The sequence below is a fragment of the Arthrobacter sp. G.S.26 genome (genome assembly GCF_050847375.1).
GTDB lineage: Bacteria > Actinomycetota > Actinomycetes > Actinomycetales > Micrococcaceae > Arthrobacter.
In genome coordinates this window covers 1,987,883-2,045,553 of sequence record NZ_CP193752.1, presented here as the reverse complement: position 1 = coordinate 2,045,553, position 57,671 = coordinate 1,987,883, and the positions used below count along the sequence as shown (strand labels likewise).

The 57,671-nt window shown below is 66.5% G+C and carries 49 protein-coding genes (2 of these 49 running past the window's edge); 13 read left to right on the top strand and 36 right to left on the bottom strand.

The window, feature by feature from the left end:
* The 6 genes in view from tkt to pgl are tightly spaced (at most 23 nt apart) and all read left to right on the top strand, a layout consistent with a single transcriptional unit that may run on beyond the window.
* Window positions 1-2,088 carry the 3' portion of a transketolase gene (tkt, locus tag ACRB8A_RS09225; protein WP_056600412.1) on the top strand. 30 nt of this gene lie to the left of the window's left edge, so only the last 2,088 of its 2,118 coding nucleotides appear in the window; its start codon lies beyond the left edge, outside the window; the stop codon is at window positions 2,086-2,088.
* A 23-nt stretch (window positions 2,089-2,111) separates the two neighbouring features.
* On the top strand, window positions 2,112-3,227 hold the full coding sequence (tal, locus tag ACRB8A_RS09220) for a transaldolase (RefSeq protein WP_050684817.1): 1,116 nt from the start codon (window positions 2,112-2,114) through the stop codon (window positions 3,225-3,227).
* 6 nt (window positions 3,228-3,233) lie between these two features.
* A complete protein-coding gene (locus tag ACRB8A_RS09215; protein ID WP_056600414.1) occupies window positions 3,234-4,865 on the top strand; it encodes a glucose-6-phosphate isomerase in 1,632 nt (543 codons plus the stop codon).
* A gap of 15 nt (window positions 4,866-4,880) precedes the next feature.
* Window positions 4,881-6,440 carry a glucose-6-phosphate dehydrogenase gene (gene zwf, locus ACRB8A_RS09210; RefSeq protein WP_056600416.1) on the top strand — a complete coding sequence of 520 codons (1,560 nt, stop codon included), beginning with the start codon at window positions 4,881-4,883 and terminating at the stop codon, window positions 6,438-6,440.
* Window positions 6,437-7,378: a glucose-6-phosphate dehydrogenase assembly protein OpcA gene (locus ACRB8A_RS09205; protein ID WP_050684814.1), complete on the top strand. Its 942-nt coding sequence runs from the start codon at window positions 6,437-6,439 to the stop codon at window positions 7,376-7,378. The genes zwf and ACRB8A_RS09205 overlap by 4 nt, the downstream gene beginning before the upstream one ends.
* Window positions 7,368-8,186, top strand: coding sequence for a 6-phosphogluconolactonase (gene pgl, locus ACRB8A_RS09200; protein ID WP_050684813.1), 819 nt, complete (start codon window positions 7,368-7,370; stop codon window positions 8,184-8,186). Before ACRB8A_RS09205 ends, pgl begins: the two co-directional genes overlap by 11 nt.
* Here the strand turns inward: pgl and ACRB8A_RS09195 are convergent.
* The 17 genes from ACRB8A_RS09195 to ACRB8A_RS09115 all read right to left on the bottom strand — a co-directional run bounded on the left by ACRB8A_RS09195 (window position 8,139) and on the right by ACRB8A_RS09115 (window position 27,632).
* Window positions 8,139-8,534, bottom strand: a complete 396-nt coding sequence (locus ACRB8A_RS09195; RefSeq protein ID WP_050684812.1) for an RNA polymerase-binding protein RbpA — start codon at window positions 8,532-8,534, stop codon at window positions 8,139-8,141. The two genes, pgl and ACRB8A_RS09195, sit on opposite strands and share 48 nt — an antisense overlap.
* Before the next feature lie 148 nt (window positions 8,535-8,682).
* Window positions 8,683-8,940: a preprotein translocase subunit SecG gene (secG, locus tag ACRB8A_RS09190; RefSeq protein ID WP_050684811.1), complete on the bottom strand. Its 258-nt coding sequence runs from the start codon at window positions 8,938-8,940 to the stop codon at window positions 8,683-8,685.
* Window positions 8,941-8,988: 48 nt separating this feature from the next.
* Window positions 8,989-9,804, bottom strand: a complete 816-nt coding sequence (gene tpiA / locus ACRB8A_RS09185) for a triose-phosphate isomerase (RefSeq protein WP_285240282.1) — start codon at window positions 9,802-9,804, stop codon at window positions 8,989-8,991.
* Window positions 9,805-9,890: 86 nt separating this feature from the next.
* Window positions 9,891-11,117: a phosphoglycerate kinase gene (locus ACRB8A_RS09180; protein WP_050684809.1), complete on the bottom strand. Its 1,227-nt coding sequence runs from the start codon at window positions 11,115-11,117 to the stop codon at window positions 9,891-9,893.
* A gap of 10 nt (window positions 11,118-11,127) precedes the next feature.
* A complete protein-coding gene (gene gap / locus ACRB8A_RS09175; RefSeq protein WP_050684808.1) occupies window positions 11,128-12,138 on the bottom strand; it encodes a type I glyceraldehyde-3-phosphate dehydrogenase in 1,011 nt (336 codons plus the stop codon).
* A 264-nt stretch (window positions 12,139-12,402) separates the two neighbouring features.
* Window positions 12,403-13,029 (bottom strand): superoxide dismutase, encoded by a 627-nt coding sequence (locus tag ACRB8A_RS09170; RefSeq protein ID WP_050684831.1) that lies wholly within the window; start codon window positions 13,027-13,029, stop codon window positions 12,403-12,405.
* 180 nt (window positions 13,030-13,209) lie between these two features.
* Entirely contained in the window at window positions 13,210-14,190 is a 981-nt protein-coding gene (gene whiA, locus ACRB8A_RS09165; protein WP_050684807.1) for a DNA-binding protein WhiA, read from the bottom strand.
* Window positions 14,191-14,199: 9 nt separating this feature from the next.
* Complete coding sequence (locus tag ACRB8A_RS09160; protein WP_050684806.1) at window positions 14,200-15,219, bottom strand: gluconeogenesis factor YvcK family protein; 1,020 nt, start codon at window positions 15,217-15,219, stop codon at window positions 14,200-14,202.
* Window positions 15,219-16,142 (bottom strand): RNase adapter RapZ, encoded by a 924-nt coding sequence (gene rapZ / locus ACRB8A_RS09155; RefSeq protein WP_050684805.1) that lies wholly within the window; start codon window positions 16,140-16,142, stop codon window positions 15,219-15,221. The genes ACRB8A_RS09160 and rapZ overlap by 1 nt, the downstream gene beginning before the upstream one ends.
* A gap of 72 nt (window positions 16,143-16,214) precedes the next feature.
* The gene (gene uvrC / locus ACRB8A_RS09150) at window positions 16,215-18,272 is read right to left on the bottom strand and encodes an excinuclease ABC subunit UvrC (protein ID WP_432245993.1); all 2,058 of its coding nucleotides are present in this window, start codon (window positions 18,270-18,272) and stop codon (window positions 16,215-16,217) included.
* 59 nt (window positions 18,273-18,331) lie between these two features.
* Complete coding sequence (locus ACRB8A_RS09145; protein WP_050684803.1) at window positions 18,332-19,000, bottom strand: lysophospholipid acyltransferase family protein; 669 nt, start codon at window positions 18,998-19,000, stop codon at window positions 18,332-18,334.
* Window positions 18,987-19,703 carry an HAD family hydrolase gene (locus tag ACRB8A_RS09140; protein WP_050684802.1) on the bottom strand — a complete coding sequence of 239 codons (717 nt, stop codon included), beginning with the start codon at window positions 19,701-19,703 and terminating at the stop codon, window positions 18,987-18,989. The genes ACRB8A_RS09145 and ACRB8A_RS09140 overlap by 14 nt, the downstream gene beginning before the upstream one ends.
* A gap of 69 nt (window positions 19,704-19,772) precedes the next feature.
* Window positions 19,773-22,697, bottom strand: coding sequence for an excinuclease ABC subunit UvrA (uvrA, locus tag ACRB8A_RS09135; protein WP_056600421.1), 2,925 nt, complete (start codon window positions 22,695-22,697; stop codon window positions 19,773-19,775).
* Window positions 22,698-22,746: 49 nt separating this feature from the next.
* Window positions 22,747-23,127 (bottom strand): GntR family transcriptional regulator, encoded by a 381-nt coding sequence (locus tag ACRB8A_RS09130; RefSeq protein ID WP_050684800.1) that lies wholly within the window; start codon window positions 23,125-23,127, stop codon window positions 22,747-22,749.
* Complete coding sequence (locus ACRB8A_RS09125) at window positions 23,124-24,863, bottom strand: ABC transporter ATP-binding protein (protein ID WP_082484344.1); 1,740 nt, start codon at window positions 24,861-24,863, stop codon at window positions 23,124-23,126. The genes ACRB8A_RS09130 and ACRB8A_RS09125 overlap by 4 nt, the downstream gene beginning before the upstream one ends.
* Window positions 24,864-24,949: 86 nt before the next feature.
* Window positions 24,950-26,704: an ABC transporter ATP-binding protein gene (locus ACRB8A_RS09120; protein WP_432246028.1), complete on the bottom strand. Its 1,755-nt coding sequence runs from the start codon at window positions 26,702-26,704 to the stop codon at window positions 24,950-24,952.
* Between the two features lie 154 nt (window positions 26,705-26,858).
* Complete coding sequence (locus tag ACRB8A_RS09115) at window positions 26,859-27,632, bottom strand: trans-aconitate 2-methyltransferase (protein ID WP_056600470.1); 774 nt, start codon at window positions 27,630-27,632, stop codon at window positions 26,859-26,861.
* A 95-nt stretch (window positions 27,633-27,727) separates the two neighbouring features.
* Between ACRB8A_RS09115 and ACRB8A_RS09110 the strand changes: the two genes are divergently transcribed.
* The 3 genes from ACRB8A_RS09110 (at window position 27,728) to ACRB8A_RS09100 (ending at window position 32,187) form a co-directional block, all read left to right on the top strand.
* Window positions 27,728-30,271 (top strand): DEAD/DEAH box helicase, encoded by a 2,544-nt coding sequence (locus ACRB8A_RS09110; RefSeq protein WP_432245992.1) that lies wholly within the window; start codon window positions 27,728-27,730, stop codon window positions 30,269-30,271.
* Window positions 30,272-30,350: 79 nt separating this feature from the next.
* Window positions 30,351-30,851, top strand: a complete 501-nt coding sequence (locus ACRB8A_RS09105) for a GNAT family N-acetyltransferase (protein WP_056600425.1) — start codon at window positions 30,351-30,353, stop codon at window positions 30,849-30,851.
* Window positions 30,844-32,187 carry an alpha/beta fold hydrolase gene (locus ACRB8A_RS09100; protein ID WP_056600426.1) on the top strand — a complete coding sequence of 448 codons (1,344 nt, stop codon included), beginning with the start codon at window positions 30,844-30,846 and terminating at the stop codon, window positions 32,185-32,187. Before ACRB8A_RS09105 ends, ACRB8A_RS09100 begins: the two co-directional genes overlap by 8 nt.
* Here ACRB8A_RS09100 and ACRB8A_RS09095 read toward each other — a convergent pair.
* The 4 genes from ACRB8A_RS09095 to coaE form a co-directional block, all read right to left on the bottom strand.
* Window positions 32,173-33,504: an MFS transporter gene (locus ACRB8A_RS09095; protein ID WP_432245991.1), complete on the bottom strand. Its 1,332-nt coding sequence runs from the start codon at window positions 33,502-33,504 to the stop codon at window positions 32,173-32,175. The two genes, ACRB8A_RS09100 and ACRB8A_RS09095, sit on opposite strands and share 15 nt — an antisense overlap.
* 98 nt (window positions 33,505-33,602) lie before the next feature.
* Window positions 33,603-34,625: a TerC family protein gene (locus tag ACRB8A_RS09090; protein ID WP_050684793.1), complete on the bottom strand. Its 1,023-nt coding sequence runs from the start codon at window positions 34,623-34,625 to the stop codon at window positions 33,603-33,605.
* A gap of 210 nt (window positions 34,626-34,835) precedes the next feature.
* Window positions 34,836-36,950, bottom strand: a complete 2,115-nt coding sequence (uvrB, locus tag ACRB8A_RS09085; protein ID WP_050684792.1) for an excinuclease ABC subunit UvrB — start codon at window positions 36,948-36,950, stop codon at window positions 34,836-34,838.
* A gap of 81 nt (window positions 36,951-37,031) precedes the next feature.
* The gene (coaE, locus tag ACRB8A_RS09080) at window positions 37,032-38,246 is read right to left on the bottom strand and encodes a dephospho-CoA kinase (protein ID WP_050684791.1); all 1,215 of its coding nucleotides are present in this window, start codon (window positions 38,244-38,246) and stop codon (window positions 37,032-37,034) included.
* Between the two features lie 70 nt (window positions 38,247-38,316).
* Here coaE and ACRB8A_RS09075 point away from each other — a divergent pair, with 70 nt between their 5' ends.
* From ACRB8A_RS09075 to ACRB8A_RS09065, 3 genes are all read left to right on the top strand, one after another.
* Complete coding sequence (locus ACRB8A_RS09075) at window positions 38,317-39,009, top strand: IMPACT family protein (protein ID WP_432245990.1); 693 nt, start codon at window positions 38,317-38,319, stop codon at window positions 39,007-39,009.
* Window positions 38,999-39,499, top strand: coding sequence for a GNAT family N-acetyltransferase (locus ACRB8A_RS09070; RefSeq protein WP_050684789.1), 501 nt, complete (start codon window positions 38,999-39,001; stop codon window positions 39,497-39,499). Before ACRB8A_RS09075 ends, ACRB8A_RS09070 begins: the two co-directional genes overlap by 11 nt.
* Before the next feature lie 97 nt (window positions 39,500-39,596).
* Entirely contained in the window at window positions 39,597-41,168 is a 1,572-nt protein-coding gene (locus tag ACRB8A_RS09065) for a DUF222 domain-containing protein (RefSeq protein WP_432245989.1), read from the top strand.
* A gap of 67 nt (window positions 41,169-41,235) precedes the next feature.
* Here ACRB8A_RS09065 and rpsA read toward each other — a convergent pair whose 3' ends face one another.
* The 4 genes from rpsA to polA all read right to left on the bottom strand — a co-directional run bounded on the left by rpsA (window position 41,236) and on the right by polA (window position 47,885).
* A complete protein-coding gene (rpsA, locus tag ACRB8A_RS09060) occupies window positions 41,236-42,714 on the bottom strand; it encodes a 30S ribosomal protein S1 (RefSeq protein WP_050687814.1) in 1,479 nt (492 codons plus the stop codon).
* Window positions 42,715-42,894: 180 nt separating this feature from the next.
* Window positions 42,895-43,869, bottom strand: coding sequence for a polysaccharide deacetylase family protein (locus ACRB8A_RS09055; RefSeq protein ID WP_050687815.1), 975 nt, complete (start codon window positions 43,867-43,869; stop codon window positions 42,895-42,897).
* Window positions 43,870-43,897: 28 nt separating this feature from the next.
* The gene (locus ACRB8A_RS09050) at window positions 43,898-45,196 is read right to left on the bottom strand and encodes a GNAT family N-acetyltransferase (protein WP_050687816.1); all 1,299 of its coding nucleotides are present in this window, start codon (window positions 45,194-45,196) and stop codon (window positions 43,898-43,900) included.
* 46 nt (window positions 45,197-45,242) lie between these two features.
* A complete protein-coding gene (polA, locus tag ACRB8A_RS09045) occupies window positions 45,243-47,885 on the bottom strand; it encodes a DNA polymerase I (RefSeq protein WP_056600472.1) in 2,643 nt (880 codons plus the stop codon).
* Between the two features lie 187 nt (window positions 47,886-48,072).
* On the opposite strand from polA, the gene ACRB8A_RS09040 reads away from it, so the two are divergent.
* Complete coding sequence (locus ACRB8A_RS09040; protein ID WP_050687817.1) at window positions 48,073-48,546, top strand: hotdog fold thioesterase; 474 nt, start codon at window positions 48,073-48,075, stop codon at window positions 48,544-48,546.
* Here ACRB8A_RS09040 and ACRB8A_RS09035 read toward each other — a convergent pair.
* From ACRB8A_RS09035 to ACRB8A_RS08985, 11 genes are all read right to left on the bottom strand, one after another.
* Window positions 48,543-49,106: a dihydrofolate reductase family protein gene (locus tag ACRB8A_RS09035; RefSeq protein ID WP_285240278.1), complete on the bottom strand. Its 564-nt coding sequence runs from the start codon at window positions 49,104-49,106 to the stop codon at window positions 48,543-48,545. The genes ACRB8A_RS09040 and ACRB8A_RS09035 overlap by 4 nt on opposite strands.
* Before the next feature lie 47 nt (window positions 49,107-49,153).
* The gene (locus ACRB8A_RS09030; RefSeq protein ID WP_050687819.1) at window positions 49,154-49,375 is read right to left on the bottom strand and encodes a hypothetical protein; all 222 of its coding nucleotides are present in this window, start codon (window positions 49,373-49,375) and stop codon (window positions 49,154-49,156) included.
* Window positions 49,372-50,730 carry an inorganic phosphate transporter gene (locus ACRB8A_RS09025; RefSeq protein WP_235504744.1) on the bottom strand — a complete coding sequence of 453 codons (1,359 nt, stop codon included), beginning with the start codon at window positions 50,728-50,730 and terminating at the stop codon, window positions 49,372-49,374. The genes ACRB8A_RS09030 and ACRB8A_RS09025 overlap by 4 nt, the downstream gene beginning before the upstream one ends.
* A gap of 193 nt (window positions 50,731-50,923) precedes the next feature.
* Complete coding sequence (locus tag ACRB8A_RS09020; RefSeq protein WP_050687807.1) at window positions 50,924-51,631, bottom strand: hypothetical protein; 708 nt, start codon at window positions 51,629-51,631, stop codon at window positions 50,924-50,926.
* A gap of 63 nt (window positions 51,632-51,694) precedes the next feature.
* The gene (locus tag ACRB8A_RS09015) at window positions 51,695-52,069 is read right to left on the bottom strand and encodes a hypothetical protein (RefSeq protein WP_157371007.1); all 375 of its coding nucleotides are present in this window, start codon (window positions 52,067-52,069) and stop codon (window positions 51,695-51,697) included.
* The gene (locus ACRB8A_RS09010; protein WP_056600432.1) at window positions 52,069-53,694 is read right to left on the bottom strand and encodes a radical SAM protein; all 1,626 of its coding nucleotides are present in this window, start codon (window positions 53,692-53,694) and stop codon (window positions 52,069-52,071) included. The genes ACRB8A_RS09015 and ACRB8A_RS09010 overlap by 1 nt, the downstream gene beginning before the upstream one ends.
* Before the next feature lies 1 nt (window position 53,695).
* The gene (locus tag ACRB8A_RS09005) at window positions 53,696-54,046 is read right to left on the bottom strand and encodes a hypothetical protein (protein WP_056600434.1); all 351 of its coding nucleotides are present in this window, start codon (window positions 54,044-54,046) and stop codon (window positions 53,696-53,698) included.
* A complete protein-coding gene (locus ACRB8A_RS09000) occupies window positions 54,043-54,801 on the bottom strand; it encodes a prolipoprotein diacylglyceryl transferase family protein (protein WP_056600436.1) in 759 nt (252 codons plus the stop codon). The genes ACRB8A_RS09005 and ACRB8A_RS09000 overlap by 4 nt, the downstream gene beginning before the upstream one ends.
* A gap of 84 nt (window positions 54,802-54,885) precedes the next feature.
* The gene (locus ACRB8A_RS08995; RefSeq protein ID WP_050687801.1) at window positions 54,886-55,320 is read right to left on the bottom strand and encodes a VOC family protein; all 435 of its coding nucleotides are present in this window, start codon (window positions 55,318-55,320) and stop codon (window positions 54,886-54,888) included.
* Window positions 55,321-55,422: 102 nt separating this feature from the next.
* Window positions 55,423-56,097: a response regulator gene (locus ACRB8A_RS08990; RefSeq protein WP_285240357.1), complete on the bottom strand. Its 675-nt coding sequence runs from the start codon at window positions 56,095-56,097 to the stop codon at window positions 55,423-55,425.
* Window positions 56,098-56,132: 35 nt separating this feature from the next.
* On the bottom strand, window positions 56,133-57,671 hold the 3' portion of the coding sequence (locus ACRB8A_RS08985; RefSeq protein WP_235504745.1) for a DUF4118 domain-containing protein. The gene runs 330 nt beyond the window's last position; the window shows 1,539 of its 1,869 coding nt (coding positions 331-1,869); the start codon falls outside the window, past its right edge; the stop codon is at window positions 56,133-56,135.

Sequence of the window (57,671 nt, the reverse complement as noted above, 5' to 3'; positions counted from 1 at the left end):
TTGGACCAGCGCGCCGTGGACACCGTCCGCGTACTTGCCGCTGATGCAGTGGAGAAGGTGGGCAACGGCCACCCCGGAACGGCGATGAGCCTGGCCCCGGCCGCTTACCTCCTGTTCCACAAACTGATGCGCCACGATCCCCGGAACCCGGACTGGCTGGGCCGCGACCGCTTCATCCTGTCACCCGGCCATACGTCGCTGACCCTTTACATCCAGCTGTTCCTCTCCGGCTACGGCCTGGAACTGAAGGACCTCGAGGCGCTGCGCACCTGGGACTCGCTGACCCCGGGCCACCCCGAGTACAAGCACACCGCCGGCGTGGAGATCACCACCGGTCCGCTGGGCCAGGGCCTGGCCTCCTCCGTGGGCTTCGCCTACTCCCAGCGCCGCCAACGCGGTCTCTTCGACGCCGACGCCGCCCCGGGCACCAGCCCGTTCGACCACACCATCTGGGTCATCGCCTCGGACGGCGACCTCCAGGAAGGCGTCACCGCGGAGGCATCCTCCCTTGCCGGCCACCAGGAACTGGGCAACCTTGTTGTTGTCTACGATGAGAACCACATCTCCATCGAGGACGACACCGACATCTCCTTCACCGAGGATGTCCTGAAACGCTACGAGGCCTACGGCTGGCACACCCAGCGCGTTGACTGGACCAAGACCGGCGAATACGTCGAAGACGTCCAGGAGCTGTACACGGCACTGCTGGCCGCGAAGGCCGAGACCTCAAAGCCGTCCATCATCTCGCTGCGGACCATCATCGGCTACCCGGCCCCGAAGAAGCAGAACACCGGCAAGATCCACGGTTCCGCGCTGGGCGCAGAGGAAGTCGCAGGCCTCAAGGAGGTACTGGGCTTTGATCCCGCCAAGTCCTTCGACGTGGACCAGGACGTCCTGGCACACGCCCGCTCCGTTGTGGACCGCGGCGCAGCAGCGCACAAGGAATGGGAAGAGTCCTTCAACGCCTGGCAGGCAGCCAACCCGGAGGGTGCAGCACTCCTGCAGCGCATCGAGTCCAAGGAACTTCCCGACGGCGTCGACGCGGCACTGCCTGTCTTCCCGGCCGGCAAGGACGTTTCCACCCGCGCCGCCTCCGGCAAGGTACTGAACGCACTGGGTCCGGTCCTGCCGGAACTCTGGGGCGGCTCCGCCGACCTCGCCGAGTCCAACAACACCACGATTGAAGGCTCTCCGTCCTTCATCCCGGCGTCCAAGCAGACCGACGCCTGGTCCGGAAACCCCTACGGCCGGGTGCTGCACTTCGGCATCCGTGAGCACGCCGCCGCAGCAATCGTCAACGGCATCAGCCTGCACGGCAAGACCCGCGCCTTCTCCGGTACGTTCCTGATCTTCAGTGACTACCAGCGGCCCGCCATCCGCCTCGGCGCCCTGATGGGGGCCTCATCCCTGTACGTATGGACGCACGACTCAATCGGCCTGGGTGAGGACGGCCCCACCCACCAGCCCGTGGAACAGCTCGCCACCCTGCGCGCCATTGTGGGCCTGGACGTTGTCCGCCCCGGTGACGCCAACGAGGTATCCATTGCCTGGAAGACCATGCTGGAAAACCACGCCAACCCGGCCGGCATTGTCCTGACCCGGCAAAACATCCCCACCTGGGAACGCGGCGAAGGTGCAGCCGACGGCGACGTCTTCGGTTCCGCCGCAGGCACCGCCAAGGGCGGCTACGTCCTCGCCGAAGCCAGCCGGGACGGTGCCACCGTTCCCGCCGACGTTGTCCTCATCGGCACCGGTTCCGAGGTCCAGCTGGCCGTCCAGGCCCGCGAGGCACTCCAGGCGGAAGGCATCGCCGCCCGCGTTGTGTCCATGCCGTGCGTCGAATGGTTCAACAAGCAGGACGCCGCCTACCGCGAATCCGTCCTGCCTGCTGACGTCAAGGCACGCGTCTCCGTCGAGGCCGGCCTTTCGCTGGGCTGGAAGGAATTCGTTGGCGACGCCGGGCGTTCCATCTCGCTCGAGCACTACGGCGCATCCGCCGACTACAAGCGCCTTTTCCAGGAGTTCGGCATCACCGCGGAAGCAGTAGCTGCCGCCGCCAAGGACTCCCTCTCCGGCCTCCAGGCCTGAACCCGAATTTAGGAGAAACAACAATGACTACTCCCACACAGCAGCTGTCCGACGCCGGCGTTTCGATCTGGCTCGATGACCTGTCCCGCGGCCGCCTGGACACGGGCACCCTCCGCAAGCTCATCGAAGAGAAGAACGTGGTGGGTGTGACCACCAACCCGTCGATCTTCCACGCCGCCATCACCGCCGGCACCGACTACGACGGCACCATCGCCGCGCAGGCAGCCGCCGGTTCCAGCGTCGAGGAAACCATCTTCGAAATCACCACCACCGACGTAGCCGACGCCTGCGACCTGTTCGCCCCCGTCGCCGCCGCGACCAAGGGTGTTGACGGCCGTGTCTCCATCGAGGTGGACCCCCGCCTGGCCTGGGATACCGCCGGCACCATTGCCGAGGCCAAGAACCTCTACAAGAAGGTCAACAAGGACAACGTCCTGATCAAGATCCCCGCCACCCTTGAAGGCCTCGAAGCCATCACGGCCACCCTGGCAGAGGGCATCAGCGTCAACGTGACCCTGATCTTCTCCCTGGAGCGTTACCGCGCCGTCATCAACGCCTTCCAGGCCGGCCTGGAACAGGCCAAGGAAAACGGCCACGACCTCTCGAAGATCCACTCCGTGGCGTCCTTCTTCGTCTCCCGCGTCGACTCCGAAATCGACAAGCGCCTCGACGCCCTCGGCACCGATGAAGCGAAGGCCCTCAAGGGCAAGGCCGGCGTGGCCAACGCCCGCCTGGCCTACCAGGTCTACGAGGAACTCTTCAGCACCGAGCGCTGGGCGCTCCTCGCCGAAGCCGGCGCACTCCCCCAGCGTCCGCTGTGGGCCTCCACCGGCGTGAAGGACCCGGCCTACCCGGACACCCTCTACGTCACCGAACTGGTGGCCGCCGGCGTTGTGAACACCATGCCGGAGAAGACCCTTGACGCCAGCTTCGACCACGGCGTTGTCACTGGTGACACCATCACCGGCACCTACGCGGAAGCGAACGGCGTCCTGGACGCCCTCGAAGGCCTCGGCATCTCCTACAACGAGGTTGTGGCCCTTCTGGAATCGGAAGGCCTGGACAAGTTCGTGGCCAGCTGGAAGGAACTGCTGGCCGACGTCGAAGGCGCCCTCGCCGCTGCACGGAAGGCTTCCTAGTCCCCTATGAGTACTCTCAGCTACGACGCCACCGGCGCTGCCCGGCAGGCTCTTGAACAGCACCTCCCCTCCCTGGTGGCGGACCGCATCGCCACCAGGATCTTCGCCAAGGACCACACCCTTTGGGGTCCCGACGCCGAAGCCGAGTCGGCCGTCAGGCTCGGCTGGGTGGAAGCCGCCACTGTCTCGCAGGCCCTGGTGCCGGCCATCCTGGAACTCCGGGACGCCCTGCGCGCCGAAGGCGTGACCCGCATCGTGCTTTGCGGCATGGGCGGCTCCTCGCTGGCGCCCGAGGTCATTGCCGGCACCGCCGGCGTCGAGCTGACAGTGCTTGACAGCACCGACCCTGACCAGGTCCGCGCCGCACTGGCCGACCGCCTTGCCCACACCGCCATTGTGGTTTCCTCCAAGTCCGGGTCGACGCTGGAAACCGACTCCCAGCGCCGCATCTTCGAGCACGCCTTCACCGAGGCGGGCCTGGACGCCAAGAGCCGGATCATCATTGTCACCGACCCCGGCTCCCCGCTGGACAAGTCCTCCCGCGAAGCCGGCTACCGTGCCGTCTTCAACGCGGACCCCAACGTGGGCGGCCGCTACTCGGCGCTGACGGCTTTCGGTCTGGTCCCCTCCGGCCTGGCCGGTGTGGACATCCAGAAGTTCCTGGACGAAGCCGAGGAAGCCGCAGAAATCCTCAACGATGACGCGGCTGGGAACATTGGACTCGCGTTGGGCGCTGCCCTCGGCGGCACCAGTCCGCTGCGCAACAAGATCGTCATCGCGGAGGACGGCTCCGGCATTGTGGGCTTCGCTGACTGGGCCGAACAGCTCATCGCCGAATCCACCGGCAAGCTGGGCACCGGCGTGCTTCCGGTAGTGGCCGGACCCGCATCCCCCGAGGCCGGCTCCGGCGCCCCCGACGTCCTGGTGGTGCGCCTGGTGGCTGCTGATGCCGACGTCGAACCCGGCGCCAACGAGGTGGCCATCGCCGGCGGCCTGGCCAGCCAGATGATGGTCTGGGAATTCGCCACGGCCGTGGCCGGCCGCCTGCTGGGCATCAACCCCTTCGACCAGCCGGACGTTGAGGCCGCCAAGGTGGCAGCCCGCGGCCTCCTGGACGCGCAGCCCGAACCCACGCCGGCGGCCTTCGTGGACGGGTCCATTGAGGTCCGGGGCGGTGACTGGCTCGGCGACGCAACTACTGCGGAGGCAGCCGTCACGGCACTGCTCGGCACGTTGGATGACGACAGCTACCTCAGTGTCCAGGCCTACTTCGACCGGCTTGCCTTTGCGCAGCTCGAAGGCGTGCGGGACGAGCTGGCAGCCGTCAGCGGCCGGCCGGTCACGTTCGGCTGGGGACCGCGGTTCCTGCACTCCACCGGCCAGTTCCACAAGGGCGGACCCGCGATCGGCGTGTTCCTCCAGGTCACTGCCGCCGAAGCGGAGGACCTGGCCATTCCGGACCGTCCGTTCACGTTCGGGGAACTGATCTCCGCGCAGGCCGCAGGCGACGCCCAGGTCCTCGCGGAGCACGGCCGGCCCGTGCTCCGCCTGCACCTGACAAACCGTGCCGCCGGTGTGGCGCAGCTGCAGGACATCGTCGCTGCACTGTCCGCCCGGGCATCCGCTACCGAAAGCTAAGGCGCAAAAGCAACCATGCCAGAAACTGAATTCGGCCGGAAAACCGCGGGCCGGGGGCGTAATCCGCTCCGGGACCCGCGGGACCGGCGTTTGAACCGGATTGCCGGGCCGTCCTCCCTGGTGCTCTTCGGAGTCACCGGCGACCTTGCCCGTAAAAAGCTCATGCCGGCTGTGTATGACCTTGCCAACCGGGGGCTGTTGCCGCCCAGCTTCGCGCTGGTGGGCTTCGCCCGGCGCGAGTGGGACAAGGAGGACTTCGCCGCGGAGGTGAAGGCCTCCGTGCAGGCGTACGCCCGTACGCCGTTTGACGAGGCAGTATGGAACCAGCTGTCCGAGGGCATCCGGTTTGTGCAGGGCGAGTTCGACGACGACGACGCTTTCGAGCGCCTGGGTGAAACCATCGACGAACTCGATGAGCAGCGCGGAACACGCGGCAACCACGCCTTTTACCTGTCCATCCCGCCCAAGGCCTTCGAACAGGTCTGCCGGCAGCTGTCCAAGCACGGGCTGGCGCAGGCAGACGGCGACAAGTGGCGCCGCGTGGTCATCGAGAAGCCGTTCGGCCACGACCTGGAATCGGCCCGCCAGCTGAACGACATCGTCGAGTCCGTCTTCCCGGCGGACGCTGTTTTCCGGATCGACCACTACCTGGGCAAGGAAACCGTCCAGAACATCCTGGCGCTGCGGTTCGCGAACCAGCTCTTCGAACCACTGTGGAACTCCAACCACGTGGACCACGTCCAGATCACCATGGCCGAGGACATCGGCACGGGCGGCCGGGCAGGGTATTACGACGGCGTGGGCGCGGCCCGCGACGTGATCCAGAACCACCTGCTGCAGCTGCTGGCCCTGACCGCGATGGAGGAGCCCATCTCCTTCAACGCCGATGACCTGCGCGCCGAGAAGGAAAAGGTCCTGGCCGCGGTCAAGCTGCCTGCCGACCTGTCGCAGCACTCAGCCCGCGGCCAGTTCGCCGGCGGCTGGCAGGGTGGTGAGCAGGTCCAGGGGTACCTGGAGGAGGAGGGCATTCCCGCCGATTCCACCACGGAAACCTTCGCGGCGATCCGGGTGGACATCCACACCCGCCGCTGGGCAGGTGTGCCGTTCTACCTGCGTGCAGGCAAACGCCTGGGCCGCCGCGTGACGGAAATCGCAGTGGTCTTCAAACGCGCGCCCAACCTGCTGTTCCGCGACCATGGCGAGGACGACTTCGGCCAGAACGCTGTCGTCATCCGGGTCCAGCCCGACGAGGGCGTCACCATCCGCTTCGGCTCGAAGGTCCCGGGCACGCAGACGGAAGTCCGCGACGTCACCATGGACTTCGGCTACGGACACTCGTTCACCGAATCCAGCCCGGAAGCGTACGAGCGGTTGATCCTGGACGTGCTCCTGGGTGAACCGCCGCTGTTCCCGCGGCATCAGGAAGTGGAACTGTCCTGGAAGATCCTTGACCCGTTCGAGGAATACTGGGCGGAACTGAACGAACAGCCCGAGCCGTACGCTCCCGGCAGCTGGGGCCCTGCCTCCGCCGACGAGCTGCTGGCCCGTGACGGACGAACCTGGAGAAGGCCATGATTGTAGACCTGCCGGACACCACCACCTCAAAGGTCTCCAAGAAGATCATGTCCCTGCGCGAGCAGGGCGGCGTGATTGCGCTGGGCCGGGTGCTCACCCTGGTGGTGGTCACCAAGTCCGGGCTGGAGGAGGAAGCCATCGAGGCGGCCAACGAGGCCAGCCGCGAACACCCGTGCCGCATCATTGTGCTTGCCGACGCCGGGTCGGACGCCAAGGACAGGCTCGACGCGCAGATCCGCGTGGGCGGCGACGCCGGAGCCTCGGAAGTAATTGTGCTCCGCGGCTACGGCGAACTGTCGCACGAAAGCGAATCCCTGGTCGCAGCACTGCTGCTCCCGGACGCGCCGATTGTGGCCTGGTGGCCGCACGGCGCCCCGGAAAACGCGTGCGAGACCTCCATCGGGAAAATCGCGCACCGCCGGATCACGGACTCTGCCAACGAACCGGACCCGCAGGCCGCCCTGGAGATTATCCGGGCCACCTATAAGGCCGGCGACACGGACCTGGCCTGGACCCGGCTCACCAACTGGCGCATCCAGCTCGCGGCAGTCCTGGACCAGGTGGATTCCTCGCCGGTTACGGCTGTTGCCGTCGAAGGAGCCTCCGACTCCCCCAGCACCCTCCTGCTGGCAGCCTGGCTCACGTTGACCCTGGACGCTCCGGTCACCATTGTGGCCGACCCCGCCGGCACCGGCATCCGCAGGGTCCGGCTCAGCCGGCAGAGCGGCGACGTGCAGCTCTTCCGTCCCGGCCTGTCCGTGGCGGAACTGACCCAGCCGGGCCAGCCGGCCCAACGGATCTCCCTCCCCCGCCGCAGCCTCCGCGACTGCCTGGCAGAGGAGCTTCGCCGGCTCGACCCCGACGAAGTGTTCGGCGAAGTGATTACTATTGGACTGCCACGTACCAATCTAAGGAGCGTCCGACCCAGTGAGCGTTGATCCACGAGTAAGCATTCATCCTGATTCGTCCGTCCTGATGGCAGCCATCGCCGCGCGTCTTATCACCAAGCTTGTTGACGTCCAGGACAAATACGGTGAAGCCACCGTGGTCCTGACCGGGGGCACTGTGGGCATCGGTACGCTGAAGGCTGTTGCTGACTCGCCGGCGGCCCCGGCCGTCGACTGGTCCAGGGTCAACTTCTGGTGGGGCGATGAGCGTTTTGTCGCCTCCGGTGATCCGGAGCGGAACGCCCAGCAGGCCTTCGACGCGCTGTTGTCCCACATCCCGGTGGACCCGGCCCGGGTCCACGCTCCGGGTTCCTCAGACGACTTCGGCAGCGTCGAGGAGGCCGCAGCGGACTACGCCCGCCAGCTGGCTGAAGCGGCGGCAGCCGAGCACGCTGCAGATATGTCCGATGACCGGCCGGAGCATCCTTCGGTGCTGCCGCGCCTGGACGTGGTCCTGCTGGGTGTTGGCCCCGACGCACACGTTGCCTCCCTGTTCCCTGAGCAGGGCGGCATCCGCGAGAAGGTCGGCACCGTTATTGCCGTACACAACTCACCGAAGCCGCCGCCGTTGCGGGTTTCCCTGACCCTGCCGGCCATCAACACCGCATCCGAGGTGTGGATGGTGGTGGCCGGCGAGGACAAGGCAGGCGCCGTGGGCCTGGCCCTTGCGGGTGCCAATCCCATCCAGGTTCCGGCTGCAGGGCCGCGGGGCACCTCGCGGACCCTGTGGCTCATCGATGAGAATGCGGCCTCACGGGTCCCGCAGCAGCTCGTCCGGAAGGACGCCGCGGGCGCGTAGCTTTTCCAACGCTCCGGCCAGGACGTCTTCGGCGTCCTGGCCGGAGCGTCGCTCTTTAACGTATTCGAGGTGGGTTTTGTAGCCGTCGTCGGCCGCGTCGGCCATGGCTGCCGCCTGGCCGTCCCTTGACGCCGTGGCCCCGCATCTGCGGCAATCCCAGACGGCAGGGATCTGGTCCTCCGGCAGGCGCAGGAAAACCGGCTGGGTTTCGTGGCCTGAGACGCACCAATACGATACCCGCATGCGGGGCAAGGGGCTGCCCGGCGAGTCCCCGGACTGGAGGCTGGAGCCGCTGCCTGCCGTGACACCGGCGCGGGTGCCCCGAAATCCTGAGCCTGGATGGACCATGGGAACTCCTGACTGGCAACGGGTGCCGGTAGGCAGGCAGGGCTGCTTAACCAAAAAAACTGTGGCCGTCGGTAACCGACAGCCACAGTTTAGTTTGGATGGACCCGCGGCGGGAGTGCCGCCGCGTAATCCTTGCCTGAAGCTTTGCTCAGGAGTCGCCGGCTCCGCTGAACCGCATGATCAGGCCAAGGCCGATGATCACCACGCCCCAGGTCACGCCGAGGACCACGGTAAACCTGTTGAGGTTCCGTTCCGCTACGCCCGAGGAGCTCAGCCCTGAGCTCATGCCGCCGCCGAACATATCCGACATACCGCCACCGCGTCCCTTGTGAAGGAGGATGAGCAGTGTCAGCAGGAGGCTGGTGATGCCCAGGAGGATCTGCAGAATGACATGAAGAACGTCCACGACGGCCTTTCAGGAAGTTGGGATTGCGGGAGCGGGGGTGCTGACGGACTAGTCCGTCACCAGGTGACTCTCGAACCTGACAATATTAGCAAACTCGGCGGGGTCAAGGCTGGCGCCACCCACGAGCAGGCCGTCCACATCCGTTTCCTGCAGGATGGCTGCCGCGTTGTTGGCCTTTACGGAGCCGCCGTACAGCAGGCGGGTCTTGGCTGCCACGTCGGCGCCGAAGAGCTTTTCCAGTTCGGTCCGGATGGCAGCACAGAGTTCCTGTGCGTCGCCGGGGCCGGCGACCTCGCCGGTGCCGATGGCCCAAACGGGTTCGTAGGCGATGACGAGTTCGGCGGCCTGCTCGTTGGTGAGCCCGGCAACACCGGCGCGTACCTGGTCAAGCGTGTGTTCCACGTGGGTGCCGGCCTGGCGGATTTCCAGGCCCTCACCGGCGCACAGCACGGGGGTCACGCCGTGCTTGAACGCGGCCTTGACCTTGGCGTTGAGGACTTCGTCCGTTTCGTTGTGGATGGTGCGGCGTTCGCTGTGGCCCACCAGGACATAAGAGCAGCCCAGCTTGGCAAGGAACGCGCCGGAGATGTCTCCGGTGTAGGCGCCGGAATCGAACTGGGACAGGTCCTGGCCGCCGTAGGCAACGTCGAGGTCGTCGCCCTGCACCAGGGTCTGGACGCCGCGGAGGTCGGTGAACGGCGGGAAGACGGCAACCTCGACGCGGTTGTAGTCGTGCTTGGCGTCGGAGAGGGTCCAGGCGAGTTTCTGCAGGAGCGTGATGCCCTGGACGTGGTCCATGTTCATTTTCCAGTTGCCCGCAATGAAGGGCTTACGGTCAAAGGCGCCGTTTGTTGACGTAGTCACGTGTTCTCCAAAAGTCGTTAATAAGTGTTTGGCCGGCAGGCTGCGGGAGCAGCCTGCCGGCCGGCGGACTGTGCAGTCCGGTACTGCTAGCGGTCCAGGACGCTCAGTCCCGGCAGGTCCTTGCCCTCAAGGTATTCCAGGCTGGCGCCGCCACCGGTGGAGATGTGGCCAAACTGGTCGTCAGCGAATCCCAGCGTACGGACGGCCGCGGCGGAATCGCCGCCGCCAACCACGGTGAACGCTTCGGTCTCGGTCAGGGCCTTGGCCACGGCACGGGTGCCGGCGGCGAAGGCGTCGAACTCAAAGACGCCCATGGGCCCGTTCCAGAAGACCGTTTTGGCCCCGGCAATGCGGGCAGCAAAAGCGGCGGCGGAATCGGGTCCGATGTCCAGGCCGATGCCTTGGCTGCCGAAGCTGCTGGCCTCAATGGCGTCTGCTGCCACGGTTTCGTGTGCCGCATCGGCGGCGAACTTCTCCGCCACCACAACGTCTGTGGGCACCACGAACTCGGTGCCGGCGTCGGCTGCGCGCTTGAGGTAGTCCTGGACCACGGGGATCTGGTCCTTCTCGAGCAGGCTGCCGGCCACCTTATGCCCGGCTGCTGCCAGGAACGTGAACAGCATGCCGCCGCCCACCAGGATGGTGTCAGCCTTGCCCAGCAGGTTTTCGATCACGGCGAGTTTGTCCGAGACCTTCGAGCCGCCAAGAACCACCACGTAGGGGCGCTGGGTGTCGGCCGTCAGTTTGCGCAGCACCTCGACCTCGGTGTGGACCAGGTCGCCGAGGTACGACGGCAGCCGGGTGGCGACGTCGTACACGCTGGCGTGCCTGCGGTGCACAGCCCCGAAGGCGTCATCGACATACGCGCCGTTGCTGCCGGTCAGCGCGACAAGCTCATCAGCGAAGGCTCCGCGTTCGGCGTCGTCCTTGCTGGTTTCGCGGGCGTCGAACCGGACGTTCTCCAAAACCAGCGCTTCGCCGTCCTGCAGCGCCGCAGCTCCTTCCCGTGCGGAGTTGCCCACGGTGTCCGCGGCCAGCGTCACCGGGAAGTCCGCAAGTTCCGCCAGGCGGTCCACTGCGGGCTTGAGGGAGTACTTGTCCTCGGGTGCGCCTTTGGGGCGGCCAAGGTGGGCTGTAACCAGCACGCGGGCACCGGCGTCCGTGAGCTTTGCCAGCACCGGGAGGGACGCCTTGATGCGTCCGTCGTCAGTCACGGCAGAGCCGTCGAGCGGCACATTCAGGTCACTTCGAACCAGAATGTACCGCCCGCGGACACCTTCAGCGATGAGGTCGTTGAGGGTGTTTGATGTCATGTGTCTAACCCTAGCCCAGCTTGGATGCGACGAGCTCCGTGAGGTCAACGAGGCGGTTTGAGTAGCCCCATTCGTTGTCGTACCAGGAAACAACCTTGACCTGGTTGCCGATCACCTTGGTCAGGCCGGAGTCGAAGATGGACGACGCCGGGTCCCCCACGATGTCCGAGGACACGATGGGCTCGTCGGTGTAGGTCAGGAAACCCTGGAGTTCCTCGGACTCGGAAGCGCGCTTGAGGGCGGCGTTGACTTCCTCGACGGTGGTTTCGCGGCCGACGGTGACGGTGAGGTCAGTGGCGGAACCGGTGGGTACGGGAACGCGGATGGCGTAGCCGTCCAACTTGCCCTTGAGCTCCGGCAGGACCAGGCCGATGGCCTTGGCTGCACCGGTGGAGGTGGGGACCATGTTGATGGCGGCGGCGCGGGCGCGGCGCAGGTCGCTGTGGGGTCCGTCCTGCAGGTTCTGGTCCGCGGTGTAGGCGTGCACGGTGGTCATCAGGCCGCGTTCGATGCCGAACTCGTCGTTGATGACCTTGGCCAGCGGGCCGAGGCAGTTCGTGGTGCAGGAAGCGTTCGAGATGATGTGGTGCGTGGCGTTGTCGTACAGGCCGTGGTTCACACCCATCACAATGGTGATGTCTTCATCGGACGCCGGGGCGGAAATGAGGACCTTCTTGGCGCCGGCATCGATGTGCTTCTGCGCGGCCGCGGCCTTGGTGAAGAAGCCGGTGGACTCGATGACGATGTCCACGCCCAGCTCGCCCCAGGGCAGGTTGGCGGGATCGCGCTCAGCCAGGACCTTGATGACGTTGCCGTTGACGACGATGTTGCCGTCCTTGACTTCGATGGTTTCCTTCAGCCGGCCGCCGACGGAATCGTACTTGAGCAGGTGGGCCAGCGCTTCGGGGCTGGTGAGGTCGTTGACTGCAACGATCTCAAGGTCCGCGCCCTGGGCCAGTGCTGCGCGGAAGTAGTTGCGGCCAATACGGCCGAAGCCGTTGATACCAATACGGGTCGTCACGTTGTTTCAGTCTCCTTGGTGCTTTGTGAAGCACTACTAGTTGAGCGGGCGTTCAAGCCAACTAACAGATCCCGCACGCCATTGGGCAGAGATGATTTACAGATCGGAGGGCGACCAGCCTCATTGCTGAAGGCTAACCGCCTTCCGTGACCTATCTTACGTTTAATTGGGTCCGCCCCCGCAAGTGCAGGGGCGGACCGTCCACATCCCGGCCTTAAAGCACCGGATTGTGAGGTTTGTTACACGAATGTGTAGCAGAGATCACTACGGGAGGGTGATCAAGCCCGTTGCATTCGTGCGTGCTGCTTCGAAGCGCTTGGCGACGTCGGCCCAGTTCACGATGTTCCAGAAGGCCTTCACGTAGTCGGCTTTGACGTTGACGTAGTCCAGGTAGAAGGCGTGCTCCCACATGTCCAGCATTAGCAGCGGGGTGGTGCCGAGCGCCACGTTGCCCTGCTGGTCGTAAAGCTGCTCGATGACCAGGTTGCCACCGATGGGCTCGTAGGCCAGGAAGCCCCAGCCGGATCCCTGCAGGCCAAGGGCTGCTGCGGAGAACTGGGCGCGGAAGGCGTCGAAGGAGCCGAAGGCGTCGTCGATGGCTGCTGCCAGCTCACCTTCGGGCTTGTCGCCGCCGTCCGGGGACAGGTTGTTCCAGAAGACGGAGTGGTTGACGTGGCCGCCGGTGTGGAAGGCCAGGTCCTTGGAGAGCCGGTTGATGTTGGCGAAGTCGCCCTTTTCGCGGGCTTCTGCCAGCTGCTTCAGGGCGTTGTTGGCGCCGGCCACGTAGGCAGCGTGGTGCTTGCTGTGGTGCAGCTCCATGATCCGCGCGGAAATGTGCGGTTCCAGTGCTGCGTAGTCGTAGCTGAGTTCCGGCAATACGTACTCGGTCACAAAATCCTCCAATATCGTGGACTCTCGGTCCGGTTTCTACTTCTTGGATTGTGCATCCGGGCGTCAGGCGCCCGGAAACTTGCGGCGGTGGCGTTCCAGTGACGAAAGCCCCTCCCCTTGGCCTAACCTGCAGCCGGGGCCGGATATTTCCGTCACGCCATTTCCGATTCTAGGGGGCGCTCACTCGTCCAGCATTTCGGGCGTCACATTGGCGTCCGTACCGGGAATGCCCAGGTCCTGGGCGCGTTTGTCCGCCATGGCCAGCAGGCGCCTGATCCGGCCCGCGATGGCGTCCTTGGTCATTGCCGGGTCAGCCAGTCGTCCCAGTTCGTCAAGGCTTGCCTGCTTGTGGGCCACCCTGAGTTCGCCGGCGTATTTGAGGTGGTCCGGGACATCGTCACCAAGGATTTCCAGGGCCCGGTCCACGCGGGCGCCGGCGGCCACGGCGGCCTGGGCGGAGCGGCGGAGGTTGGCGTCGTCAAAGTTGGCCAGCCGGTTGGCGGTGGCGCGGACTTCCTTGCGCATCCTGCGTTCTTCCCAGACCATCAGGGCGTCGTGGGCGCCCATCCGGGTCAGCAGCGCGGCGATAGTGTCGCCGTCACGGATCACCACCCGGTCAACGCCCCGCACTTCGCGGGCTTTGGCCTGGATGTCCAGCCGCCGTGCGGCGCCAACAAGGGCCAGCGCGGACTCGGGACCGGGGCAGGTGACTTCCAGTGAGGAGGACCGGCCGGGTTCGGTGAGGGAGCCGTGGGCCAGGAACGCGCCCCGCCACACAGCTTCCGCGTCGGCCGCGGAGCCGTTGACGACGGCGGACGGCAGCCCGCGCACGGGGCGGCCACGCCCATCGAGGAGCCCGGTCTGGCGGGCCAGCGCCTCGCCGTCGCGCACTACACGCACCACGTACCGGCTGGCACGGCGAAGGCCGCCTGCTGAAACAACGATGATTTCGCTTTGGTGGCCGTACACCTCAGCGATGGCGGCCCGGAGGCGTCGGGCGGTGGACGCCAGGTCCACTTCCGCTTCGATCACGATCCGGCCGGAAATGATGTGCAGGCCGCCGGCGAAGCGGAGCATCGCCGAGACCTCAGCCTTGCGGACTGATGACTTTTTGATGTCCAGACGGGACAGTTCTTCCTTGACTGATGCTGTCAGTGCCATGGCACCTTCCTAACTGTTCCCGAAAATGTCCTGGTACGCCGTCGCCAGACGCAGCGGATCATGGACGGGCCGGCGTCCCGACGCCCCTACTTTACCCAAGACCACCTCGGCACCGATCATCCCGGCTGCTTTCTCGAACTCCTTCCGGTCCGGGACGGACGCCGGATCGGCCAGGACAACGTCCACGCTGAAGTCCGGGGCGTAACGCCGCAGCACGTGCAGGTGGTCCGCCGCACTCATGCCGGAGGTCTCCTTGGTGTCTGTGGCGAGGTTCATGGTGAGGCAGCGTTTTGCCGGCGTGTCGCAGAGGGCCTGCCGCATTTCGGGGAGCAGCAGGTGCGGCAGCACGGACGTGTACCAGGACCCCGGGCCCAGGATGACCCAGTCCGCCAGCTCAATGGCCGTAAGGGCCTCCACGCAGGCCGGTGCGTCCACGGGCAGCAGCCGGACCTGTTCCAGGGAACCTGCCACGGCGCAGCGGGCCTGGCCGCGGACGGTGTTGAGGGCCGTCTCGCCGTTCGGCGCGGTCACCCGGACATCACCTTCTATGGTGAGCGGAACCGTGGACATGGGCAGCACCTGGCCGCGGGCGCCCAGCAGGGCGCCTGCCCAGGTGAGTCCGGCCACGGCATCGCCCAGCAGTTCCCAAAGAGTCACAATCAGCAGGTTGCCCATGGCGTGCTCGTCCAGGGAGCCGCCGGTGCCTTTGCCGGGCTGGAACCGGTGCTGCATCACGTCCCGCCAGGTCCGGCCCCAGTCGGTGTCGTCGCACAGCGCGGACAGGGCCATCCGCAGGTCTCCCGGCGGGAGGACACCGTACTCTTCACGCAGGCGCCCGGAAGACCCGCCGTCGTCCGCCACCGTGACGATCGCCGTCAGTTCCGAGGTGAGCAGGCGTAAGGCGGACAGGGAGGCTGACAGCCCGTGCCCGCCCCCCAGCGCCACCACGTTGGGCCCCTTGTCCTGCTGGGCTGCGGCCGAGCCGGCAGGGACGGGGACAAGCGGCAGTGCGCCCGTGAACAGTGCCATTACTCGCGGCCCAGGTCCCGGTGGGTGGTGGTCACCGTGACCCTGGGGTATTGCGCAAGTTTTTTGGAAAGCTCCACGGCGACAGCGACGGAGCGGTGCTTGCCGCCCGTGCAGCCCACGGCGATGGTGGCGTAGTGCTTGTTTTCGCGGCGGTAACCGTCCAGGACAGGCTCGAGGGCCATCACGTAGCGGTCCACGAAGTTCTTGACGCCTTCCGCTTCGAGGACGTAATCGCTGACGCCCTGGTCCAGGCCGGTCAGCGGACGCAGCTGCGGGACCCAGTGCGGGTTGGGGATGAACCGGACGTCGGCCACGTAGTTGGAGTCCACCGGCAGGCCGTACTTGAAGCCGAAACTCATCACATTCAGGCGCAGCGCCACCGGACCGGTCTCGCTGAAGAGTTCAGTGATGGCCGTGGCCAGGCCGTGCACGTTGTAACCGCTGGTATCCAGTACGACGTCGGAGCTGTCGCGCAGTTCCTGGAGCAGCTCCCGTTCGGCGGCAATACCATCAAGGATCCGGCCGCCGCCCTGCAACGGATGCGGCCGGCGGCCCTGTTCAAACCTGCGGACCAGGACGTTGTCGCTGGCATCGAGGAACAGGACGCGGAAGGCCACCCCGCTGGCGGCCAGTGCCCCCAGCGCGGCCCGGATATCCGCAAACAGGCCCTTGCTGCGGACGTCGATCACCACGGCCAGCCGCGGGATGGACTGCGGGGCGTGCGAGACCAGTTCGGCCAGGGTTCCAAGCATCTGCGGCGGAAGGTTTTCCACCACGTACCAGCCGTGGTCCTCAAGTGCGTCAGCTGCGGTGCTCCGGCCCGCGCCGGACATCCCCGTGACCACCAGCAGCTCCGCTTCAAGCGGCTTGACGGGCTGCAGCCCCTCGTCCCCCGCTCCGGATTCCGCTGTTGTGTCTGCCATGAGGTCCGCCCCGTTCCTGTAGTTATCACGTGGGGCGGCCGCCGCGGCGGAAACCCCCGGACTTTACCCTAGCTAAGTTTCGAGGATTTCGCCGGTGGTCATGTTGATGGCGGGCAGGTCCGGAGCCTCAGTGCCGCCGGCCGCAAAGTGGGCCATGATGGCACCGGCCAGGGCCGGGCCAACCCCGTTCGCTCCGGTCAGTTCAGCGGCCGTCGCGGCCTTGATGGCCTTGACGGACCCGAAGTGGGCCAGCAGGGCCTTGCGTTTGGCGGCACCAAGGCCCGGAACGGCGTCCAGGGCGGACACCGTCATCGCCTTTCCCCGCTTTTGCCGGTGGAAGGTGATGGCGAACCGGTGCGCCTCGTCGCGGATCCGCTGCAGGAGGTACAGGCCCTGCGAGGTCCGGGGCAGGATCACCGGGAAGTCACTGTCCGGCAGCCACACCTCTTCAAGCCGCTTGGCCAGGCCCACCACGTACACGTCGTCGACGCCGAGGTCAGCGAGGGCGCGCGCGGCGGCGTTGACCTGGGGCTTGCCACCATCCACCACCACCAGGTTGGGCGGGTAGGCGAATTTGCTCCGCGGGGCGGGGGTGGTGGAGTCGTCCACTGTGGTGGTGGTTTCCGGGGCGTGTTCCGTGCCGGCCGCTTCCTCGCCGGCCGCTTCCTCGCCGGCAGCCGGTGCCGGGACGGCCGCCGGGGCCAGGGCCGCCTCGGTGACCTGGGCTGTTTTGTCCTGGAGGTAGTAGCGGAAGCGGCGCGTCAGGACGTCGTGCATGGCGGCCGTATCGTCGGAGGCCGCGGGGCCGGTGATGGCGAACTTGCGGTAGTCCGACTTTTTGGGCAGGCCGTCCTCCACCACCACCATGGAGGCCACCACGTTGGTGCCCTGGACGTGCGAGACGTCGTAGCATTCGATCCGCAGCAGGGCCACGGGCAGGTCCAGGGCTTCCTGGAGTTCCTGCAGGGCCTGCGACCGGACGGTGAGGTCACCGGCCCGGCGGGTTTTGTGCAGCCGCAGGGCATGTTCGGCGTTTTCCCGCACGGTGGACATCAGGGCTGCCTTGTCCCCGCGCTGCGGCACCCGGATGTCCACCTTGGCGCCGCGGATCCCGGCCAGCCATTCAGCCAGGTCACCGGCATTGCTGGGTTCCACGGGGACCAGGACTTCGCGGGGCAGCCGGCCATGGGTGTCGCCATCCTCGCCGTAGACCTGCTGCAGCAGGTGCTCCACGAGGTCGGGGGTGCTGAAGTCCTCCACCTTTTCCACCACCCAGCCGCGCTGGCCGCGGATGCGTCCGCCGCGGACGTGGAAGACCTGCACGGCGGCTTCCAGTTCGTCCTCGTGCAGGGCGAAGATATCGGCGTCCGTCTCCTCCGCCAGTACCACGGCGTTGCGCTCAAAGACCTTCCGGAGGGCGGTGATGTCGTCGCGGAGCCGTGCTGCGTGTTCGTAGTCCAGCTCCGCCACTGCGGCCTGCATCTGCTTTTCCAGCTTGGCCGTGAACCGTTTCGCTTCGCCGCCCATAAACGCGCAGAAGTCCTCGGCCAGCGCGCGGTGGTCCTGCGGTGAAATCCTGCCCACGCACGGCGCCGAGCACTTGTCGATGTAGCCCAGCAGGCAGGGCCGGCCACTGGCTTCGGCGCGCTTGAAGACGCCTGCGCTGCAGCTCCTGACGGGGAAGACCCGCAGCAAAGTGTCCATGGTTTCCCGGATGGCACCGGCGGTGTAGGGACCGAAATACCGGGTCCCTTTGCGTTTGTCGCCGCGCAGCACCTGGACGCGGGGATACTTCTCGCTGAGGGTGACAGCCAGGTACGGGTAGGTTTTGTCGTCCCGGAACACCACGTTGAAGCGGGGCTTGAATTCCTTGATCCAGGTGAACTCGAGCTGCAGCGATTCGAGCTCGCTGCCCACCACCGTCCATTCGACGCTGCTGGCGGCATGGACCATGGCGTAGGTCTTGGCCGGCAGGCCCGCCGGGTTGGCAAAGTACGAGTTCAAGCGTGAGCGGAGGTTCTTGGCTTTGCCAACGTAGATGACCCTGCCGTGCGGATCGCGGAACCGGTAGACACCGGGGTTTACGGGGATTTCTCCCGTCCGGGGCCTGTAACTTGCTGGATTTGCCACCTGTCCAGTCTACTGAGGCCCGGCGGGTGCCGGGGACACCGCCGTGCCCCCGGGCAGGCTTACTCGGCGATCTTGCTCTGGTTGTAGCTGGTGGAGCGTTCCTGTCCGCTGAGTTCGGCGATGGCGTCCATGATCCGGTCCGTGACCTGGCGGCGGGCCGGCAAAGAGTGGTCCGGGCCGGTTTTATCGAAGTACAGCGGCTCCCCCACCTTCATGGTGAAATGCTGGGGCCGGACACCCTTCTCCCCGGCGCGCTGCAGATTCTCGGTGCCGATCAGGCCCACCGGGATCACGGGTGCACCGGTGGTCAGCGCCAGCCAGCCCACACCGGTGCGGCCGCGGTACAGGATGCCGTCGCGGGAGCGTGTGCCCTCCGGGTAGATGCCGATGCCTTTGCCGGCCTCCAGGATGTCCATCAGCGTTTTGAGGGCCTGGACGCTGGCTGCCTGCTCCCCGCGTTCCACGGGAATGGACCCGACGGATTCGAAAAAGGCCTTCATCACGCGGCCCTTGACGCCCCGCGTGGTGAAGTACTCGGCCTTGGCGAAAAATGCGACGGGCCGGGGCATCAGGGCCTGGACAATAACGCTGTCGAAGAAGGACAGGTGGTTCGGCGCCACGATGAACGGCCCGTCAGTGGGCACGTTTTCGAGCCCGATGACGGTGGGCCGGCAGGAGCCGCCGATCAGGGTGCGGGTGGTCCAGCGGACGGCGTCAAACATTTCCATCGTTGGTCACCTCACTCATGGCGGCGGAGTGGATGGACTCGAGGCGGTCGACGGCGGCGGCCAGGGCGTCGGCGTCCTGCACCACGGCCACTGCCCCGGCAAGGTCCAGCTCGCCGTCGGGCGCGAATCCCCAGGCAACACCGATGCAGTCAAGGCCGTTGGCGATGGCACCGGCGACGTCCTGCGCCCGGTCCCCCACCATGATGGCGTGGTGCGTGCCCAGGTCAGCCAAGGCAGCCGCGATGATTTCGGTTTTGCCCAGCGGGACCCCGGCCACTGCCGTTTCGTCATCCGCGGAACCGTGGATGCCCTTGAAGTACCCGTCCAGGCCATGGTGCGCCAGCACGGTGCGCGCCAGCCCCTGCGGCTTCTGGGTTGCCACTGCCACCGGCCGGCCGGCGGCCGCGTAGGCGCCCAGCAGCTCCCGGACCCCCGGGTAGACCCGGCCCTGGCCGATGCCCGTGGCCACGTAGTACTGCCGGTACCGGGTGATCACCTGGTCCAGCAGGTGTTCGGGTACGCCGGCTACGTTCAGCAGGGAATCACTGAGCTTGGGGCCGATCATGGCCTCCAGCAGGTCCTGGGCCGGGACCGGAAGTCCCAGCCCGCCCAGGGCGGCGGCAATTCCGTCGGTGATGCCGCCGGCCGGATCGACAAGAGTGCCGTCCAGGTCAAAGATCACGGGCACTGTTGTTTGAGTCACCGGGTTAGTTTCTCACGACAGCACTCATGCCTGAAACTCCCATGCCGATACCGGAATACTTCCGCCGGATCAGCCGAGGATTTCCGCCAGGAACGCCGCTGTGTGGCTGGTGGTCGATTTGGCCACCTGCTCGGGTGTTCCGGTGGCCACAATCTGGCCGCCGCCGGAACCGCCGTCGGGACCCAGGTCAACCACCCAGTCGGCACTCTTGATGACGTCCAGGTTGTGCTCGATGGTGATCACGGTGTTGCCCTTGTCCACCAGTCCCTGCAGGACCATCAGCAGTTTCCTGATGTCCTCGAAGTGCAGGCCGGTGGTGGGCTCGTCCAGGACGTAGATGCTCCGGCCATTGGACCGCTTCTGGAGTTCCGCGGCAAGCTTGACGCGCTGCGCCTCGCCGCCGGACAGTGTGGTGGCAGGCTGGCCCAGCCGCACGTAGCCCAGGCCCACGTCCACCAGGGTGCTCAGGTGCCGGGCGATGGGCGTGAACGCCGCGAAGAACTCGGCGCCTTCCTCGATGGGCATGTTCAGGACATCGGCGATGGTTTTGCCCTTGTAGTGGACTTCCAGGGTTTCCCGGTTGTACCGGGCGCCGTGGCAGACCTCGCAGGGGACGTAGACGTCCGGCAGGAAGTTCATTTCGATCTTCAGGGTGCCGTCACCCGAGCACGCTTCGCAGCGGCCGCCCTTGACGTTGAAGGAGAACCGGCCGGGAAGGTAGCCGCGGACCTTGGCCTCAGTGGTCTCGGCGAAAAGCTTGCGGATGTTGTCGAACACGCCGGTGTAGGTGGCGGGGTTGGAGCGCGGGGTGCGGCCGATGGGGCTTTGGTCCACGTGGACCACCTTGTCCAGGTGCTCAAGTCCCTGGACGCTCTTGTGCCGGCCGGCCACCTGCTTGGCGCCGTTGAGCTTGTTGGCCAGCACCTTGTAGAGGATCTCGTTGACCAGGGTGGACTTGCCGGAGCCGCTGACCCCGGTCACGGCCGTGAAGAGGCCCAGCGGGAAGGCCGCGTCCACGTTGATGAGGTTGTTCTCGCGGGCGCCCACCACCTTAAGTTCCCGCTTGCGGTCATACTTACGGCGCTTTTTGGGTACGTCGATCTTTTTGCGGCCGGAGAGGTAATCGCCGGTCAGGGACTCGGTGTTGGCCAGCAGGTCCTGGTAGGAACCCGAGTGGACCACCTGGCCGCCGTGCTCCCCGGCGCCGGGCCCGATGTCCACGATCCAGTCGGCCACGTGGATGGTGTCCTCATCGTGTTCCACCACGATCAGGGTGTTGCCCATGTCGCGGAGCCTCGTGAGGGTGTCGATCAGGCGGCGGTTATCGCGCTGGTGCAGCCCGATGGAGGGTTCATCCAGGACGTAGAGGACACCCACCAGGCCGGAACCGATCTGCGTGGCCAGCCGGATGCGCTGCGCTTCGCCGCCGGACAGCGTGGCGGAGGGCCGCTCCAGGTTCAGGTACTCCAGGCCGACGTCCAGGAGGAAGGTCAGGCGTGCCTGGATCTCCTTCAGCACCTGGTGTGCGATCTGGGCTTCGCGGCCGGTCAGCACCAGGTTGTTCAGGAACTCGGAGCAGTCCCGCATGGGAAGGGCCGCCACTTCGGCAATGGACTTGCCGTTGATCAGCACTGACAGCGACGCCGGGTTGAGGCGGGCGCCGTTGCAGGCGGGGCAGGGGATCTGCCGCATGTATTCCTCGTAGCGGTCACGGGCCCAGTCCGAATCCGTCTCACCGTGCTTGCGGTGGACGTACTGGATGGCACCTTCAAAGCCGGTGCTGTATTTCCGTTCGCGGCCGAACCTGTTTTTGTACTGCACCACCACTTTGTGGTCCTTGCCGTGCAGGACCGTCTGGCGGACGTCCTTGCCAAGCTTTTCCCAGGGGGTGGTCATGGAGAACCCGAGTTCCGTGGACAGGCCTTCGAGCAGCCGGTTCCAGTATTCGGTGGTGGCGGTGCCCAGCGACCAGGGCGCGATGGCACCTTCAGAGAGGGACAGTTCGCCGTTGGGGACGATCAGTTCCTCGTCCACTTCAAGCCGGGTGCCGATGCCACTGCAGGCCGCGCAGGCGCCGAAGGGGTTGTTGAAGGAGAACGACCGCGGCTCGATCTCGTCGATGGCCAGCGGGTGCTCATTAGGGCAGGCGAGGTGTTCGGAGAAGGCACGGATCCGGGCGGGATCGTCGGCCTCCAGGTTCACGAACTCCGCCAGGACACGGCCTTCGGCAAGGCCCAGGGCGGTTTCCACGGAGTCGGTGAGCCGCTGGCTGATGCCATCCTTGACCACCAGCCGGTCCACCACCACCTCGATGGTGTGCTTGTACTGCTTGCCGAGTTTGGGCGGTTCGCTGAGCTGGATGAGTTCACCGTCAACGCGGGCCCTGGAGTAGCCCTTGGCCGTCAGCTCCTTGAACAGGTCAACAAACTCGCCCTTGCGTCCGCGGACCACCGGCGCCAGGACCTGGAACCGGGTGCCTTCGTCCAGCTCCAGGAGCTGGTCAACAATCTGCTGCGGCGTCTGCTTGGCTACGGGCTCGCCGCAGACAGGGCAGTGCGGGCGGCCTACGCGGGCCCAGAGGAGGCGCATGTAGTCGTAGATTTCGGTAATGGTGCCCACCGTGGAACGCGGGTTCTTGCTGGTGGACTTCTGGTCGATGGAGACCGCCGGGGACAGCCCCTCGATGAAGTCGACGTCAGGTTTGTCCACCTGGCCCAGGAACTGGCGTGCGTAGGCGGACAGCGATTCCACGTAGCGCCGCTGGCCCTCGGCGAAGATGGTGTCGAACGCCAGGGACGATTTGCCGGATCCGGACAGGCCGGTGAACACGATCATGGCGTCGCGGGGAAGGTCAAGGTCCACGTTGCGAAGGTTGTGTTCCCGGGCGCCCTTCACCACCAGGCGGGAAAGGTCCGGCCGCTGCACGGAGGCAGCAGGGACGACGGCGGTGGAATCGTTGGGGACGGCTGTTTCTTCAGCTACGGCTTTAGGCACTTACCAATGCTAATCGAAAACTTCTTCGAATATCCACGTGATGCTGCGCTCACCCGGCGTCGTAGGCCGCCGCCAGCAGCTTCACGGCCTCCGCGAAAGTGGCGCCCTGGCTCCTGGCAGCAGCTGCGTAGGCTGCGGCTGCGGCGGACAGTCCGCCCAGGCGTTCGTCCGGCGCGCACACCACGGTGCCGTTCCGCCCCCGGGTGGCCACCACACCGGCCGACTCCAGCTCCTTGTATGCCCTGGCCACGGTGTGCGGTGCCACGTCCAGGGCGCTTGCCAGTGCACGGACGGCGGGCAGCCTGGCCCCGGGCGCCAATGCGCCGTTGTCCACCTGGTGGATGATCTGCAGCCGGAGCTGGTCGAAGAGCGCCACGGTGCTGGCGGTGTTGGGCAGCCACGTACCGGGAAAGGTGTTGTCGGGACTCACAGCCCGGGCTCCAGGACTCCGGGCCGGATTTCGCGGGAAGCGAACTGCGCGCGGTAGAGCCCGCTGTAGTAGCTGTTTGCAGCCAGCAGGTCCTCGTGGGTTCCCTGCTCAACAATCCGTCCGTGGTCCATGACCAGAATTAGATCAGCGTTCCGGACCGTGGACAAACGGTGGGCAATCACAAAACTGGTCCGGCCGTGCAGCAGCCGCTTCATGGCCTGCCTGATCAGCAGCTCCGTCCTGGAATCCACGGAACTCGTGGCTTCATCCAGCACCAGGACCTCGCGCCCTGCAAGCTGGGCGCGGGCGATGGTGATCAGCTGGCGCTGGCCGGTGCTAAGCGGCTCGCCGCCGTTTTCCAGGATCGTGTCGTAACCCTCCGGCAGGGACCTGACGAACCTGTCCACGTGCGCCGCGTCCGCCGCGGCCTGGATGTCTGCCGGGGCGGCCCCGGGCCGGCCGTAGGCGATGTTTTCGTGGATGCTGCCTGCGAACAGCCAGGCGTCCTGGAGCACCACACCGAACCGCTCCCGCAGCCTGTCCGGTGGCAGGGTGGCGATGTCAACACCGCCAATGGTGACCCGGCCGGACCCGGGTTCGCTGAACCGCAGCAGCAGGTTGACCACGGTGGTCTTCCCGGCGCCGGTGTGGCCCACAATGGCCACTGTTTGGCCCGGTTCCACGGTGAAGGCCAGGTTCCGGACGGCCGGCGCAGCGTCCGGGTAGCCGAAAGTGACGTTCTCGAAGGCGATGCGGCCGTCCGGTACCTTGCGGGCGTTCGGAGGGCGGCCGCTGTCCCGGCGCTGTGCGGGGCCGGGGACTTCGCCGGCGTCCAGGAGGTCAAAAACGCGGGCGGCGGAGGCGACGCAGGACTGGATGAGGTTCAGGAGGCCGCCGATCTGCCCCACAGGCTGGGTGAAGAGCCGGCTGAACTGGATGAACGCTTGGATGCCGCCGATGGTCATGGAGCCCGCAATCACCTGGAGCGCACCCACCACTGCCACCGCAATGTAGTTCAGGTTGGAAATTAGCACCATCAGCGGCTGGACCATTCCGGCCGAGTACTGGGCCCTGGTGGCCGAGCGGGCAAGTTGGTCGTTGCTGCGGCCGAACACCTCGGCGGCGCGGTCCTGGTACCCGAAGGCCTTGATGACCTCGTGGCCGGAAATGAACTCCTCCACATGGGCGTTCAGCACGCCGGTCTCATTCCATTGCCGGTCAAACTGTGCCTGGGACCGGCGGGCCACCAGGACGGTGACCAGGGTGGACAGTGGGATGGTGGCCAGGGCGATGACCGCCAGCAGCGGGGAAATCCAGAGCATCATGGCCAGGGAACCCACCAGCAGCAGGCAGGAGGAAATCAGCTGGGTGAGGAGCTGGTTCAGGGCCTGGGCAATGTTGTCGATGTCGTTGGTTGCCCGGCTCAGCACGTCGCCGCGGGAGCGGTCAGTGAAGTAGCCGGCCGGCAGCCGGTGCAGCTTGGCCGCGACGGATTCGCGCAGCCCGTACATCAGGCCCTGCACCGAGCGTGCTGTCAGCGCCCCCTGGATCCAGTTGAAGAGCGAGGCAAAAATGTACATCCCCGCCACCAGCGCCAGCAGCCCGGCCAGCCGGACCTGGTCCAGCCGGCCGCTCATCAGCCCATCAACCACTGCGTCGGTGGCGTCGCCCAGGAACTTCGGGGCTGCGACGTTGAATCCGGCGAACGCGCAGGTAGCTGCCACGGCGCCCGCCATCCTCCGCCGGAAGGGCCGCAGCAGGCCCAGCAGCCTGCCCGCGGTGGGCCAGAATCCGGGCTCCTCTCCCCCGCTGCCGCCGGCTGTCACTGCCGGCCATCCAGGGCAAGCTGCGATTCCGCGATTTCACGGTAGGTGGCGGACCCTGCCAGCAGTTCAAGGTGCGTCCCCTGCGCCACCAGGTGCCCGCCGTCGAGCACCAGCACCAGGTCAGCGGCCTCCACCGCCGAAATGCGCTCGGCCACCACAATCACGGTGGCCGTGGACAGGTTGGACTGGAGTGCTTCGCGCAGCCTGACGTCCGTTGCATAGTCGAGGGCGGAAAAGCTGTCGTCGAACAGGTAAAGCGGCGCCTTCCGGAGCAGCGCCCGGGCAATGCACAGGCGCTGCCGCTGCCCGCCGGACAGGCTGGTGCCTCCCTGGCCCACGCGTGTCTCCAGGCCATGGGGCAGGTCCCGCATGAACCGCATGGTCTGTGCGGTTTCCAGCGCCGCCCACAATTCACTGTCTGTGGCCTCCGGCGCAGCCACCCTCAGGTTCGCGGCGATGGTGCCGGAAAAGAGGTGTGAGTGCTGGGGGACGATGGACATGCTCCGGCGCAGGCCATCCAGCGGCAGGTCCTTGATGTCCGTGCCGTCGAGGCTGATCCGGCCGCTTGTGGAGTCCAGGAAGCGGGGCACCAGGTTCAGGAGGGTGGACTTGCCGCTGCCGGTGGATCCCAGGATGGCAGTGGTGGTTCCGGGCGCGGCCGTGAAGGAGACGCCGGCGAGGACCGGAGCCTCAGCACCCGGGTAGGAGAAGCCAACGTTGTGGAACTCGACGGCGGCGGCACGGGACGGTGTCTGCAGGTGGCGCGCTGCCGGAAACCTGCGGGGCGCGGTGGCGGCCGGGCCGGGATCGGTGACCGACGGTTCGGCGTCCAGGACGGCGGTGATCCGTTCTGCGCAAACGGCGGCCCGGGGTGCGGTCATCAGGACGTACATGGCCATCATGATGGCCAGCAGGATCTGCAGGATGTAGGCGATGAACGCCGTTAATGCGCCAAGGTTCATCTGCCCGGCCTGGATCCGGTGCCCGCCGAACCAGACCACGGCCACGGAGGAAAGGTTGACCACCAGCATGATCAGGGGCAGCATCCCGGCGACCAGCAGCGCGGACTGCAGGTTGTTGGCCGTGAGCTTCCTGTTCACGCCGGCGAACCGTTGGACCTCATGGTCCTGGCGGACAAACGCCCGGATGACCATGGCGCCGATGATCTGCTCGCGGAGGATGCCGCCGGCGCGGTCCAGGAAGTCCTGGCCTTCGCGGTACAACGGGATGAGCCGCCGGACGATCAGATACATGATCAGCACCAGCAGCGGCACAATGGCGATCACCACTGCGGACAGGCCCGCATCCTGGTGCAGGGCCAGGGCGATGCCGCCCACTCCCATGGCCGGGGCCGCGAAGAACATGGTGAACACCAGCAGCGCGAACGCCTGGATCTGCTGGGTGTCGTTGGTGGCGCGGGTGGTGAGGCTTTGGGCTCCGAACAGGGCCACATCCTGGGAGGACAGGGCTTGGATCCGGTCGAAGATGCGGGCCCGCAGGCCGTGACCGATTTTCATCGCCACCACGGCGCCGAGGTACCCGGCAGCGATGGCGGCGGCGGCCTGGACGGCGGCGACGGCGGCCATCACCAGGCCGAGGCGGGAAATCACGCTGACGTCGCCCGCCACGATGCCGTCATCGATAATCGCGGCGTTGATGGTGGGAAGCAGGAGCGTGGCGCCGGCCTGGACCAGCTGCAGGAGGAGCAGGGCGACCACGGCTGCTTTGTGGCCCCGAAGGAGCCGCCCCATCAACGCAATCAGCAAGGAACCTCCAGTGCAGGTCGAATGGCCGGGGTGGGCGGTAGCCTCCATCCCTCAACCATTCCGTCATTGTAGGGCACATCACATTCGACCGGTGTCATATCGCGTGACCGGTCTTGTAGAGGCTGGCGCTGCGGCTGCCTCAGCCGTTCTTTTGGCCGACGGCGAAGATCCTGCGGAAGGGAAAGACCGTGCCGTGTTTGCCCGGCGGATAGGCCTCGGCCAGCAGGGCAGCGTATTCGGCCTCGAACAAGGCGCCCTCTTCAGCGGGCAGTGCAGCCATGACCGGCCGCAGAGCCGTGCCGCGGACCCATTCAAGGACGGGATCGGCACCCGGCAGCAGTTGCTGGTAGCTCGTTTCCCACGCATCGGCGGTGAAGCCGGCATCAAGCAGCAGGTCCAGATACTCCGCCGGCTCCCCCACCGACTCGCCGCCCCGCAGGACCCCTGCGAGCTGGGGGGCCCAGCGCTCCGACGCGGCGAGGCCGCGCATCAGGGTATGGGAGGGCGCGTTGAAGTTGCCGGGCACCTGCATGGCGAACCAGGCCCCTGGTCGGAGTGCGGCAAGCCAGGTCCGCATGAGGTCCTGGTGCCCCGGAACCCATTGCAGGGCGGCGTTGGTCACCACCACGTCCGTCCCGGCCGGGGGCCGCCAGCCCGCGATGTCGCCCTGCTCAAACCGCAGGCCGCCGGCGGCCAGGCCCGCCGCCTTGGTGAGCATGTCCGGGGAGGAATCCAGGCCCACCACGGTCGCAGCCGGCCAGCGTTCCGCCAGCGTTGCGGTGAGGTTGCCGGGCCCGCAGCCCAGGTCCACCACCTGCTGCGGGGCCTGGGCGTGTACCCTGCCGGTGAGGTCGAAGAACGGGCGGTCCCGGTAATCGCCGAATTGAACATACTTCGCCGGATCCCACTTCATGTTTTCCTCCAGTTTCTGGTGCTGCAGCAATGCTGCCGAGCCTAGCCCGGCCGGAACGGATTCCGGGGCGTACCGGGGCACTAAGCTGGAAATCAATGAAACTCGTTGACCAGCTGACTGATCTTTCCGCTCTGAACCCGGCTGCCGCCGTCGACCCCGATGACCTGTATTCGCGGTTCGTTGAATGGACGCAGGCCAGGGGCCTGGCGCTGTATCCCGCGCAGGACGAGGCCATCATGGAGCTCGCCACCGGGGCCAACGTGATCCTGGCCACCCCCACAGGTTCCGGTAAGTCCCTGGTGGCCATCGCCGCGCATTTCCAGGCGATGGCCCAGGGCCGCCGCAGCTACTACACGGCGCCCATCAAGGCTCTGGTGTCCGAGAAGTTCTTTGCCCTTTGCGAGATCTTCGGCGCGGAAAACGTGGGCATGGTCACCGGGGACTCCGGGGTGAACCAGGACGCACCGATCATCTGCTGCACCGCGGAGATCCTGGCGAACGTGGCGCTGCGCGAGGGAACAGCCGCGGAGCTGGGCACCGTGATCATGGACGAGTTCCATTTCTACTCCGACCCGCAGCGCGGCTGGGCCTGGCAGGTCCCGCTGCTGGAACTCCCGCAGGCGCAGTTCCTCCTGATGTCCGCGACGCTTGGCGATGTGGCCCGGTTCGAGGACGGACTCACGGAGCTGACCGGCCGGCCCACCACCACCGTGAGCTCCGCCGAGCGGCCCATCCCGCTGCACAACTACTACCACCAGACCCCGGTGCACGAGACCCTCGAGGAACTGCTCTCCACCCGACAGGTCCCCGTGTACGTGGTCCACTTCAGCCAGATCGAAGCGATCGACCGGGCCCAGACGCTGATGAGCATCAACGTCTGCAGCCGCGAGGAAAAGGACAAAATCGCGGAGCTGATTGCCGGCTTCCGGTTCGCCGCCGGCTTCGGGAAGACCCTGAACCGGCTGGTCCGCCACGGCATCGGCGTGCACCACGCCGGCATGCTGCCCAAGTACCGCCGGCTGGTGGAACAGCTCGCCCAGGCAGGACTGCTGAAAGTCATCTGCGGCACGGACACCCTTGGTGTGGGCATCAACGTGCCCATCCGCACCGTCCTGTTCACCGCCCTGAGCAAGTACGACGGCGTCCGCACCCGCCTGCTGAACTCCAGGGAGTTCCACCAGATTGCCGGCCGGGCAGGCCGGGCAGGCTACGACACCGCCGGGACCGTGGTGGTCCAGGCGCCGGAGCACGTCACCGAAAACGTGAAGGCCATGGCGAAAGCGACCGCCAAGTTCGGCGATGACCAGAAGAAGCTGCGCCAGGTGGTCAAAAAGAAGCCGCCGGAGGGTTTTGTCTCCTGGGGCGAACCCACCTATAAGCGTCTCGTCGAGTCTGTTCCTGATCCACTGGGTTCCAGCTTCACGGTGACCCACGCCATGCTGATGAACCTGATGGAGCGGCCGGGCGACCCCTTCACGGCCGCCCGCAGGCTGCTGACGGAAAACCACGAGCCCAGGTCCTCCCAGCTCCGGCTGATGAAGAAGGCGCTTGGGATTTACCGGGAGCTGCTGGCGGCCGAGGTCATCGAACGCATTCCCGTGCAGGAGCAGGGCCCGGACGGCCGAACAGTCCGTTTGACCGTGCACCTGCAGGCCAATTTCGCCCTGAACCAGCCGCTCTCCCCCTTTGCACTTGCTGCGCTGGAGCTCCTGGATCCGGAGTCGCCGTCGTACGCCCTGGACGTGGTGTCCGTGATCGAGGCGACCCTGGAGAAGCCGCGCCAGATCCTTTCCGCCCAGCAGAAGAAGGCCCGCGGCGAGGCTGTGGCGGCCATGAAGGCCGACGGCATCGAATACGACCAGCGGATGGCGATGCTGGAGGAGGTCACGTATCCGCAGCCCCTTGCCGAGATCCTGGGTGAAGCGTTCGAGGTGTACCGGAAGGCGGCACCGTGGGTGGGCGATTTCGAACTCGCCCCCAAGTCCGTGGTCCGGGACATGTACGAGCGGGCCATGAACTTCGGCGAGTTCGTCCAGTTCTACGGGCTGGCCCGGTCCGAGGGCATTGTGCTGAGGTACCTGTCCGACGCGTTCAAAGCGCTCCGGCAGACGGTGCCGCAGGACATGCTGCGCGAAGACCTGGAGGACCTGGTGGCGTGGCTGGGTGAGATGGTGCGCCAGGTGGACTCGAGCCTGCTGGACGAATGGGAGGAGTTGGCCGCCGGCAACACGCTCACCCCGCACGACGCTCCGCCGCCGCCGCCTCCGCTGCTGACCGCCAATATCCGGGCTTTCCGGGTAATGGTGCGCAACGAGATGTTCCGCCGGGTGGAACTTTTCGCGGACGAAGATGCCGCTGCGCTGGGCCTGCTGGACGGCGCTGCCGGCTTCGATGCGGACCGGTGGGAGGATGCCCTTGACGATTACTTCGACGAGCACAACGACATCGGCACCGGCCCGGATGCCCGCGGACCCGGCCTGTTGATCATCACCGAGGAGCCCGGCACGTGGAAGGTGCGGCAGATCTTTGACGACCCCGCCCGGAACCACGACTGGGGCATCTCCGCCGACGTGGACCTTGCGGCTTCGAACGAGGCCGGCACCGCGGTCCTTACCGTGACGGCCGTGAACCGCCTGTAGGACCTGGCGCCTGTAGGACCTGGTGCACGGCACCCGTTGCCCGGCGCGTCCTGCGGCGTCACGGCGGTAAGCTCGAACAATGAGTGTAATCCGCGCCGCAAACCAGCATGATGTACCTGCAATCCTCCGGATGATCCACGAACTGGCCGACTACGAAAAAGAGCCTGACGCCGTCCGGAACACCCCGGAAATGCTGCAGGAGGTCCTGTTCGGTCCGGACCCGCGTGTCTTCGCGGCCATCGCGGAAAACGCGGCCGGCGAGGTCCAGGGGTTCGCGCTGTGGTTCCTGAACTACTCCACCTGGGAAGGTGTCCACGGAATCTACCTGGAGGACCTCTACGTCAGCCCTGCCGCCCGCGGCGAAGGCCACGGCAAGGCCCTGCTGCAGCACCTTGCAGGGATCGCCCTGGCCAACGGGTACGCCCGTGTGGAGTGGAGCGTCCTTGACTGGAACGAGCCGTCCATCAACTTCTACCGGAGCCTCGGCGCCCGCCCCATGGACGGGTGGTCCACGTTCCGGCTCACCGGTGCGGCCCTGACGCAGTTCGGCACGGCCGTCCCGGCAGCGGTCAATGGCTGACGCGGCCGTGACGGCTGTCGGGCCTGCCCGCACCGCGGGCCACCAGGTCAAGGCGCGGCACGAGTACCGCGGCATGCGGACGGTGGAGCACTACTTCACCGTGCCGCTGGTGCACGGGACTGACTCGGAAACCATCACCGTATTTGCCCGGGAGTACGTTTCCACGGCGCACACCCCCCAGGAAGCGGAAGACCTGCCCTGGCTGCTGTTCCTGCAGGGCGGCCCCGGCGGCCGTGGCAACAGGTTTGCGTCCCTGGGCGGCTGGAGCAAAGCCGCTGCCAAGGATTTCCGGATCCTGATGCTGGACCAGCGCGGCACCGGCCTGTCCACGCCGATCGACCGGAATACGCTGGCGCTCCAGGGCGACGAGGCAGCGCAGGCCGCCTACCTGGAAAACTTCCGTGCTGATTCGATTGTGGCCGACGCGGAACTCATCCGGAACACGCTGGGCTCGCCGGCCTGGAGCATTTTTGGCCAAAGCTACGGCGGATTCTGCGCCCTGACCTACCTTTCGTTTGCGCCGCAGGGCCTCAGGGAAGCCCTGATCACCGGCGGGCTCGCTCCCCTGTCAGTACCTGCGGAGGACGTCTACCGGGCCACCTTCCGGCGCGTGGCAGCCCGGAACGCGCAGTACTTCGGCTGGTACCCGGAAGACCGGGACACGGTGGACCGGATTGCCCGGCACCTGCGGAGCACTGCCGAAACGCTGCCGGACGGCAGCGTCCTCACCGTTGAACGGTTCCAGATGGTGGGCTCCTTCCTGGGCGGCAACACCCGGGTCGACGCGCTGCACCACCTCCTGGAAGATGCGTTCGTCGCGGCCGACGGCGGCACCCGCCTTTCGGACGCCTTCCTCGAGCAGGTGCACGGCATCGTTTCCCGCCGCTCAAACCCGCTGTACGCAGTGGTGCACGAATCCATCTACGGCCAGGGTTCAGCCACCGCGTGGGCCGCCTGGCGGGTCCTCGCCGAGTACCCGCAGTTCCGGCCGGACGCCGACCACGTCCTACTGACGGGCGAAATGGTCTACCCGTGGTACTTCGACCAGGACCCGGCGCTGCAGCCCCTGCGCGGCGTCGCGGAACTGCTGGCGGCGAAGGAGGACTGGGCGCCGCTGTACGACGTCGACCGGCTGGCTGCAAACACGGTGCCCGTGGCTGCCGCCGTGTATGCGGAGGACATCTATGTGGACCGGGACTTGTCCCTGGGCACCGCCTCAGCCGTCCGCGGGCTGCAGGTCTGGGAGACTGCAGACTTCCACCACGACGGAATTGCCGACGACGGCGAAGCCATTTTCGGCCGGCTGCTGGGAATGGTCCGGTCAGTCCGGCGCTGACTGCCTGCGCCGCGCTGCCAGCGAGAGGAAGGCCACGGCCAGGACACCTGCCCCGATCACTGCGCCCAGCATGTTCAGGCCCGGATAGCCTGCCCAGCTGAGCACAAGCCCGGAGACGGCACCACCCACCGCACCGGCGGCGCCCATCAGCATGTCGGACACCCCCTGGACCACCACGCGGGAGTCCGGGTCCACACTTTCGGCCAAGAGCGTGGACCCGGCCACCGTGGCCGCCGACCAGCCCATGCCCAACAGCACGAGGCCCACGGCTACGGCGGTGGTGGAGCCCTGGCCGAGGCCGGCCACGGCCGCCGCGCCCAGCAGCAGCGTAAGCCCGATCATGATGGTCTGGATCCGGCCTGCCCGGTCGGTCAGCCAGCCCATCACCGGCGAGAGGGCATACATGCCGGCGATGTGCAGGGAAATGGTGAAGCCAATGACAACCAGGGCGTCGGCTGACGCATGGTGCCCGGCCTGCGAGGCGGCGGGTCCTTCCACCACGTGCTGCAGGTGCAGCGGCGTCATGGACATGATGCCCACCATTACTGCGTGGGCGGCGACAACCGCGGCAACGGCCAGCCGGGCACCCGCGGAGCCTTGGATGGCCCGGAAGCCCCTGGCCAGGGACCCTTTTCCCCCCACGGGATCTTCAGCTTTGGCGGGGGCGCGGGGCACGGCGGCGGCAAGTTCCCTGGCCAGCTGCAGCGGGTCCGGGCGGAGTCCGGCGAAGACGATGACGACGGCGACGAGCAGGCCGGTGCCTGAGATGACGAACGGTCCCGCGGTGGACGGCAGGCCCAAGGCCAACCCCACCGCGGCACCGGGCCGGATCAGGTTCGGTCCGGCAACGGCACCTACTGTCACTGCCCACACCACAGTGGACAGCGCCTTCCCCCGGCTCCCGGCCGCCGCAAGGTCCACGGCGGCAAACCGTGCCTGCAGGCCTGCGGCCGAACCCACGCCAATTCCAGCCGCACCCAGCAGCAGCAAAGGGAACAGGCCGGTCACCGTTGCCAGGACCATCAGGACGGTGCCGCCAAAGGCAGTCAACAGTCCGGCCACCTGGCTGATCCGCCGGCCGCTCCGGTCTGCCAACGCCGCCAGGGGAACGGCGGCCACGGCTGCACCGAGGGTCATGGCGGTGGCCACCACTCCTGCCCAGGCGCTGGACCCGGAGAGCTCCACGGCGAGGATGGAGCCGATGGAGACCGTTGCTCCTGCGCCGATGCCGCCGAAGACCTGGGCGCCGGCCAACAGTGCCACCGTGCGCTGTTGAATGCGGCGCACGTCGGGGTCCGAGGGGGTTCTGGCGGCCATGCTGGAAGCATAGCCCCAGCCCTCGGCGCATGGCGTTTAAAGCAGCAATCCCGGCCGCAGGTGCGGCCGGGATTGCTGTGGTGCTGTGCCTGCGGGTGTTAGTCGCTGTGGCTCTTGCGGGCGTCTTCCTCGAGCCGCGGGTCCACGTGGGCGTCCTTGGCTTTGGAGCTCAGCAGGCTGGCGACGACGGCGACAATGATGGTGCCGACGATGACTGCGAGGGACACAAAGGTGGGGATCTCCGGGGCCCATTCAATGTGGTTGCCGCCGTTGATGAAGGGCAGCTCGTTCACGTGCATGGCGTGCAGGACCAGCTTGACGCCGATGAACGCCAGGATGAACGACAGTGCGTGCTTCAGGTAGATCAGGCGGTTCATGAGGCCACCCAGCAGGAAGTACAGCTGGCGGAGGCCCATGAGGGCGAACAGGTTTGCGGTGAACACAATAAAGGGGCTCTGCGTGAGGCCGAAGATGGCCGGGATGGAGTCAACGGCAAACAGCAGGTCGGTGAGGCCGATGGTGATGAACACGATCAGCATCGGGGTGAAGACCTTTTTGCCGTTCACGGTGGTGCGCAGCTTGCCTTCATCGAATTTCTCCGACATCGGGATGATCTTGCGGATCCGGGCGATGAGCGGGTTTTCCTTGTCCTCCTCGTCCTCACCTTCGTCCTGTGCCTGCTTCCAGGCGGTCCACAGCAGGAACGCACCGAAGATGTAGAAGACCCAGCTGAACTGTTCGATCACAATGGCGCCGAGCAGAATGAAGATGCCGCGGAGGATCAAGGCGATGATGATGCCTACCATCAGGACTTCCTGCTGGTACTTCCGGGGTACGGAGAACCTGGCCATGATGATGATGAAGACAAAGAGGTTGTCGATGCTGAGGCTGTACTCCGTGACCCAGCCGGCCACAAACTGGCCGCCGAATTCAGGGCCGGTGAAGAAGAACATGGCACCGGCAAACACCAGCGCGAGGCTGACGTAGAAGGCCACCCAGAGGCCGGCTTCCTTCATGGAGGGTTCGTGCGGACGACGCACCACCAGGAGGAGGTCAATCAGGAGGATCAGGCCGAGGATGACAAACGAGCCAACCTCGAACCATACGGGCAAATCGAGCACAGGTAGCCTTTCGCAGGGTACGGAAAAGTCGTGTAAGTCTCTCCGGCCTGCCGATGCACTTGGTGCTGATGTGGCGGCCCGCTACGCCCGGCGGGGCAACCATGCCCTGCGTGTTGACGATCGTAGCACTCGGGATACTCCCCTACGCGACGTTAACTGTAACCCAGACCGGCACCAAAGGACCCCGGCCCACCCAAGATGACGTGGCGGTCAGGCGTGCCCGGCTGCCTGCATCTGGCGCAGTTCCTTCTTCAGCTCGCCGACTTCGTCGCGGATCCGTGCGGCCACCTCGAACTGAAGATCGGCGGCTGCGCCATGCATCTGCTCGGTGAGCTGTGCGATCAGCCCCACCAGATCCTCGGCCGGCGCCGCAGCGAGCCCGTCCGCGCGGACCTGGGCTGAGCCCTTCTTCGCGCCGCCCTTGTTTGCCCCCGTGATCCCGCGCTTGCCCTTGCCGTAGTCGAAGCTGCCCAGCAGCGCATCGGTGTCGGCGTCTTCCTTGGCGAGCTGGTCGGTGATGTCCGCGATTTTCTTCCGCAGGGGCTGCGGGTCGATGCCACGTTCGGTGTTATAGGCCACCTGGATGGCACGGCGCCGGTTGGTTTCATCGATGGCGTGCGCCATGGAGTCCGTGATCCGGTCCGCGTACATATGGACCTGGCCGGAGACGTTGCGGGCGGCACGGCCAATGGTCTGGATCAGCGAGGTCGAGGACCGGAGGAAGCCTTCCTTGTCCGCATCGAGGATGCTGACCAGGGACACTTCGGGCAGGTCCAGGCCTTCCCTCAGCAGGTTGATGCCCACCAGGACATCGAAGCTGCCCATCCGGAGTTCACGCAGCAGTTCCACCCGGCGGAGGGTGTCCACGTCCGAGTGCAGGTACTCGACCTTGATCCCGTGCCCCAGGAGGTAGTCCGTAAGATCCTCCGCCATGCGCTTGGTGAGGGTGGTGACCAGGATGCGTTCGTTTTTCTCTACCCGGGTCCGGATCTCGCCCAGAAGGTCGTCGATCTGGCCCTTGGTGGGCTTGACCACCACCTCAGGATCGATCAGGCCCGTGGGCCGGATGATCTGCTGCACAAAGCCGTCCGCCTTGCCCAGTTCGTACTTGCCGGGGGTGGCGGAGAGATAGACGGTCTGGCCTACCCGGTCCAGGAACTCGTCCCACTTCAGCGGCCGGTTGTCCATGGCGGACGGCAGCCGGAACCCGAAGTCCACCAGGTTGCGCTTGCGGGACATGTCGCCTTCGTACATGGCGCCGATCTGGGGAATGGTCACGTGTGATTCGTCCACCACCAAGAGGAAGTCGTCCGGGAAGTAGTCGATCAGGCAGTGCGGTGCGGTGCCGCGGGCGCGGCCGTCGATGTGGGAGGAATAGTTCTCGATGCCGTTGCAGAACCCCATCTGCTGCATCATTTCAAGGTCGTAGGTGGTCCGCATCCGCAGCCGCTGGGCCTCGACGAGTTTGTTCTGGCTCTCCAGCACCTGGAGCCGTTCGGCAAGCTCATCCTCAATCCGCTTGATGGCGCGGGCCATCCGCTCGGGTCCGGCCACATAGTGGGAGGCGGGGAAGACGTACATTTCGTCCTCTTCCCGGAGCACCTCACCGGTGAGCGGATGGAGGGTCTGGATGTTCTCGATTTCGTCGCCAAAGAATTCGATCCGGATGGCGAGTTCCTCATACATGGGGATGATTTCCACGGTATCGCCACGGACGCGGAACGTGCCGCGGTGGAAGTCCATGTCATTGCGGGCGTACTGCATGGAGACGAATTTGCGCAGGAGGTCATCCCGGTTCATTTCGGCACCCTTGCGCAGGGTCACCATGCCGGCGATGTACTCTTCCGGCGTGCCCAGGCCGTAGATGCAGGACACAGTGGCCACCACGATGACGTCGCGGCGGGTGAGGAGCGCGTTGGTGGCGGAGTGCCGGAGCCGCTCGACTTCCTCGTTGATGGACGAGTCCTTCTCAATGAAGGTGTCCGTCTGGGCCACGTACGCTTCAGGCTGGTAATAGTCGTAGTAGGAGACGAAGTACTCCACCGCATTGTTGGGCAGCAGCTCGCGGAATTCGTTGGCCAGCTGCGCGGCAAGGGTCTTGTTCTGCACCATCACCAGGGTGGGGCGCTGCACCTGCTCGATGAGCCAGGCGGTGGTGGCGCTTTTACCGGTACCCGTGGCGCCCAGGAGCACCACGTCCTTCTCGCCGTTCTTGATACGTTCGGTGAGCTCCTTGATGGCCGCCGGCTGGTCGCCTGCAGGTTTGAACTCGCTGATGACTTCGAAGGGCGAAACAACACGGTTTATTTCCTGCGCAAGGCTCATGCATCTAATCTACAACCGGGCACCGACAGTCAGGCTGCCAGTCCGTTACCGGCGAACATCCGGTGCCCGCCCGGACAGCCATCAGGGAGTGTACGACGGCGGCGCCCAGCCGGAGCGGGCAGCCCATTCGGTCATCCGGGGCCAGGCTTCGTCCGTGAACCACGGCTCTTTCGCCTCGGCATAACCGCGGGTGGTGCCGGCGCCGGCGAACTGGTTGGCCAGCACGTTTTTATGCTCTGCATAGCGGGCAGCGGCCCCGGGATCGGCGCGGAGCCAGTCGCGGAACATCAGGGCATAGCGCCATCCCGGCGAATTCACGGCACGGACGTGCACGTTGACGTCGCGGCCGGGGTCCGCGTTGGCATGGAAGCGCTTCTGCCACCGGGCGCTGTCAGTCTCGGGGGGTTTGGGAGTGTCGCGGTTAACGCCGGGGACCCGGGGGAACCCGGCGGCGGCCAGGAGTTCCGCGATCCGATCCGCTGCGGCAAGGTCGGGAACGGTGACCTGGAGGTCGATGACGTCCTTGGCACCGAGCCCAGGAACGGATGTTGAACCGATGTGGTCCACGGCCCGGATCTCATCCGGCGCGGCCGCCCGGATGCGGCCGCCCAGCCGGGCGGCCTGGAGTGGCCAGCTGTCCCGGTACGGCTCCTGCACCGGACCGCTGTTTCGTGAGGCCCGGACACCCGCGGCGAGGTTGTGCGCAAAGGGCAGCAGGCGGTCCGCCCACAGCCTGTCCACCCGATCGAGGACATCCCCACGCCCGCCCGAGTTGTCGAGAACCACATCTGCAGCCGCCAGCCGTTCATCCCGGCTGGCCTGGGCGGCCAGCCGCGACCGCGCCTCCATCTCCGTCATCCCGCGGTGTTCCACCATCCGCCGCACGCGCACTTCTTCCGGTGCATCCACCACCAGAACCAGGTGGAAGGCGCTCCCCTGCCCGGTTTCCACCAGCAGGGGAATGTCCTGGACCACTACAGAACCTTCGGGGGCAGCTGCCACGAGTTCCGCGGACCGGGCCCGGACCAGCGGATGGACGATTCCATTAAGGGCCGCCAGGCGCCCGGGCTCACCGAACACCACGGCGCCCAGCTTGGCCCGGTCCAGCCGGCCGCCGTCGTCCAGCATGGCCGCTCCGAACTCAGCAACGATGCGCCGCAGCCCCGGAGTCCCCGGCTCCACCACCTCGCGGGCCAGGGCGTCGGCATCCACCAGGACGGCACCCAACTCCCTCAGGCGCGTGGCCACCATGGACTTCCCGGAGGCGATGCCGCCCGTCAAACCGATTTTCAGCACACTTCAACACTATCGCCGTTGCCGGGCAACCCCCGGGAACCGGCCCCGCTGCCCGTACTACACTTGAGCGGTGCAAGAGCAGGAGAGCCGCGCCACCCGGTACACCACGCTAGCTGCAGGCGACGATTTCCGGCATGAACTGGAGATCCGCCGCTCCCGGTTCATCACTGTCCTTCGGCGGACGCCTGACGAAACTGCGGCCAGGGACCTCGTGGCCGAATTGCGCCGCGAATTCCACGACGCCCGCCATCACTGCTCCGCCTTTATTGTGGGTCCGGACCGGACCGTCCAGCGTTCCAACGACGACGGCGAGCCATCCGGAACCGCCGGTGCTCCCATGCTGGAAGCGCTGGCGAAAAGGGAGACGCTGCCCGGGGTGACGGACCTCAGCGACGTTACAGCCGTCGTCGTCCGCTATTTTGGTGGTGTGCTGCTGGGCGCCGGGGGCCTGGTCAGGGCATATTCGGAGTCTGTGTCCACGGCGCTGGCACTGGCACCTCTGACGCACAGGAACCGGCTGCGGATCTGTTCCACCTCCGTGCCGCCGGGGCATGCGGGGCGGCTGGAGAATGACCTGCGGACTGCGGGGTTCACCCTGGGGCAAACCGCATACGGAGGCAGCCACACCATCCTGCGACTGGCCCTCCCGGACGACGCGGAGGCGATCGACGCCGCCAACCACCGCCTGCAGTCGCTGACGGCCGGAACCGCGACCCTGACGCTCGAAGGAACCGAATGGGTGGACACTGCGCATGGCAGTTGAACTCGCAGATGTGGACGAATCGGTCCTGACCGGCCTGTGGGAACTCGCGGTGCGGGACGCGGCCCCGGACGAGGTGACTCCCCCGCTGGGCGGTCCGGGCTGGAACCACGAACGGCATGAGTGGTTTTTGGCGTACCACCGTTCGGCGACCGGCCTGGATGGCCCGTCCGGCGAGAAATCGTGGGCAGTTATGGCCAACGGGGAGTTAGCAGGATCCGTGCGGCTCAAACGGATTCCGGCAGCCGAAGCCACGGGCGCCGGGGCTGGGGAGGCCGAAACCGGGATCTGGCTGGGCAGGAGTTATCGGGGCCGGGGCATCGGGTCGGCAGCATTGGCGCTGGTGCTGGCTGCAGCACGGGCTGCCGGCGTGTCCCGCTTATCCGCTTCGACCACCGGGGGGAACGTCGTTGCGCAGCACCTGCTTGCTGCGGCCGGGGCCACTCTTGAACCCGATCCTGAGGGAGCGGTGAGCGCCGGGTTCGTCCTTTAGCCGGGTGCTTTCCCTACCGGCTGTTGATGTCACGTGTGCCTTTGGGGAACGTTTCAAGGTCCCCTGGATTGTCGTAGGGTGCTGGGAGAATTCAGGTATGGAAAGGCCCCAGGATTACCTGACGCCGACGACGCCGAGTGGCACCGCCGCTTTCCACGGTGCGGGAGTGCAGGGCATGGTTGCCGGGGCTGGTTCGGTGCGGCCAGCCGCCCATGGGGCCGGGGTGCAGGATTTGGTGGCCGGGGTGCGGTCCTTGCGTCCGGCGGCCACGGGTGCGGGCCTGATTGACCAGATCCGTGGGTTGGAGGACCTGAAATCCACTGCGGCCGCGGCGCAGGCCCGCCTTAGCATCGCCTTTGACCACCTCGAACGGCAGCGCCAGGCCGGGGCCGGGGTCCCCGCCGCAGAGCAGGGCCAAGGCGTCGCGGCGCAGATCGCGTTGGCCCGACGCGAATCCCCCAACCGGGGCAGCCGTTACCTGGGACTGGCCCGCGCACTCGTGACGGAAATGCCGCACACCCTTACCGCCCTGGATACCGGCCAGCTCAGCGAATGGCGGGCCACCCTGATCGCCAAGGAAACAGCCTGCCTCACCGCCGCGGACCGGGCCGCCGTCGACGAAGAACTCGCCCCGGACACCGGGACCTTCCACGGAGCCGGAAACAGGACCATCACCACCGCCACCAAAGCCGCCGCGTACCGGCTGGACCCGCTCTCCGTCACCCAACGCGCCACCCGCGCCGCCAACGGCAGACGCGTCAGCCTCCGCCCCGCACCGGACACCATGACCCTCCTCACCGCCCTCCTGCCCGTGGCCGAAGGCGTCGCCACCTACACCGCCCTCACCCGGGAAGCCGACACCCTAAAGTCCACCGGCGATCCCCGGACCCGCGCCCAGATCATGGCCGACACCCTCGTCGAACGCATCACCGGTACCCCCGGCGGAATCACCGGGATCACCATCAACCTCGTGATGACCGACCGGACCCTCCTGCAGGCCGACAGCGAACCCGCCCGGCTCCCCGGCTACGGAACCATCCCCGCCGGCTGGGCCAGGCACCTCGCCCGCCACGGGACAAAAACCCGCAACCCCGACGCGGCAAAGTTGAAGACCTGGGTCCGGCGGCTCTACACAGCCCCAAGCACCGGAGACCTCATCGCCATGGACTCCACCGCCCGCCTCTTCCCACCAGCCCTGCGCCGGCTTATCGAAGTCCGCGACGACACCTGCCGCACCCCCTACTGCGACGCCCCCATCCGCCACCACGACCACATCCTGCCCTGGCACAACGGCGGACCCACCACAATTGAGAACGGCGCCGGACTCTGCGAAGCCTGCAACCACACCAAAGAACAACCCGGCTGGAACACCACCGCACGCCCACCCGCAACTCCACCACCCACACCCCCACCCCAAGGCCGACCCAGGCACCACACCCAACTCACCACCCCCACCGGCCACACCTACCACTCAACCGCACCCCCACCACCAGGAACATCGCTGACACCGGGGCCGCGCACCATCGAGGCCATGCCCAGAGCGGGTACACCCTCATTGCTCCGACAACTTAAGCGGCGCCGGCTCCAACGAATCCGCGGGACGAAACCGGGTACGCCGCTCCCGCAGGGAGCCGCAAGCTGGATACCCCGAGACCTGGCCAAGTGTTAAACACAACAGGCCCCCACCAGAGGTGAAGGCCTGTTGTGTTGGCGCCGTTAGCTGGCGCCGGTGGCAACTAGTTGCCGGTGAGCTTTTCGCGCAGTGCGGCGAGTGCCTCGTCGGATGCAAGGGTACCTGCGCCGGCGTTGGACTCTGCAGCCGGCTCCGAGGAGTAGCTGGTGGTGCCGGAATCGCTGTCACCGGACGTTGCTGCTGCAGCGTCGTCGGCGGCGTGCTGGGTAACCTGCTTCTTGTGGGCTTCCCAACGGGTCTGGGCGTCAGCGTACTGCTGCTCCCAGGCGGCGCGCTGGTTCTCGTAGCCTTCAAGCCACTCGTTGGACTCCGGATCGAAGCCCTCGGGGTACTTGTAGTTGCCCTCTTCGTCGTACTCAGCGGCCATGCCGTAGAGAGCCGGATCGAATTCGGTGCTGTCGGCGTCGACGCCCTCGTTGGCCTGCTTGAGGGACAGCGAGATGCGGCGGCGTTCCAGGTCGATGTCGATGACCTTGACGAACAGTTCGTCACCAACGGAGACAACCTGCTCGGCCAGCTCAACGTGGCGCACGGCGAGCTCGGAGATGTGGACCAGGCCTTCGATGCCGTCTTCGACGCGGACAAACGCACCGAACGGAACCAGCTTGGTGACCTTACCCGGCACAACCTGGCCCAGGGCGTGGGTGCGGGCGAAGGTCTGCCACGGATCTTCCTGCGTAGCCTTGAGCGACAGGGAAACACGCTCGCGGTCCAGGTCGACTTCGAGAACCTCGACGGTGACTTCCTGGCCAACTTCGACAACCTCGGACGGGTGGTCGATGTGCTTCCAGGACAGCTCGGAAACGTGAACGAGGCCGTCTACGCCGCCCAGGTCCACGAATGCACCGAAGTTGACGATGGAGGAAACGACGCCGGGACGAACCTGGCCCTTTTCCAGCTTGTTGAGGAACGTGGAGCGAACCTCGGACTGGGTCTGCTCGAGCCATGCACGGCGGGACAGAACCACGTTGTTGCGGTTCTTGTCCAGCTCGATGATCTTGGCTTCGATCTGCTGACCGATGTACGGAGCCAGGTCGCGCACACGGCGCATCTCGACGAGGGATGCGGGCAGGAAGCCGCGCAGACCGATGTCGAGGATAAGACCACCCTTGACAACCTCGATGACGGTACCGGTGACGACACCGTCTTCTTCCTTGACCTTCTCGATGTCGCCCCAGGCACGCTCGTACTGAGCGCGCTTCTTGGAGAGGATCAGGCGGCCTTCTTTGTCTTCCTTGGTGAGCACCAGGGCTTCGACCTGATCGCCAACGGAGACAACGTCTCCGGGATCAACGTCGTGCTTGATGGAAAGCTCGCGGGAGGGGATGACACCTTCGGTTTTGTAACCGATGTCGAGCAGAACTTCGTCGCGGTCGACCTTAACGACGGTACCTTCGACGAGGTCTCCGTCGTTGAAGTACTTGATGGTCGCGTCGACAGCTGCGAGGAAGTCCTCAGCGGTACCGATGTCGTTAATTGCGACTACGGGGGTACCGGGCTTCTCGGTGGAGGTGATGGTCATGTAGTAGGGGCTCCGTTGTGGATAGTAAGTTGATCAGGCGACCACCACTTCCGGGTATTGACCTGGAGGCAGAGCACGGCGGATTGCCGGGTCATCCTGACTGCGGGATTAAACGTGCGGAAAAAAATTACGCACACGTAACACACGCCCGTTTATTCTAGTCGCAGCTCAACAGCCGGGTCAAAGCGGCGGTAGTACGTCCCCAAGGCGGGCAAACGTGGTTCCGCCGGCCAGGAGTTGCGGCAGTGCACGGCGGAAACCCGGGCCGGTGCCGCTGCCGGGCTTGTTGAAGTGCGCAATGACGATGTCCCCCGGCCGGACCCCGGCAAGGGCAGCAGCCACAGCCCCGGGTCCCAGGGTGGCGCCGCCGTCGGCATTAACGCTGAAGTTCACCGGCAGCATCCCCAACCTGCGCGTCATCCCGGCGGCCACCTCATCAAGATGGGCGGTGCCGGACCGGAAAAACCGCGGCTCCACTCCCGACGCTGCCCGCAGCAGCTCCAGGCAGCCCGTGAGTTCGTCATAAGCCTCCGCGACGGATCCGGTGCCGGGGATCCGGTACGCGGATTTGCCGACGACGGACAAGGGCCTGTGTGCCCAGCCGTGGTTTGCCAGCTCAAACAGCGGGTCGTGGCCAAGTTCAGTTGCCAGGCCAAGGTTCGCCTGGACCCAACGGGCATTGACGAACAGGGTCGCTGGCACGGCGAGTTGCCGGAGCAGCCCCAGCAGTTCCTGGTCCACCCCCGCGCCGCCGGGTCCACCGCAGGCGTCCAGGGTCAGCACCACCGGCTGTGCCGCGGACTGTGTCACCACGCCGGTGACCGCCAGGCCCCACTCGTTGGGATGGCGGCCGGCGAATTCCGCCACCAGTTGCTCCTTGGTGGGCGGCACAAAAGCGGGCGCGGACGGCGGCGCCGGCGCCGGAGAAGCTTCCTCCGGCACGGCATGGCCAGGCTCGGCAGCACCGGCAGCGCCGTGCCGGGCCTGACCAGGGTGCCCTCCGGGATCCGGTTGCCGGTCCGCCGGGCCGGCCGGATTGCCCGGCCCGGGCTGCCAGGGCGCCGAACACGACGCCGCGGCGGCCGCCACACCCACTGCCAAGCCAACCAACAATTCCCGCCGGCCGGCCAGCGCCGGTGCACGGTGATCCCCCAAGGATGTTCCTTTGTGAAGGCAGGGGCTCCTAGAAGTGGGTCAGGCAGTGCGTGGAACGCTCAACCGCAAACATCCCCCGTGCCTGGAGCGCCGCACCCTGCGTGTGTTCCCGGATCCGCCCAGCCGCCGCCAGCGTAACCGGGCTGACCGCGCCGAGGTAAATCGATGACAGGACAGAGACGTCAAGGTCCAGGTCGGCGGGCGTTTCCTCGGCAAGGCGTTCGACGTCGGCCTGTCCGCCTTCCACTGTAACGGCGAATGTTCCGCCGGCCAGGCCAAGCGGGTCACCGACGTTAATGACCAGCCGTCCGTCCACCGGGTAATGGCGCGCGGTGAGGGCGGCCGGAACGTCGAGGATCCGAAGCCACAGCATGTCCCGGACGTCCGAGGCATCGATGCAGCGGGGATCCGCGAGGGCCCAGGTGAGCGGGTCGTCCAACGGCGCCTCGTCCCACGTGACCCGTTCCACCAGGTCGATGGCGCCGAGGAACTGCCACAGCTCCAGGTAGGCGTCGTCGCTGGCCGCGAGGAAGTCCACTACTTCCACCGTGTAGGGCTCTTTCTCCCAACCCAGGAACTTGTAGGAGACGTAGCCGTCCACGGCGCCGGCAGGCCCGTAATGGAGGGCCACCTTGATGGCCGCATCTTCCTTGCCGTCCCGGCCCCGGGCCCCGGACACCATATGCCGGTACCACTCGTGCCGGCCCACAGACCCCGGCAACAGCCGGTGAACCTGTTCAAAAACTTCCGGGGCAAGGTCCAGCAGCTTCCGGGGATCGGCGATCTCCACAGTCCCGGTGGCCTGGTGGGCCAGGCTGAAACGGGCAGTGGTGTCCACCTTGACGCTGCGCTCAAAACTGGCCACGCCGAACCCGAAGCGCCCGTAAATGGTGCCCTCGGAGGCTGTCAGCGCGGCCATGGAGACTCCGCTGTCCTTGGCCAGGCGCAGGTCCTCAGCCATCATGCGCCGCAGCAGGCCACGGCGGCGGTGTGTGGTGCGCACCGTGACGGCGGTGATGAGGTGGCTGGGCAACGTCCTGCCGAACCCGATGTTCAGGGTCTTCCGGAAGGTGCCAAACGTCGCCACCGGAACTTCCGCCGGCAGGGACGACGCCGGCACATCCCCGACCTGGTAGACCCCGGTGTACTCCGGCTGGTCCGCCACCTTGATGGCCAGGGTGCCGGTGATGTGCTCCGTTGTCCTGGCCTCATCATGGAACCCGAACGCCACTGCCCGGGACCACGCCAGGGACTGGTCGAACCCCTCGCTACCCTCGGTTGCCGCCGGGAAGCGCCGGATCTCATAGTTATCACTCGAATTACTCACGATTCCGAGCCTAACCAATGAATCCGGCGCCTGACCAGCACCTGCGTCAGTGGCCGGCGTCGTACCAGCTGGGTCCTACGCCGATCTGCACTTCCAGGGGCACCGTGAGGTCCGCGGCGGCTGCCATCTGTTCCGTGACCAGCCGTTCCACGGCGTCCCGTTCACCGGCAGCCACTTCCAGCACCAGTTCATCGTGGACCTGCAGCAGCATCCGGGACTTCAGCCCCTGCGCCTTGAGCTCGGCGTGGACGCCCAGCATGGCGCGCTTGATGATGTCCGCGGCGGAACCCTGGATGGGGCTGTTGAGGGCGATCCGTTCGGCGTTTTCGCGCGCCTGCCGGTCGGTGCTGGTGAGGTCCGGCAGGTAGCGCCGCCGGCCTTCAATGGTGGCCGTATAGCCGTCGATCCGGGCCTGTTCCACCACGCCGCGCAGGTAGTCACGCACGGCGCCGAACCGGTCGAAGTAGTCCTTCATGAGGGTGCGGGCCTCATCAACCGAGATTTCCAGTTGCTTGGACAGACCGAACGAGGTCAGGCCATAGGCGAGGCCGTAGGACATGGCCTTGACCTTGGAGCGCATGGCGCTGGTGACTTCCTCCGTGGGCACGTGGAAGATGTTGGAGCCCACAAACCGATGCAGGTCCTCGCCGTCCTTGTAGGCCTGGATGAGGCCGGCGTCACCCGACAGGTGCGCCATGATGCGCATCTCGATCTGCGAGTAGTCGGCCGACAGCAGGCATTCGTAGCCTTCACTGACCACAAAGATGCCCCGGACCCGGCGGCCTTCCTCGCTGCGGATGGGGATGTTCTGCAGGTTGGGGTTGTTGGAGGAGATCCGGCCCGTGGCGGCTACGTTCTGCGCGTACGTGGTGTGGATCCGGCCGTCCGCGGCCACGGACTTCTTCAGCGATTCGATCATCTGGCGGAGCTTCGCGGACTCACGGTGCGCCATCAGCTGCACCAGGAACTCGTGGCCCGTTTTCTCCAGCAGGTTCTTCAGGGACGCGGCATCCGTGGTGTAGCCGGACTTGATCTTTTTGGTCTTGGGCAGTTCGAGTTCCTCAAACAGAACGGTCTGCAGCTGCTTGGGCGAGCCCAGGTTGACCTCATGGCCGATCGCCGCGAACGCCTGTTCCTGGGCGTGGTCGATCACCCGGGCGAGGTCGGCCATCTGGTCTTCCATCCGCTCCAGGTCGATCCCGATTCCTGCCAGCTCCATGTCCGCCAGCACCCGGCTGACCGGCAGTTCCAGCGTGGAGAGCAGTTCCTCGGACTGGCGTTCCTTCAGTTCGGCTTCGAAGAAGCTGCTCAGGGAACGCACGACGGCGGCCGCCTGGACCAGTGCGTCTGCCGCGGCGGTGTCGTCCCCGTCGAAGGAAAGCTCCAGTTGGCCGGCCTTCGCCGTGGCCCCGGGGAGGCCCACGTTCAGGTGGTGCTGGGCCAGTTCCGCGAGTTCGTAGGTCCGGCGGTCGGGTTCCAGCAGGTATCCGGAGATCGAGGTGTCGTCCACAACGCCTTCCAGTTCCAGTCCTCTCGCCGTCAGGGCCTTGAGCGCTGCCTTGAAGCCGTGCAGGACCTTGGGTTCCGCCGGGTTGCGCAGCCAGGCGGCCAGGATGTTTTCAGCTTCGGCGTCCTGCCCCTCCAGGGAGATGTAGGCTGCGCCGCCCTCGCGGACAATGGCCACCGCGGCTGCGTCCTCGCCGACGCGCCCCGGGATGAGGTCCACCGCAACGGCGGACCGCTGGCCGGTACCGGCGGCAAAGAATTCCGAGAGCCCTGCAGCGTCGGTTGGCGTGATGTACTCCGGGGTGGGGATGCTTTCCCGCTCGGCCGCGGGAGTGTCAGCTTCGCCGTACAGTGCGAAGAGGCGGGTCCGGATGGTCTTGAACTCCAGCTCATCAAACAGGTTTTCCAGCGCTGCCTGGTCCGGCCGCGGTTCGTACAGCTCGTCGAGCGTGACCGGCAGTTCCAGGTCCGTGTGCAGCCTGTTGAGCTTGCGGTTCCGCTTGACGGAGTCCACATGCTCGCGCAGGGCGTCGCCCACCTTGCCGCCGATGGCGTCGATGTTGGCCAGCACGCCTTCGAGCCCGCCATAGAGGTTGATCCATTTGGCGGCAGTTTTGGGCCCGACGCCGGGCACGCCGGGCAGGTTGTCCGCGGTCTCCCCCACCAGCGCGGCCAGGTCCGAGTACTCGGCGGGGGTGACGAAGTACTTTTCCTGGATGGCGGCCGCATCCATCCGGGGAATGTCGCTGACGCCCTTCTTGGGGTACAGCACAAAAACGTTGTCCGTAATGAGCTGGAACGCATCCCGGTCGCCGGAGACCAGCAGCACCTCATAACCGGCCTTGTCGCCCATGGCGGCGAGGGTGGCCAGGATGTCGTCCGCTTCGAAGCCGGGCATCTTGATGGTCTTGATGCCCCAGGCCTCCATGACCTGGCCGATGAGGTCGATCTGGCCGCTCATCTCTCGGGGGGTCTCGTTGCGGCCGCCCTTGTATTCGCTGTACTCCGCCTTGCGGTGGGTGGTTTCGTCGGAGACGTCGAACGCCACGGCGATGTGGGTGGGCTTCTGTTCCTTGATCAGGTTGATCAGCATGGAAGTGAAGCCGTGGATGGCGTTGGTGTGCTGGCCGTGGGCGGTGGAGAACTTGTCCGCGGGCAGTGCGAAGAAGGCGCGGAACGCCATGGAGTGACCGTCCAGGACCAGCAGCCGGGGCTGGCCCGTCAGTGGGACAACGGGGGCGTCAGTGGCCGAAACCGTTCCGGCGGCCGGAGGCGGTACCTGGTCCGTGGGGGCAGGGTCGCGCTCGAGGACCTGGGACGGGAAGGGGGCCGGTTTGGTTGTTTCACTCACAGGTGCCAGCCTAGTTGCCATGATGGACAATTTCACGCCCGGACCGTTCACCGCTGAACTGACGGCCGCCGGTATTCCCGAACACCTGCATGGTTGGCTTGGCAGCTTCGGGATCGGTGCCCTGGTGGTGAAAATGGAGATCCGGTTCCTTGAAATGAGCCCGGAACGCACGGTGGCCACCATGCCTGTGGCCGGCAACACCCAGGTTGCAGGGATCCTGCACGGCGGGGCGCACGTGGTCCTGGCAGAGACTTTGGGATCCTTTTCCGCAGGGATCCATGCCGGTCCCGGCCGGCATGCAGTGGGAATTGAGGTCAACGCCACACATCACCGCTCCATCGCCACCGGCTTGGTGACGGGAACCTGCACCGCCATCCACCTGGGCCGCACCCTGGCAACGCATGAAATCGTGATGACGGACGAGGCCGGACGCCGGCTCTCCACAGCCCGGATCACCAACATGATCAGGGACAACAACGGCGGCCGGGCCTAACCGGCCACACCCTCCGCAGCGGTTCCCAAAAGGTAGCGGAGCTCAACAATCCCGCGCCCCATGGTGCGCGAACCGCTCAACTCAAGGACCGGCGTCGGGCCCTGCAGTGGCAGCAGGCGCTTCCCGTCCCCCAGCACCACCGGGATGACCGACAGGATGATCTCGTCCAGCAGGCCGGCGGCTGCGAACTGGGCCGCCAGGTTGCCACCGCCAACCACCCAGATGTTCGCCCCGCCTGCGGCGCCGCGGAAGTCATCGATGAACTCCGCCACGTCGCCGCGGACAAACGTGATGTCCGCCCCCTGCTGGGCGCGGTGTTCATGCCGGGTGAAGACGTAGCTGGGTGTATCCGGGTACGGCCACGTGTCCGGTTCGTGTTCGATCAGCCATTCGTAGGTGCTGCCGCCCATAACGATGCTCCCCACCCCGGCCATAAACGCGTCGTAGCTTTCAGCGCCGCCCTCGAACCCGTCGAACTGCAGCAGCCAGGCGAGGTCGTCGGTGGGTGTGGCGATAAAGCCGTCGAGGGATGCTGCGACAAAGTACTGGATCCGTGCCATGGGGCCAGCCTAGCCAAGCGTGGGCGCAGTTCCCAGAGTGCGGGTGCTCAGGCCGAGAAGTACGGGATGATCAGGTACAGCCCAAAGAGGACTGCAAGCCCGCAGAGGCCGAAGCAGGCGTAGGCCAGGGCCCGTTTTATGCCCGGTGAGGCCTGCTCGGAGTCACCGGCGATGGCTGTGAGCCGGACGCCCAGCGAATAGAGCACCACCACGGTGACGGCGGAAACCAGGGTTGCCCCGCCGACTGTCAGCAGTTCCAACCATTTCATCGCTGGGTCTCCTTGAAGGGTGCGGTGCCGTCTGTGCCGTTGATTTCCGGCGTTGCGCCGGCCGGGTTTTCGGCGGCCGGGGTTTCGGGGGCGGCAGGGTTTTCGGCGGCCGGGGCGGCGGCAGCGCCTGCGCGGTTCCTTGCCCTGTCGCGGACCCGGGCCCTGGCCCGGGCGCGGGCCTCGGCCAGCGCCTTCTTCTTGGCGAAACGGACGGCCTGGCCGGCCTCTTCCACCTCGACGGCGTTGTGGTGGCCCACTTCGGACTTGCGGGAGTGCAGGAACATGTAGAGGACTGCTCCGATACCTGCCACGGCGGCAATCAGGACGCCAACGATGCCGGTCTTGACCAGCAGCGCCGTCAGGGCACCAACGATGCCCGCAGCCGGAAGGGTGAACAGCCAGCCCAGCGCGATCTTGCCCACCATGGACCAGCGGACGCTGGTACCGCGGCGGCCCAGGCCGGAGCCGATGACGGAGCCGGAGGCCACCTGGGTGGTGGACAGCGCAAAACCGAGGTGCGAGGAGGCCAGGATGGCGGACGCGGTGCTGGTTTCCGCGGCGAAACCCTGGGCGGGCTTTACTTCGGTGAGTCCGGAGCCCATGGTCCGGATGATGCGCCAGCCGCCGGAGTAGGTGCCGATCGCGATGGCCAGGGCGCAGGCGGCGATGACCCAGAACTGGGGTCCGGTGCCTGGCGCCTGGGTGCCGGCGGAGATCAGGACGAGGGTGATGATGCCCATGGTCTTCTGCGCGTCATTGGTGCCGTGGGCCAGGGCCACCAGGCTGGAGGTGAAGATCTGCCCGGTCCGGAACCCGCCGCGTTTCTGCGTGAGCTTGCTGCCGGTCTCCGGATCGTGCCGGGACGTCAGTGCATAAGCTAGCCGCGTGCAGGTGTACGCCACGATGCCTGCGATGAGGGGGGCGAAGATGGCCGGCAGGATGACTTTCTGCGCCAGGGATGCCAGGTTGATGGAGTTGAAGCCGATACCTGCGATCGCGGCACCGATCAGGCCGCCGAACAGGGCGTGGGAGGAGCTGGACGGCAGCCCCTTCAACCACGTGATCATGTTCCAGAGGATGGCGCCCATCAGGCCGGCGAAGATAATTTCCGGGGTGATCTGGACCCCGTCGGCGCCTTCGTTGATGATGCCGCCGGACACCGTCTTGGCCACCTCGGTGGACAGGAAGGCGCCCACCAGGTTCAGGATGGCGGCGAGGGTGACGGCAGTCTTCGGTTTGATGGCGCCCGTTGCGATGGGCGTGGCCATGGCATTTGCGGTGTCATGGAAACCGTTCGTGAAGTCGAAAAATAGTGCCAGTGCGATGACCAGCGCCACCATGAAGGTGATATCCACCTGTTGCCCAATCTGCAGAGTCGACGTTCAGCAATTTCGCGTTTCCGGCTGCCCCCGCACAGCATAATTCACCAGCTGTTCGCGGGGAATGACCTGCGGCGTTAACCAACCGGCGTGAAACCTTATCGATCGTACGCGTCCGGAAGGTCAGGTCAAAACAACCGGCGCCGGCCGGTAACCACCCCGCCCAGTGTCAGGCGGTGGTTTCGCGCGGCTGGCCGGTGTGGCCGTCAGGGTGCGTGGCGCCGGCAGCGAGGCCGGGCGCTGCTTTGGCTTCCAGGGCCGCGATGGTGACGTCCGGCAGGACGATCAGGCCATCGAGTTCACGCCGGGCGCGTTTGTAGGCCTGCTGCCGTTCGGCCGGGGTAGCCGCTGAATCCTCGGCGATCCGGAGCAGTTTTCGGGCGGTGGCAAGCCGTTGCCGTTCGGGGCCGCTGAACCTGCTGTCCTTGATGCGTTTAGCCTCGCGCTCGGCCAGGTCCAGCGCCAGCGCGAAGCTGTCGACGGCCTGCCGGTAGGACTCGAAGGCGGCTGGCGACGTCATGTCGGCGGCCGTGGTCGGGCGCTGGCCGTCCGCTTCCCGTTTCGCCCGGAGGAAGGCCACGGTGAGGGGCTCCCGGACGTCCGTCATCAACGGAAAGTCGATGAGTTTGCCGACGTCCAGTTCGTACTCGAGCCACCGCGCGTTGGTTGCGGTGTGCCGGACCAGGACGTCCGCCACCCGGGCAGCCGACGCCACTTCCGCGTCGCGGGACTGGTTCCGGAGGGTGTACAGCTCCACTTTGCGGCGGTGCCGGCGTTCGCCGGCCTTGCGCCACGAGTTGGCCCAGTGCCCGGCAAACGCACTCAGGGGAAAAATCAGCCACCATTTGTCGGATAGGAACTCAAAGAGGGACTCCACCGCACCATCCTTGCAGCAGCCCCGTCCCGCCTCAACCCCCCACGGACCGGCGAGGTGGTTGGTTCAGCGGCCCGGCTGGGAAGCTGCCAGGGCGTAGCTGCCCCATAACCCGGCGGCCAGGAGGAGGGCCAGGTACGCCAGGATCAGCCGGGTATCCCGGAGGTAGCAGTTCGACCGGGTCAGGCCCCGTCGCCGGGCTTTCCAGTAGCCGGCGAATCCGACGGCGGCGAACACGGCCAGTGCCACCGGGCCGGCAACCCAGCCCAGCAGGGCAATGGTCGCGAAGATGCAGAGCCGCAGCGGATCGAACGGCGGTGGGTCCGCCGGGTCCGTTCCGTGGCCGCGCCCCTGGCCGTGCAGGGCGGCATGTTTGGCGCGGACCAGTTGCGATGGCATTGGCCCGGCTGCGATCCGCCGGGCCTCCGACTCGGCGTCCATCAGTGCTCCCCGGCACTGGCCGGGACCTGGCGGACGGGGAGGAGCCGGGTGCCGGTGGCCGTGCTGATGCGTTGCCTGGCCAGGGCGGGCCACGCCTGGACAGCACAGAACGGAGCGCATTGGTGTTCGCCGGCGTCGCTCTTGGTGCCCACGTGGACGCAGCATTGCGTGAGCCGTTCCTCGATCATGGTGGAGATGTCCATAAAGGGCTTCACCATGATGCGGGTGATCCGTTCGCCCAGCAGCCGGCGCAGCCGCTGCTGCTGGCCTGGCAGTTTGCCGGCGGCCAACGTGGTCAGGGTGCCGATGCCGAGGTCGCACTGGGTGCAGATGTTTTTCCAAAGATCCATGGTCCGCGGGTGGGACAGCGATGACTGCTCGCTCAGGAGGTCCAGGAGGGAGGTCTTCATGAGGTTCCGCAGCTCGAGCGGGATCGCGCTGTCGGCGATGCGGTTGGCAAGGCCGTCGGGATTGAGTTCCAGCCACGCGAGCAGCTGGTCATGCCCGACGAGGGCTGCCAGCGAACGCCAGGCCCCGGAATCGTCCTTCAGCATGTAGCCCACGGATGCGCAATGCGGATGGGAGCACGGGAGTGCCGTCAGGTCGTGCCATGAAACCACCCCGCCGGTTTGCGCCGCGAGCCGTTCCAGGACGCCCGTGTGGGTGAGCCTGGCCGTGGGGTCGATGCCGTGGCCGCGCCCCGAACCGAACACCGGCTGCAGCGCAACCCCACCCACAAACGGGGTTTCCAGGGCCCGCATCACAACGGCGCCGACCTCACCATCGTTGACGCCAAGGGCCGCCGTCATGGTCAGGGTGGTGAAGACACCTGCCTCGGACAGGCGTGCGATGGCCAGGTCCTTGAAGCGGGTCAGGTCTCCCCCGCGGTGATGGATGGATGTTTCCCTGGACGGGCCGTCGTATTGGAGGTAGACCTCCACCCGGTCCCGGTGCCTGGCCAGCAGCGCCAGCAGTTCATCGTCGGTTGCGATCAGCATGCCGTTGCTGTTTACCATGATCCGCACGATCGGACGGGCTACGAGCTCGTCCAGGAGTTCAGCCAGCTGCGGATAGAGCGTTGGTTCGCCGCCGGAAAGCATCAGCACGTCGAGCCGCCCGTTTTCGCGGGACAGCCGGGTGTCAATGTTCGCGAGCACCTCGCTCAGCGGTGCCACCCCCTGCAACGTGGGGCCGGAGGCGGTGAAGCAGGTGGGACAGCGCAGGTTGCAGTGTTCGATGATGTCCTGCAGGAGGATGCAGGTGTGCTGGGTCTGCATGGCAGGCAGCCCGTATGCGTAGGCTTCGGGCACCTGGCGGTAATTGCCGGCCTGGTCCGGGATGTGCTGCTTGGTGGGGGCCTGCCATTTCTCCAGGTAGCGCAGGATTTCCGGGGACTCGTCATACAGTGTGCTGACGAGGCCGTGATCGGGGCAGCCGCGTTCCAGCCAGACCCGGTCATCGCGGATCAGCAGCGCGCCGGAGAGGCGCCGCACCTGCGCGAGCGGGGGGTTGGTTTCGTGGCAGTGGGGGCAGAATGCTGTGACGTAGCGGTGGATCCGGTCCCCGCGCAGCGGCTGGCCGGGGCCGGGCAGCGACTGTCGGGAGGCGAACGGCAGTGGATTCATCTCAGGCCCTTATCTGTGCGAGGTATCCGACGCAGATCCCGCCGCCGAGCAGCGTGAAGATTCCCAGGCCAATCAGCAGCCCGGCGCCCCACTTGGCTGTGGGTGGCCGGACCGCCAGCAGAATCGCGATGGCCAGGTAGCCTGCGATGGGAATCAGCACCACAGGCCCACTCAGGTACCGCACCGGCTGGGTGGGATCGGCCGTGGTCTGGACTGCGCTGAAAATAATCGGTCCGCCGACATAGAGGCCGTAGAGGACCACTGCCCCCACGAGGGTTCCGACCCCCAAGGGACCGAGCCAGGGTTCAGCGGGGTCCTCACCGTTCCCGGTAAAGCGGTTGTTCCTGCTCATGCCACCCGTCCTTCCAGCCTGGGGCGGCGGGGTTTCCCGAACACCCGCTGCATCCGCCAGGACAGCAGGGGGAGAATCACCAGCAGAAACCACTGGGGCCGGCTCATGCCCAGCCACAGCACCTCGTTGCCCCGGACGAATTCGACGCCGAACCGGAACAGCGCGTAGGCGCTCACATAGCAGATTAAGAGGTCGCCTGGACGGGGCAGGCGGTCCCGGTACCGCCACATGAGCGCAAAGGCGGCTGCGTGGAAGGCAATCTCATAGGCAAAGGACGGGTGCAGTCCTACCCCGGGCAGCCCGCCCAACAGCGCCGCCTGTGCCGGCGTGAGCGATATGCCCCAGGCCTGCCCGGTGGGGGTACCGGGCAGTTCCGTGAGGAGGCAGCCCACGCGTCCAAGCACCAGCGCCAACGCCACCGCGGGTGCCAACAGGTCGCCGGTGGACCCGCGGTAGCCCGTCAGCCGTTTCCCCAGGTGCACACCAAGCCAGGCTCCGACCAGTCCCGCGAGGATACTGCGGTCGCCGTTGCCCCACCACTCGGCCAGGGAGACCTGGCGGGAAACGTCCCAGGTGAGGACTCGTGAGCCGATTGCCCCGAACGCGATGGCGAAACCCGCAATGGGCCACAGGCGTGGGTCGGTCAGGCCCCGGCGGCGCTTTTCGTAGCCGTAGAACAGCAGGGCCGCCAGGATGCCCAGGCCCAGCAGGCAGGCGTGCACCAGTGGGTCCCCGGCGAAGGGAAGGCCTGTCATGGCCGGTGTGCAGCAGTGAGCATTCCTGCTCCTCAGGTCCTACATCCGGGTGGAAATGGGTCCAACAGCTCCGGCCGGCGCGTCCTAGGGGGCGCCGGTGGCACCCTGGGCGCCGTTGACGTTCACCAGCCAGTCGATGCCGAATTTGTCGGTGCACATGCCAAAAATATCGCCCCAGGGCGAGGCCTCCATGGGCACGGTGACGGAGCCGCCGTCGGTACTGAGCTTCTCGTAATAGCCGCGCAGTTCGGCCTCATCATCCCCGCTGACGGAAACCGAGATGGCCGAGCCCGGGTTGTAGGGCATGCTGTTCGGGGTGTCGGCGCCCATCAGGACCAGCCCACTGGGCGTGGTCAGCATGCCGTGCATCACCTTGTCCGCTTCGGCGGGATCCTCGGAGGCCTGGTACTCGCCGAACGTACTGACGCGGAGGTCGCCGCCGAACACCGACTGGTAGAAGTTCATCGCGTCGCGGGCGTTGTCGCGGAAACTGATGTACGGGTTAAGGATGGTGGGCATGGCGGTGACTCCTTCGTGCAGGATAAAAGCTGGACCAGACAACATCCTGCCCCAAGCCGGTCGCCGCCGGTAGGGGGGATTTCCACATGGCCGGGCCCGGGGTTAAGGCTCGAAGCGGTACCCCATCCCCGGTTCGGTGCGGAGGTGCCGGGGATTGCCGGGATCGGCCTCCAGCTTGCGCCGCAGCTGGGCCATGTACACCCGCAGGTAGTTGGCTTCCTTCTGGTAGGAGGGACCCCAGACCAGGGCCAGCAGCTGCTGCTGGCTGACCAGCCGGGACGGATTGCGGACCAGGATTTCCAGGATGCTCCACTCGGTGGGGGTGAGCCGGACCGGTTTTCCGCCACGATGCACCTGCCGCCGCACCAGGTCAACGGTGAACCCTTCCGTGGCTACCGTGGGGGCGGAATCCGGCTGCGGCACGCGGCGCAGCAGTGCCCGCAGCCGCGCCAGCAGTTCGTCCAGGCCGAAGGGTTTGGTGATGTAGTCGTCAGCACCCGCGTCCAGGGCAGCCACCTTGTCCGCCGAACCGTGGCGGGCAGAGAGCACCAGGACGGGGACGGTGCTCCAGCGGCGCAGGTCCCGCAGCACCGCTGCGCCGTCCATGTCCGGCAAGCCCAGGTCCAGGACCACCAGGTCCGGTGTGTCCCTGGCCGCGGCGGCAAGCGCCGATCCGCCGTCAGCTGCCACGGTGACCCGGTAGCCGTGGCCGGCCAGCGTGATCCTCAGGGCCTTAAGCAGGTGCGGATCGTCGTCAACAACCAGGACGGTGGCCAGTGGGGCAGGTCCGCCTGCGGGGACGTCGGCGGTGCTCACTGGGCCTGTTCCCTGGGACCCGTGGACAGGGGCAACCGGATGACCATGGTCAGGCCCCCGCCCGGGGTTTCCTCCGCGGTCAGGGACCCCCGCATGGCCTCGACGAAGCCCTGCGCAACGGCAAGCCCCAGGCCCACGCCGGTTGCGGGCTGGGCGTCGTCCAGGCGCTGGAACGGGCGGAACATTTCCACCACTTTCATGGCGGGAACGCCGGGTCCGCGGTCGGCGATCCGCAGTTCGCCGGAGGGGTGCCCGGCCAGAGCGGAACCCATGCCATCGGTGGTGCCGGTGATTGCCACCTGGGTGCCGGGTGCGTATTTGAGGGCGTTTTCCACAATATTGGCGATGACCCGTTCCAGCAGCCCGGGGTCCGCATCCACGGCCGGCATGTTGGGCGGCAGCACCACGGCGACGGCGGTTGACGGGATGCCGCGGAGCGCCTTGTCCAGCACGTCATGCCACCGCACGGGTCCCAGGAGGGGCTCCACCGACTGCGCAGTGATCCGTGACATGTCCAGCAGGTTGCCCACCAGCAGGTCCAGCCTGTCGGAACATTCGTCGATGGTCTGCACCAGCTCGCGCTCCTCGGCCCGGGTGAAGGTGCCGGCGTCCTGCAGCAGTCCCCCGGCGGCCAGCTTGATCCCGGCCAGCGGCGTCCGGAGGTCATGGGACACCGCCCTCAGGATGGCGGTGCGCATGGTATTTCCTTCCGCCAGCCGCATGATCTCAAGCCGGCTGGTTTCCAGTTGTCGGCGCTCCAGCTGCGCCTTGATGTGCACGGCAACGGCGCCCAGCAACGTGCGCCGGTCCGGTGCGACTTCCCTGCCGAAAAGGACCAGCCACGTGACGGCGTCCACAGGTTCCACGGTGCTGCCGGGCGGGGGCGCGGCAGGCGGCACCATTCCGTGCCATCCCGTAGTGTCCCCCACCCCGGCAAGCAGCACTACCGGCGCCTTCCCGGCTCCGGCGCCGGGTGACTGCCGCGCCACAATGGCCGCTCCGGCGACGCCAAACACGGTGACCGCATCGGACAGCAGACCGCGGAGCGGGTCTGCGGACCGCGAGGCGTCCAGCGCCAGGTCCCCCAGGATGCCGGCCTCCGCCCGCGCCTGCGCGGCTTCGCGTGAGCGCCGTGCAGACCGGTCCACTACGCCGGCCACCGCAACGGACAGGCCCAGGAACACCGCCAGGGACAGAAAATCCTGCGGGTCCTCGATGGCCAGGTTGCCCAGCGGGGGCGTCGAGAAGAAGTTGACCAGGACACTGCTCCACAAGGCACCAACCACCGCAGGCCGCAAGCCGCCCACCAGTGCGATCGCCACGGCGCCGGCCAGCTGGATCAGCACGGCGGTGGCAACACTGTGTTCGAACGCGGCGAGGACCAGCTGAAGCAGCGCCGGCAGTATGGCGGCGAGCGCAATGCCCCCGAAGGTGCGGGCACGGCCCACATCCAGCGGCCGTCTTTGCACGGGGTTCCGGGCCGGCAGGCCGGGGACCACATGGACGTCGATGTCCCCGGCACCGCGGATCACCCG

Bases quoted from the DNA above. Each gene is read 5' to 3' on its own strand.
- tal (WP_050684817.1), top strand. From the start codon at position 2,112: ATGACTACTCCCACACAGCAGCTGTCCGACGCCGGCGTTTCGATCTGG.
- ACRB8A_RS09215 (WP_056600414.1), top strand. From the start codon at position 3,234: ATGAGTACTCTCAGCTACGACGCCACCGGCGCTGCCCGGCAGGCTCTT.
- zwf (WP_056600416.1), top strand. From the start codon at position 4,881: ATGCCAGAAACTGAATTCGGCCGGAAAACCGCGGGCCGGGGGCGTAAT.
- ACRB8A_RS09205 (WP_050684814.1), top strand. From the start codon at position 6,437: ATGATTGTAGACCTGCCGGACACCACCACCTCAAAGGTCTCCAAGAAG.
- ACRB8A_RS09195 (WP_050684812.1), bottom strand. From the start codon at position 8,534: ATGGTCCATCCAGGCTCAGGATTTCGGGGCACCCGCGCCGGTGTCACG.
- ACRB8A_RS09180 (WP_050684809.1), bottom strand. From the start codon at position 11,117: ATGACATCAAACACCCTCAACGACCTCATCGCTGAAGGTGTCCGCGGG.
- whiA (WP_050684807.1), bottom strand. From the start codon at position 14,190: ATGGCACTGACAGCATCAGTCAAGGAAGAACTGTCCCGTCTGGACATC.
- ACRB8A_RS09160 (WP_050684806.1), bottom strand. From the start codon at position 15,219: ATGGCACTGTTCACGGGCGCACTGCCGCTTGTCCCCGTCCCTGCCGGC.
- rapZ (WP_050684805.1), bottom strand. From the start codon at position 16,142: ATGGCAGACACAACAGCGGAATCCGGAGCGGGGGACGAGGGGCTGCAG.
- ACRB8A_RS09145 (WP_050684803.1), bottom strand. From the start codon at position 19,000: ATGGAAATGTTTGACGCCGTCCGCTGGACCACCCGCACCCTGATCGGC.
- ACRB8A_RS09125 (WP_082484344.1), bottom strand. From the start codon at position 24,863: ATGGCGGGCGCCGTGGCAGCTACCTGCGCGTTCGCCGGATTCAACGTC.
- ACRB8A_RS09120 (WP_432246028.1), bottom strand. From the start codon at position 26,704: ATGGGGCGGCTCCTTCGGGGCCACAAAGCAGCCGTGGTCGCCCTGCTC.
- ACRB8A_RS09115 (WP_056600470.1), bottom strand. From the start codon at position 27,632: ATGAAGTGGGATCCGGCGAAGTATGTTCAATTCGGCGATTACCGGGAC.
- ACRB8A_RS09110 (WP_432245992.1), top strand. From the start codon at position 27,728: ATGAAACTCGTTGACCAGCTGACTGATCTTTCCGCTCTGAACCCGGCT.
- ACRB8A_RS09105 (WP_056600425.1), top strand. From the start codon at position 30,351: ATGAGTGTAATCCGCGCCGCAAACCAGCATGATGTACCTGCAATCCTC.
- ACRB8A_RS09100 (WP_056600426.1), top strand. From the start codon at position 30,844: ATGGCTGACGCGGCCGTGACGGCTGTCGGGCCTGCCCGCACCGCGGGC.
- ACRB8A_RS09095 (WP_432245991.1), bottom strand. From the start codon at position 33,504: ATGGCCGCCAGAACCCCCTCGGACCCCGACGTGCGCCGCATTCAACAG.
- uvrB (WP_050684792.1), bottom strand. From the start codon at position 36,950: ATGAGCCTTGCGCAGGAAATAAACCGTGTTGTTTCGCCCTTCGAAGTC.
- ACRB8A_RS09070 (WP_050684789.1), top strand. From the start codon at position 38,999: ATGGCAGTTGAACTCGCAGATGTGGACGAATCGGTCCTGACCGGCCTG.
- ACRB8A_RS09065 (WP_432245989.1), top strand. From the start codon at position 39,597: ATGGAAAGGCCCCAGGATTACCTGACGCCGACGACGCCGAGTGGCACC.
- rpsA (WP_050687814.1), bottom strand. From the start codon at position 42,714: ATGACCATCACCTCCACCGAGAAGCCCGGTACCCCCGTAGTCGCAATT.
- polA (WP_056600472.1), bottom strand. From the start codon at position 47,885: ATGGCGTTCCGCGCCTTCTTCGCACTGCCCGCGGACAAGTTCTCCACC.
- ACRB8A_RS09040 (WP_050687817.1), top strand. From the start codon at position 48,073: ATGATGGACAATTTCACGCCCGGACCGTTCACCGCTGAACTGACGGCC.
- ACRB8A_RS09035 (WP_285240278.1), bottom strand. From the start codon at position 49,106: ATGGCACGGATCCAGTACTTTGTCGCAGCATCCCTCGACGGCTTTATC.
- ACRB8A_RS09030 (WP_050687819.1), bottom strand. From the start codon at position 49,375: ATGAAATGGTTGGAACTGCTGACAGTCGGCGGGGCAACCCTGGTTTCC.
- ACRB8A_RS09015 (WP_157371007.1), bottom strand. From the start codon at position 52,069: ATGGACGCCGAGTCGGAGGCCCGGCGGATCGCAGCCGGGCCAATGCCA.
- ACRB8A_RS09010 (WP_056600432.1), bottom strand. From the start codon at position 53,694: ATGAATCCACTGCCGTTCGCCTCCCGACAGTCGCTGCCCGGCCCCGGC.
- ACRB8A_RS09005 (WP_056600434.1), bottom strand. From the start codon at position 54,046: ATGAGCAGGAACAACCGCTTTACCGGGAACGGTGAGGACCCCGCTGAA.
- ACRB8A_RS09000 (WP_056600436.1), bottom strand. From the start codon at position 54,801: ATGACAGGCCTTCCCTTCGCCGGGGACCCACTGGTGCACGCCTGCCTG.
- ACRB8A_RS08995 (WP_050687801.1), bottom strand. From the start codon at position 55,320: ATGCCCACCATCCTTAACCCGTACATCAGTTTCCGCGACAACGCCCGC.